Origin of the sequence: Collinsella sp. SGI.178, from assembly GCF_050313495.1 — a bacterium.
Taxonomy (GTDB): domain Bacteria; phylum Actinomycetota; class Coriobacteriia; order Coriobacteriales; family Coriobacteriaceae; genus Collinsella.
Genome location: NZ_JBNPLM010000007.1, coordinates 1 through 57,671 on the forward strand (window position 1 = coordinate 1; position 57,671 = coordinate 57,671).

Genomic DNA, 57,671 nt, shown 5'->3' on the forward strand with positions numbered 1-57,671 from the left:
TGCTCAATAATGGAATGCATTTTCCGCCAGCAGGCCCAACCGGAAAGCATGTCCCGTAATTTCACGTCATTCCGGGTCGCATTTTCCCAAGCGCCCCTAAAGCGGAAAGCGCATCCCGCTCAGGATTGAAATTCTGGGATGCGTTTTCCGCGGGTCCACATAAAAGAAAAGGACCTCTTTGCAGAGGTCCTAGTCAATTCAAGGTGGCGGGGAAGGGAATCGCGTCCGCGCGCTGCGCGGACGGACCGCTGCGGCGCTTGCGCGCCTTGCGAGCTACGCTGGCAAACGCTATCGCGTTTCCTCAGCTCCGCGCCCTCGCGGGGTTCGATTCCGTGCAGGGGCTACATAAAAGAAAAGGACCTCTTTGCAGAGGTCCTAGTCAATTCAAGGTGGCGGGGAAGGGAATCGAACCCCTGACACGAGGATTTTCAGTCCTCTGCTCTACCAACTGAGCTACCCAGCCATTTGAGGTGTGCCTTGTTTCAAGGCTTGATTAGTATAACCAAGGACGCGCTCCGGTCAACCGAGAATTTGAAAAAAGTTTTTGGACACCGCCTCGGTTCTGTAAAGCAGCACGTCAGAGACATCAACCGGCCGCAAAAAGTTTTTCGCCCAGGGCCTTCAAGCCTGCACTCGTTGCAAGACAGTGGGCGATACAAGGATTGAAGGGCGTTCCAGCACCGCCCAAGCACCGGGACAGGAGCACATGCGCCAGGGGCGGACATTTTCGTAGCGTGCAAGGATATTGCCGCTGCAATCAATAAAGGCAATGTCGATGGGATAAGCCATAAAACAGGTGTGAACCGAAGAGCAGCACGGAAACGCCATGACGAGCGGCAGTCCGTCAGCCGTAATCGGCACGCGGCCCAGCATGCCGCGCAAGCGTGCGTCAAACGATTCTGCCACCATAAACTCTGCCGGCGACCAACCGAGCCTATTGAGCGCACGCGCGTAGGCGATATAAGACAAGACGGCGCTCACATGACCACCCCCGGTCGCCACGGATCGACCGTAACCGCGCGCTCGTGCGACAGCTTCGCCGGCGTCCCCAGAGAAACGCCGGCAATGCTGAGCAATCTAGGCCACGGCTCATAGTACATGACGCAGGCATAGGTCCTAAACGTCCCGGACAGAGAGAGCAAGCCGCCGTCAGACGACGCCGAGCTCTGCTCGCTCGAGACCTCGACCTGCAGATTATAGCCCTGCATAGCCGCCTGAATCTCGGACTGGACACGCATCGAGGCATCGACAGAGCTCTCATCGCCCTCCCCTTCCGGCGCCACAGCGTGCGCCAGCACGATATCGGGCACCACGCGATCGAAGCGCGCAACGGCGCCAGCAAAGACCATGACGTTGTACACAATGAGCGCAAGCGCCAGCAAAACGGGAGCGACCACGGCCATCTCGACCGTCGCCTGGGCGCGCTCCTCGTACAAGACTGCACCAACGCCCATTACGATCCACCGCCCAAGGCGCCCGCCAGCGTAGCGACATCGACGGTAAGCGGGATGGAACCACCGCCGGGCAACGGAATCTCCGCAAGTGTGAACACCGTACCGCTAATGGTGCGTTCGACTTGATATTCCAACGCCTCGCAGAGCGCCTTGGGATCCGTCACGCCCAACGGAATACTTCGCAGTTTGTCTTGCGCTTGAGAGAGACCGGCAATGTCAGACCCCGGACTCTTAATGACGTTAGCGGAATCGGTCAGCACCGGCTTTCGCAGGCGCAAGTCGCACGGTTCCAAACCCAGCGCCGCCACGGACGCCGAAACGGTATCGCCGAGCCACGATGCAATGGAGCCCAACGCGCCGCTGCCCCCTCCTAGGTCTTTAATCATCTCGTCCATAAGTTCGTCGGCCGAACCTTGGATGTCTCCGTATCCCACAAGCAGGCGTCCCCAAACATCCATGACGCCATCGAGTACGCCGGCAACGCCGCCCGAGCGCTCTTCCAGTGTCGAGAAAAACCGCGAGAGCACGTTGTTTTGCGCCGTCGCGTTGTCGGGAGCCAAGACCGCGGCAGAGATTGCACCGCGACTGCCGAGCGTAACCGGCTTATTGAATGAAGAGTTGAGCTTACCGGGACTGGTCATATCGCCCGAGACCGCAAAGGAGACCACGCCGCTTCGGCCGGGCGGGGCGATACGCGGCCGCTCGCCCGAAAGCGCCTTGATGGCCTGGTCAAACGCATTGCCCGCACGGTCGGCCTCATCCTCGGTCTGACGCTCAAGTTCGAGTTCTTTGTTGCGGCAGTCGACGTAGTCTTCCAGGGCATCTTTGAACTTGTCAAAGTGGTATTCGAAGCCGTTTTCGATAGAAGTCGAAGGCGCTGCAACGGCACCGAGCGACGAAACGCCAAAATGGCATCTGTTGCATCTGTCCTGCCCGTCATAATCGGCAACCGAGGCTAACCCGCCTGGCGACCCCTTCTTATAGTTGGGGCAACTCGTTCCGTAATGCAGATACGTCTTGTCATCGATGGTACTAATTGGCCACGCCGCATCGGTATAGAGTTCCGTCGCTCGCACCTCTTCAGAGTTGCGCGGCAACAGCGGGATATGGGAAGTGACTTCATCTCCGTCCTCGGTTACATATGCACGATTGACCTCTGTACTCGCATAGGTGTAAAACGCCTTGCGCGCCGCCGACTCCGCCTTCGTCTCGACGCTTGAGCCCTGAGGTGCCTCGTTTGCAAGGCGCGAGCGGTAATAGGCCTTCGCGCGATCGAGCGCCACTTGCGGCTCCCATGTGACACTCGAGGCATAGTGCGGATTCTCAATATCCGAAAGCTTCGCCAAGCTCCTCGCGCGTTCCCACATGCACGAACAGCTTCCGACTGCGCCTCTGTCCGATCCGCCGCAGTCGGCAAGCCAGGCGCGTTCCTTGGCCTTTGACGTTTTCTCGGACGCTTTCTTCAGTTCCTTGGCAGCATAGTCAAGGTCTTTTGAGGTGCTCTCGATGGCATCGGTCGAGATTTCTGACCCCTCGAGCGCAACAAAGTCCGACTCCGATGTCCTGGGCACGGCGAGCGCTGTGCCGGTATAGATCACGTTATCGGTATCCTGCGCCGAAACAGCCTGCGTAGCTCGCGCGGCAACCAGATATGGCAGAGCCGTTTCGACTTTTTGCAAACCCTCCGACGCACTTTTGGCAAACTTATTGCGCGTTTTAATAATCTCAATCCCGGTATCGACCATATCGCTTGCGGCTATTTTCCCACCCGGCACCAGCATGGCAACCAAGCCGGTGCCGATTGTGGCAAACCCCGCCAGGCCCAAGCTCAAAATGCTCGCATCCACCACCGTGGCCGCTGTATGGTAGGACGATATCACGTTGGCACCCGCCAGAGCACCGCTATCGGCCGCCACCTGGGTATCCCCGGCACGCGACATACTCCATATCGCCGCCGTCGACGAAAACAGCAGCGTAAGCACCACAAGTATGACGACCGCCGAAGAAAGCGTAGTGTAGGCACCGTCCTCGATAAACAAGTCGATACCGGAGCGGCCCATGAAGCCGCCCCGCTTGCGGCGGGCATTCGACCGGCAACGGCACACGAGCCCTCGCATCATTCGCAGCAGGCGACGCCTAATCCCACGCGGCAATCCACGAATCATAGTCTCCCTCCAGCCATCCGGGACGCGATCGGTACGAAACGTCGACTTTCAACTCAACATTTCCTCCTCCCCCCACATTGCCCATGGCCTGCGCGAACGCGCCGATCACGGGCAGCGGCTTTACATCACCCGCGATAGATACAGACGAAACGCCCCCTGCGTCCGCCCGGCCAAGCTCGATATCCCACGACAGCGGTCCGCCGGCGTGAAAGATCGAGACATCGGGCACCGCGGCGAGACGGCGGCGGGCAAACTCCTTGAGGTCGTCGTCCTCCGCCGCCGTCGTGGTCATGAGCCGCGCCGTCTCGGCGGCGGCAGACTCCATGACCGCACGCGTATAGAGCAGGCACACCGGCTGCAGCGCAAGCAGGATGAGCGTCAAAAACGTCGGCAGCAAAAAGGCGGCCTCGACCGTGGACTGCGCCCAATCCTCGCGCGCGATATCAATAGAGTGCGATGTCTTTGGCGCCTGCGGCGGCGTCGATAACCGATGTCGAGGCGACGCCATGGGACGCCGCCCGTGCAGCCAACGCCGCCAAGCGTCCGTCGGTGCCGGCGCGCCAAAGCCCCGCAATCGCCAGCACGATGGAAAGCAGCGCCATGGTGACGATGGCGTACTCAACGGTCGATTGAGCAGACTCCTCGCGCAAAACATCAAGCATTTCACGATCCCTCCTTTGACCCCGATGCTTGCGGAACCAAGCGCACCGCGCGTAAGCGGCACGAGGCGTCGCCGGCATCCGCGGCAACCGTCACCATGTCGACCCAGCCGCGCCCATCGCGCACGATGGCGCCCCATACGTTGCCCTTGATGTCGAGGTAACCGCTTAGAGCGAGCTGGGCTGTGGGCACCTCGCGATAGACACGCAACAGGTCCGCGGCAGCCTCGGTCATCGGTCGCTCCTCGGCCCATGTCAGCCGGGCTGCGACTGCGTTGTCCGCAGATGGCCCCGCCGCAGCATCCGCCCGTTCGTCGAGCGCCCGCAGAAAAGTTTGTGCCGTGACGGCGGCATCCCTGTCGGCCGTGTCCCGCGCTTTGTCATAGGGAGGCGCCACCGCGCCCGAGCTCCCATCCGCGACGGCCCCAGAACGCTGCTGTCGCACGGCATTCAGCCCCCAGAGCGTCGCCGCTATCGCCACAATCAGGCAAGCGAGCACCAGCAGCACGCCAACAGAATGCCCGCCTTCTACAGGCTGTTGATGCCGTCTTTGATCGCGTTCCATAGCTTTTCGACGTTGCCCTTAAATGCAACGATGGCAATGATCGCGATTACCACGAGCACGCCGACCAAGATGGCGTACTCGGTGGTACCCTGCGCGCTTTCCTCCTGCACCAGCGCCTTGGCACGTTGACAGGATCGCATTGCACGGTAAAGCGTCCGACTCCAAACCCTACCCATAACGTCAGCCATTTTGTTCATGTATTCCTCCCTACATCATCCCGCCTGCTCCCAGCAGCGGGCCCAATATGGATAACAGCAGTGCCGGCAAGATGAGCGTGCCGGTGGGAACCAGCAGCTTGACGGGCGCTCGTTCAATCTCGCGCTCGACCGCGGCACGATGGGCGGCGCGAATCTCGCGACTTTGGGCAGCAAGGGTCTCGGCAAGCGGGGCACCCAGGGCGAGCGCTTGACCCACCGTAATGGCAAAGGTCTCGAGCGCCCGCACGTCCAGGTCCTGCGCGGCCGCCAACAACTCGTCCTCGCGCGCTCCCACGCCCACCTGCCACGCCATGCATGCCCGTTCAAGCCGAACAGTCAGCGCCGATCGACGATTGGCGCAAAAGATCTCGAGCGCCGCATCGAACGAAAGGCCGGCGGAAAGCCCCAGGCTCACCACATCAATCATCTCGGACACCTCACCGAGCGAAACCTGCGCTGAGTTGTCCACGCCAAATGCGCCCCTCACCCGCGCAATAGCGGCATCGATCACCGAATGGGCCGCAGCAACGACTAGCACCGCCTCGCCCCTGAAAATCTCCATGGTCTTGCGCACATCCGAGCGCTCCAGGCCCGTCGCGACAAATACGCCGAAGGCGCACAGGCAAGCCGCGGCGGCAACCAGGGCGCTCACAGCTCCACCCGCATAATGCGCCGGATAACCACCAGGGCGACGCCGTTAAGGGCAAGCCCCAGAACCACGGCGCCGGCGCCTACCGGCGTTGCGAGACCGTAGCGAAAATCTGCCGAAAGCAGGGCCAGCACCGCGCACATACCCGCCGGCATCGCCGCGACCATATGCGCCGACATGCGCGCCTGCGACGTTTTGACATCCAGGCGGCGCTTGAGCTCGATACGCTCCCCCACCATGCTCGACGCCTCGGACAGCAGATCGGCAAGCGGGGCACCGGTCCGCTGCGACACCTTGAGCGCCAACGTGACAAGCGAAAGCCCGGGGGCGTCGATGCGGACAAGCAGGTCGTCGAGCGCATCGGCAGCCGAAATGCCGCAGTCGATCGCCGCCGCTACCCGCAGAAACTCGGTATGCACCGGCTCTTGCGCGTGAGCGCCCACAAACCGCATGCCCTGGGCCAGCGAATGTCCCGAGGCAAGCGACATGGAAAGTGCCGTAAAGGCCTCGGGCATAGCTTCCTCCACATCGCGCTGCTCGCGTCGGTGGTCAAAGATGTCGCGTGCGGCGCCCGCGGCAAAGGGCGCAACCGCCCCCAAAACAAAGCCGATGGGCGATAGCGACACCACGGCAAGTGCAAGGCAGCAGACGCCACTCGATAGGAACAGGAACGCCAAGCGTGAAGCATCATCCTCAACGACAAGACCGATGCGGCGCACGGGAACCAACGATACCCAGGAGCGGGCGATCTTTTTTAGCAGATCGTTTTCCACCAGCTCACGCGGCAGCTTCTCTGCCGCCGTCTCGAGCGTCTGGCGCACCAGCTCCGCCGGCGGCACCCTCGGCACATGAGGCTCCACTCCGCATACCGTCGCGACCGAAAACCCGGCAAGGCCCCCTACGACGAGGGGCACAACGACCTCCATTCCTCCACCTCCTCCTGCGTAAGCGTTCCCGAGCGCAAGCCCTCTGCGATAAACGGCGGCTCGCGGTTGAGGGTCCAGATGCGCTCGGCGGCATCGAAGGTCACATAGCGCTCGAGTTCCACGCCACCCGACGCGCCGCGTCGCACCCCCGAATAGGAGGACACAAAACGCCGGCCGTCCGCATGGCGCTCGGACATCACGATGCCGTCAAGCGCCATAGCGATTTGTTCCTCGATAAGCTCGCTCGGCAGATCGATGCCATAGCGCGCAAGCAGCGTCAAACGCACCACGGTCTCTTGCTCGGTGCCCGCATGAAGCGTGGTGAGCGACCCATCGTGCCCGGTGTTCATGGCCTGCAGCATGTCGCAACATTCCGCACCGCGTACCTCACCCACCACAATACGGTCGGGACGCATACGCAGGGCGTTGGTCACCAGGTCGCGGATTGTCACCGCACCCTCACCCTCAATTGAAGCCTCGCGCGCCTCCAGGCGAACCACATGCGGGTGATGCGCGAACTTGAGCTCGGCGGAATCCTCGATCGTCACGATGCGCTCGCCGGTAGATATCTCGCACGATAGCGCGTTGAGCAGCGTAGTCTTGCCCGACCCCGTACCGCCCGCAACCGCCAAATCTTGGCGCAGCGACACCGCACACGAAAGCAGTTGCGCATACCAAAGCGGCAGCGACCCCAGGCCCACAAGCTCGTCCAACGAACAGATGCGATCCGAGAACTTGCGGATAGTGAGGATCGGCCCATCGATCGCCACGGGCGGAATCACCGCGTTGACGCGATAACCTGTTTTGAGACGGGCGTTGACGATGGGACTGCGCTCGTCGATACGCCTGCCCAGCGGCGAGATGATGCGGTCGATGAGCACGCGGATCTGCTCGTCATCCTCAAACGCATGCTCGATGGGGTATAAGACCCCGCCGCGCTCAAAGAAAGCCGAGCGGCAACCGTTGACCATAATCTCGGTGACGGTGTCGTCCTCGATGAGCGGCTGCAGCGGGCCCAAGCCCACCACGTCATCCAAGATCTCGTTGATGATGGTCTCACGCTCGGGCGTCGCCAGGTCGGTCGGTTCTTCCACGTTGAGTGCCGCCTCCACCGCAGGACGCAATTCCGAGCGGGCAAGAACCGGATCGACGTAGGCACTGATGCGTGCCACCTCGTCGTAGCCCACGCGGTCCATCACGGCCCGCTTGGTGCGGCGCTTGACCGCACGGCGCCGTCCCACATCGACAGGTGCCGTCGCCGCTGCCGCACCGGCTGCTTTAATTCTCGTTTGCAGGCTCATCGGCAATCACCCTCACGCGACCAGGGAAGGCGGATGCGCGGGCGTTCGGTGCGCGTTGCACGGTCGGCGACCATATCGCTCCAAGGGCCGACGGCGCACCCCAGTTCCACGAGCATCTCACGCGTGGCCTCGCGCACGCTGGTCGCAAAAGCGCTGGTCTGCCCCACTGCCTCGTCAGCGCGCCCAAACGCCATGAGCGCGGCGAGATCCTGCCCGCCATCGGCGATACGAATCTTGGAGCTCAACGCACAGGCAATCTCAAAGCGCATGGCGACATCCTCGTCCGCCCCACGCGCGCCAAATCGGTTGAATACGGCGCTCATGCGCGTGCGCGGCACGCCCACACGGCTCGCCAGCTCAATGACGCGCGCTGCAGACGTCGCGGAAGAAACTGCCGCATCACCCACGACAAGGCAACGGTCGCACGCCGCCACCGCAGCCGCCACGGCATCGCCCCAAAAGACCGAGGTATCGATAAGGACCACGTCGGACTCACGACGCAAGATGTCGAGCAGCAGCTCTACCGGACGCGCCATGAGCTCGGCGCGCTCGGGCGCTGCGACAGGCCCCCAAAGCGTAACACCTGGGGCAACGCGCATCGATGCAGCGACCACGTCTGGCTCCGCAAGTGCGCCCGCGACCGACGGCTCGATAAGTGTCGCCATGTCATGCGGGGCATCGGCGCCCAGCAAGTCGTAGAGATTTCCAAACATTAGGTCCAAATCGAGTACGGCAGCTCGCAGACCCAGCAACGAAGCGGCATGCGCCATCGTGGCGACAATCGTCGATTTGCCACAGCCGCCCGAACCCGAAATGGCGCAGATGACCGGAGCTCGATGCGACGTCGACGCAGTGTCTGCCAGCGGTGCAGGGGCTGACGACGTGGGCGGCAACGTCCCCGTCTCGCCAGCCGCACCCAAGTGCTGCGTCCACGCCGGCACGGCAGGCTGCTCAAACGGTAGGGGCGGAACTGGGGATTCCGCTGTCACGTCGACGTGCGGGCCATCACCCGCGACAAGGCCCTCGACCTCATCGAGTCCATCGGCCAGGCTCACGCCGTGCACATATCCCATATCTACGGCCAGGAGGTCTTCGCCATACGGCACCGACGCTCCGACGTCACCACATGCAAGGGGGCCCGGGGGGCGCCGAACATGCTCGGCTTCCGCTTTCCCATAGTCATCAACACGCGGGCCTCTTGTAGCGCGAGGCGCCCCGGGTTCCCTATCAACAAAAACATCGGGCTCAGGCGACACGCCCCAATCGGAATCAACCGCTCCCTCGCCCACATGTCCGCTGCCGCATATGCTGTGCGCAGCGATGACCTCGGTCGCCCCCGCGCGAAACAGCCCCTCGATATCCGACGGATCGAGCGCCTCTATCAACACGACGACGCGGCTCACGCGTCCTTCGGCAGTCAGGCGCGCGACGGTCTCTCGCACATCTTTAGTATCAAACAGGGATGCCGCGATAATGGCAGCGCCACGGCGCGAAGGAAACGCCCGAGCCATAGACACCAACCCGTCTAGGTCGCCCACGCGAAGCACCTGCGCGCCCGCATCGCGGCCCTCGACTTCCTGCTGCAGCAGTCCGTAATCGCCACACGCGCAGCACGCAAGCCAGATCGCCTTCATCACTCGTCGCCTCCGCTCTTTTTGCCGCGTGCCGTGGCGGGAATCGTCAAGCTGACCGTTCCCTTGCCCGAGGCTCCCAGCAATTCCTTGACGTCTTTGGGGTCGGCCGCCAGCGTCACCCACTCGACCTTGCCTTCGCGCGTGGCACCGGCCTCGTCGCTGGTATCGATCACATACGCGCCGCACAGCCGGTCGGTCACGCCGTCTTTTTGCACGTACACATCCACGTAGCTGCCCACGCCTGCGGCTCCGCCCACCGAATGCTCGGCATCGACTGCCACCGAAACGGCAACCTTGCCCTTGGGCACCTCGAGCGTATGGCTCTCGGCTTTGGTGTAGACATCGCAGACCACGGCATTTTTGGGAATACGCGAGGTCGTCACGTCGCCACGCACCTGGCGCAGTTCGGTCGCCGCATCGCGCGGCAGCAGGCTCGCGAGCCACTCTTGGGTTACGACATTGGTCTCGTCGAGGGTCTCACCCACATCGATATCACGTGCGGCAACGCAAACTTCGACGCGATCGCCGCCGTATTTGGCCAAGGTTTTGGCCTGGGCCTGCTCAGCCCGCGAACGAACCGATGACCCGTAAACCATGCAGAGTGCCGCGGCGAGCACGCCCGCTGCCAGACTGATGGCGATGCGCTTGCTCTTGTTCACGGCAGCTCCTCTCAAGACAGCACTGGGCGGATGGGATGCCCGTACCACTATTGTCCGAGCGGCCAAGCAACAAAACAGCGCGATCACCATCTTGGTTTTAAGTGTCAAACCAATTACCAGCCAAGAGCTGACCAACCCGTCAAGCCCGCGGCAAGGTTTTGGTCAGCGCGTCGGCAAAACGCTCATTTAAGGGCGCATCGCCAGTAAAAAAGCCGCCTCCCGCACAGTTGGAAGACGGCTGTCATAGATAAATTCAATTACAGATGGACATCGGGATCGAGCATTTGGGCACTCACACGCATGGATGACGCCAAGTTTTGGAACGTTTCCAGGCGCAGGCCATCGATCTGCCCGGCATTGGCGGCCTCGCGAACGGCGCAGCCCGGTTCGTGGGTATGCGTGCAGTCGCCAAACCGACACGCACGCGACGCCTCGACGATCTCGGGGAAGGCACGCGCTAGGCCCCGCTCGTGACCAACGAGTGGCAAACTGCGCAGGCCCGGAGCGTCGGCAATGACGCCGGCGTCGCCCGGCAGCGCCACCATCACGCGCGCGACCGTGGTATGGCGGCCTTGGTCGTCGCGCTCGCGCACACCACCGGTAGCCAGCGCATCGTGGCCCAGCAGCGCATTGAGCAGCGTCGACTTTCCGGCCCCCGACTCACCCAGGATCATGGCGCACGTTCCCGCCGGAACACAGGCGCGCACCTCATCCAAACCACGGCCTTCGGCAGAGGACGTCACGATCACGCGCACGTCCGGGCCCACCAGACGGCGCACGCGATCCAGATCGCGCTCGAGTTCCGCGGCCTCGCAGCGGTCGGCCTTGGTAAGCACCACCACCGGCTCGGCATCGCAGTCGAGCGCCAAAACCAGCGAGCGCGCCACGCGGTCGAGCAGCACTTCGCCGGCGCCAAGTGCCTGCACGATCAGCACGCTATCCACGTTGGAACAAAGCACCTGACGCTCGCCGCGGGCGCGGCCACGCCAACGCTCAAAACTCGTGCGTCGCGGCAGGACGCATTCGATTACGCCCATGTCGTGCCCGGGTGCACGACGCACCGCCACACGGTCGCCCACAGCCGGCAGCAGTACCTCGTCCTCGCCGCGCGACTTGGCAAACCCCACGGCATGCTCGGCACGAAAGGTATCGTCGGCCGTCACCACCAGCGGAAACCCGCGATCTAAGCGCACCACGGCGCCCAGTTGCATCTGCTCGGGCTCCTCGGCTTGGGCGCAAAAATCGTCAAATGCTGCCTGCTGAGCCGCGGCGACCGGCAGATCGCCAAACGCCGGAACATCCTGCAGCGCATCGAGTCCCGGCACGCTCGCCAGCAGCTCCTCGACAGACGCGGGGGCTTCGGTCGCAAGCTTCCGACGACGATCACGCTTGGCTCGCGCCCCCGTCGTCTTTTTCTTCGCCTTAGCCCTAGCTTTACCCACAAGCGCCTCCCAGCACCACAAATCACAACTGAGCAGGTATTTTAAATCAAAAAGAGCTGGCCGGGCAAAGCCCGACCAGCTCACATACTTTCCCTCAGCCCTTTATCATCCGCGCGGGAGAAAAGCCAGCAAGGATACCGCAGGGCCCGCCCCGGAAGCCCTTTCTCCCGAACGATCCCGCAGCGCGAAGCGCGAGGACCATCGAAGAAGAAACCCCGCAGGCGGTCGGGCCGGTGGGAAGGATGGCCTTTCGACCTACTCCTTCTCCACCGCGCGCATGATCGCCTTGTAGATCTCCATCAGCGGAATGATCAGGAAGGCAAGGCCCAGCGCGGCGATAACGCCCTTGAGCTCAAGCGTCACGGGGCCAAAGAACATCTCGGCAAGCGTCGGCTGCACGGTTACGATCACCGTCAGCACCAGCGCCAGCGCGGCAGAGGCCCACAGCCACTTGTTCTGCTTCTTCATCTTAAACAGCGACGTGCGGCGGCTGCGCATGTTAAAGCAGTGGAAGATCTCGACCATGTTGAGCGTGATGAAGGCCATCATCACGCCTTCCTCGTCGGCGACGCCGGCGATCATATCGGAGATGTGGATGTAGCCCATGTCAAAGTACACGCCCACAAAGAAGCTCGCCAGCACCAGCGCGGCAATGATCAAGCCCTGGACCACGCAGTCCAGACCCATATTGCCGGCAAAGACACCGTCCTTGGCGTTGCGCGGCTTGCGCTTCATGATGTCGCCCTCGGCATCCTCCATGCCCAGCGCGAGCGCGGGGAAGCAGTCGGTGACCAGGTTCACCCACAGCAGCTGCACCGGCTGGAAGATGGTAAAGCCGATGAGCGTGGCGATAAACACCGAGAACACCTCGGCAAGGTTGGCCGAAAGCAGGAACTGGATGACCTTGCGGATGTTGTCGTAGATGCGGCGACCCTCTTCGCAGGCACCGATGATGGTGGCGAAGTTGTCGTCGGCAAGCACCATGTCGGCAACGTTCTTGGTAACGTCGGTACCGGTGATGCCCATGCCGACGCCGATGTCGGCGCGCTTGATGGACGGGGCGTCGTTGACGCCGTCGCCCGTCATGGCCACGATCTGGTCGCGCGACTTCCAAGCCTCGACGATACGGGTCTTGTGCTCGGGCTGGACGCGGGCGTACACGCCGTAGTCCTCGATGTGCGCGTCGAGTTCCTCGTCGCTCATGCGATCGAGGTCGGCACCGGTGATGGCATGGCTGCGATCGGTGACGATACCCAGCTGCTTGGCAATGGCCACGGCGGTGTCGATGTGGTCGCCCGTGATCATGACGGTGCGGATACCGGCATCGTGGGCCTCGCGGATGGCGTCGGCGACCTCGGGGCGGACCGGGTCAATCATGCCGGACAGGCCGCAGAAAACCAGGTCGTGCTCGAGCGCGGCGGGGCTGCAGTCGCTCGGGACCTCGGTGTAGGTGCGGCTTGCCAGCGCCAGCACGCGCAGGGCCTCGTCGGCCATGGCCTTGTTGGCGGCCACGAGCTCGGCACGACGCTCCTCGGTCAGGGGGACGACCTTATCGCCCTCGTAGATGTGGGTGCACAGGCCGATCACCACGTCGGGCGCGCCCTTGGTGTATTGCTCGTACTCGCCGTCCAGGGTCTCAACGACCACGGACATCATCTTGCGGCCCGAGTCAAACGGGGCCTCGCCCACGCGCGGGTGCTCGGCAGTCAGACCAGTGAGGCCCGCCTTTCCGGCATCGTTGACGAGCGCGCACTCGGTCGGCTCGCCCACGGCCTCACCCAGTTCCTCGTCCCACTGGGCATCGGAGCACAGCGCCATGCCTGCCAGGAACTTCTCCTTAGGCGCAGCGAGCTCGTGCTTGACGACGGTCATCTTGTTTTGGGTAAGGGTACCGGTCTTGTCGGAGCAGATGGTCTGCGTGCAGCCGAGAGTCTCGACGGCAGAGAGCTTGCGGATAATTGCCTGGCGCTTGGCCATCTTGGTCACGCCAAGCGACAGCACGATGGTCACGACGGCGACCAGGCCCTCGGGGATGGCAGCGACGGCGAGCGAGACGGCGACCATAAAGGTGTCGAGCAGGGCAGTCGGGTCGGTAAGGACGTTGCCCACGCCGTGGCGGACGATGTCGACGCCAAAGATCACGACGCAGATGACGATCACCATAATGGTGAGGATACGGCTGAGCTCGGCGAGCTTCACCTGCAGCGGTGTGAGCTCTTCCTTGGCCTCGGCCAGGGCACCGGCGATCTTGCCCATCTCGGTATCCATGCCGGTGCCGACCACGACGGCGCGGCCACGGCCGTACACAACGGTGGAGCCCATGTAGCACATGTTCTTGCGGTCGCCGAGCGGCACGTCATCGGTGCCCGCGGCAAGCTCGATCACGTTGGCGTGCTTCTCGACCGGCACGGACTCGCCGGTGAGCGCGGCCTCTTCGATCTTCATCGTGGCGCTCTCGAGCACGCGGCAGTCGGCCGGGACGGAGTCGCCCGCCTCGAGCATGATCACGTCGCCGGGTACGAGCTCGGCGCTCGGCAGGTGCACGAGTTTGCCGTCGCGTAGAACCTTGGACTGCGCCGCGCTCATCTCCTGAAGGGCCTCGAGGGCCTCCTCGCTCTTGGCTTCCTGGACCACGCCCAGCACCGAGTTGACGATAACGACGAACATGATGATGGCGACATCGGCAAAGTCCGCCTCGCCCTTAACCATGCCCGTGAGCGCGCTGATAACGGCGGCAACGATCAACATGATGACCATGGGGTCGGCCATCTGCTCAAAGAAACGCTTCCACAGCGGCGTCTTCTCGGCTTCCTCAAGCTTGTTAGGGCCTGTCTTGGCGAGGCGCGACGACGCCTCGTCGTTGCTCAGGCCGAGGTTCTCATCGACACCTTGGTCGCTGAGCACCTCCGCCGCGGCGGACAGGTATTCCTTTTGCATATAGAGTCCCCTCCTGGGATTCGGGCCACTCAGCAGATTGATGCCCGATCATAATTCCCAGGAGAAGGGCAAGGGCTCATCAAGGCTGCCGTGCTGAGCGGCAGTTGATAGTGGAGCTATGGTACCCCAAAGCGACGCGTCTAGCCAAAACAATCCATTTGGAAATATGGTCCGTATGCAACGATGCGGACCGTGTGATGCTCAATACTGATAAAACGTTTTTTCTTAGGCGCGTCGCCAAACTAAAATATCGCCCAGATAGCAGCGGTTAGAGCGGTTGGTAAAGTTTTTTCATATACCGTTTTTCCCGTAAAAAAAGAACTTCTAATTCGGCATATGGTCGATTTTTTGGGGTATTCGGTCGGTATTTCGTTATAATCAACTCAGTTTTATTTCTTATGGTTTATCTATCAGCGCAAGACGATGTCAGATGGAGGTCTGAATGTACAAGCGCACTAAGATTGTATGCACCATGGGTCCCGCCTGCGATAGCGACGAGACCATCCGCGAGATGATCAAGGCGGGCATGAACGTCGCCCGTTTTAACTTCTCGCACGGCTCCTACGACGAGCACCACGGTCGCATCGAGCGCGTCCGTCGTATTTCCAAGGAGCTCGGTATGCCCGTCGGCATCCTGCTCGACACCAAGGGCCCCGAGGTCCGCACCGGTCTTCTGGTCGACGGCAAGAAGGTTGCCGTCAAGACCGGCGACAAGATCGTCGTCACCGCTCAGCCCACGTCCGAGGATTTCCACGGCACCGCTGAGCACATCTCCCTCGACTACCTGGCTCTGCCCTCCGAGGTCGAGAAGGGCTCCCTCATCCTGATCGATGACGGCCTGGTTGCTCTCGAGGTCGAGTCCGTCGACGGCCAGGACATGACCTGCGTCGTCAAGAACGACGGCCTGATCGGCGAGCGCAAGGGCGTCAACATGCCCAACGTCAACATCTCGCTGCCCGCCATCACCGAGCGCGATCGTCAGGACATCCTCTTTGGCCTGACCGAGAACATCGACTACATCGCCGCTTCCTTCATCCGTGACGGCGAGTCTGTCCGCGGCATCCGTGAGCTTTGCCGCGAGAACGGCGGCGAGCACGTGACGATCTTCCCGAAGATCGAGTGCGCCCTGGGCGTCGAGAACTTCGATGAGATCCTCGAGGCTTCCGACGGCATCATGGTCGCCCGTGGCGACCTGGGCATCGAGATCAAGCCCGAGCTCGTTCCTCACATCCAGAAGGAGATCATCGCCAAGTGCAACGCGGCCTACAAGCCCGTTATCACCGCTACGCAGATGCTCGACTCCATGCAGCAGAACCCGCGCCCGACGCGCGCCGAGGTTGCCGACGTTGCTAACGCCATTTACGACGGTACCGACGCCGTCATGCTGTCCGGCGAGTCCGCTGCCGGTAAGTACCCGGTCGAGGCCGTCAAGATGCAGGCCAGCATCGCTCTCGAGACCGAGAAGTACCTCCCGGCTCACGCTCCGCTCGAGGTTCCGACCGATGCTCACGGCACCCGCGTCGTCAACAACGTTGTGGGTATGTCCGCTGTGAACATGGCCACCACCGTTGGCGCCAAGTGCATCACCGTGCCGACGACCACCGGCCGTACCGCTCGCCTGATCTCGCACTTCCGTCCCAACATGCCGATCTGCGCGTTCTCCCGCCACGAGTGGGCCGTCCAGCAGATGATTATGTACTGGGGCGTTATCCCGCACAAGGCCGAGATTACCCAGGGCACCGTCAACGGCACGATCGTCAAGGCGATCGAGACCGCTAAGGAGCTCGGCTACGTCGAGACCGGCGATTTGACCGTCGCTACCGCCGGCGATCCCCGTATGAGCGTCCAGCTTGAGGACAAGGTCTCCTCGACCAACGTCGCCTACGTCGCTCAGGTGCGCTAAATCGCACTTGCAAGCACATTTGCATTAAAAGGGCCCGGAAGGCTTCGCCTTCCGGGCCCTTTTTAAGACCTACTTCATATGCCGCTTCATCGATTTGTGTTCGGTCGCGAACCTTTCCGATGCCGAGCGCACCACCAAAGACGCCCTGCGACGGAAACTGTTGGTCAATTGGGATAAACTGCTCACCGTTACGTCAGCCGGCTAGCAGCCAGCGACCAGAGGGACTGCGGGGACGTCAGAAGCGGCAACGCGGGCGGCAAAACCCGCCTCGGTTAGCTCGACGACCTCGGTAAACGTTGCGTCAAAGAACTCTTCGGTCAGCAGACGGTACGGCGGATGATCCGGATCGCCGGGGTTTTCGCGCACAATCTCGTGCATAACGCCAATGGTCTTGAGCACATACTCTTGTGGAATCAAATACTGACCAAACTGGGCCGCCGCGGTATAGAGGCGATCGGTCGCACGCGGGATAGAAACGATGCCGAGCGTCTTGCCAAACCAGTCAAAGTCTCCCTGCTTCTTAATGCGGAACTCCTCGCACGGCTTGCCGCCGCGCGCCTCGAGATATTGGTTCACGCGCGTGTTCCACACGGTATCGGCCACCAGATGCGACCAAACGCCCAGCGTCAAATCGAGCAGCGACTGCGCCACGTCATCGGGCGCAAGCGAAAACTCGGCGGCGCCGGGGCCGTCAACCGGCTCGGCGTCTTTGTAGCGCTGCGGATAGTGCACCCGATTGAGCCTTTCACGCTCTTCGACAATCGAGGTCGCTGCAGCCGGCGCACCCGCCGGCGCACCTTTAAGCAACGGCGCCACATAGGTGTCCCAAAACTCATGCTCGCGTGGCTTAGGAATGGGCTCGGGCTTGGCAAAGTGCGTGATGCGATACGGGATGGGGTCGGCAATACCGGGAACCATGTACCCCACAAAAATGTCCGGAACCACGCTGCCAAACAAAAAGGCATTGCGGTCGCGCACGTTATCGGTAAGCGCGCCGGCACGCGCCAGAAGTCGTTCCGTCTGAGCGATATGAATATTCCAACTTGGCATAGCTACCCCCGTAAAAATCCGGATAACTATACCATTCGCAGCAAGTCACGTGCGCGGCCGCAACCCCACTATGCGGCAACTATTCTGCTGCACCGTTTTCGGTTCCATATGACGGCACGGGAGCCTCGACCACGTGGTGATATCGATCGATATAAATCGCACGGGCCCCAAGACGTCGTACTAAATCCTGATGATGCGTGCTCATCAAGACCGTCTTACCGGCAGCAACATAAGCCAGTAGAAAGTTGACCACGATGTCGCAAGAGTCCTCGTCAAGTCCGTTGGTAGGCTCGTCGAGCACCAGAATATCGGGGTTCATCGACACGACGGCAGCCAGCGCCACACGCTTCTTTTGCCCACCCGAAAGCTGATAGGGCGAAGCATCGACCAGATCGGCAACCTGAAACAGCTCCATGGCATCGCGGACGCGGCGCCCGAGCTCGTCCGCCGAAAGCCCCATTTGAGCCGGGCCAAACGCGACCTCCTCGCCGACCGTGGCGCAAAAAAGCTGTGCATCGGCGTTTTGGAACACGAAGCCCACGCGCTGATGGAACCGCTGGGCCGTCGCGGAATCCTTGAGATATGCCGCATCGACCACATGTCCATCAAACAGGTACATACCCGCATCCGCAAGCTCAAGGCCGTTGATGAGCCGCATGATCGTCGTCTTGCCGCAGCCGTTGGGTCCAAGCAGCGCAACCAGTTCACCGCGATTAACCTGCAGCGACACGCCATCGACCACCGTATGGCCCGCATAGGAAAACACCACGTCGCGAAACTCGATGAGCGGCGTGGCCTTGGCGCCGGCAGCACCGCTCGCACCCATCGCACCATTTGTATCGTTTGCCAAAACGTCGCCCTTCCCTGTTCACATCGACGGCTTGACCGCCCGCGCTACAGCACCGCGCACAACACGGCGAGCAGCACCACAACGGCCGCATAGACCGCGTCGCGCCAGCCAAAGCCGTTCCGTGTAGGCGCCGGATATGCGCCGGCAAAACCGCGGCAAAGCATAGCCTCGTCCATCGCGCGGCTGCATTCCATCGCCTTGATAAAGGTCATGCCCATGATACCCGCGATCGAATCGGTGCGCGAAAATCCTGCAGGCGCGCGGCCCACACTGCGAAGCATGACCGATTCGCACAGGTCGTGCGCCGTGCGACCCAGCACCTCGATGTGTTTGAGCGCCATATCAAACGTAAAGATAACCTCGTCGGGCAGGTGCAGCATCTTAAGCGCCGCCGACATGCGACTCCAGGTAAGCGTCCACGAAACGCCCAGCACCAATGACACATTAACAAAGGTCTTGAGCGCAATCTTGAGCATGGCGCCCGTGGCAGAAGCACCCAGCAGCAGGGCAGGCAGCGCCAAAACCACGGCAAACCCCGCGGCAGCCAACGCCGGCACAAAGGTCGCGCGCAGCCCGCGTACGGGGCGCACCGCAACGAGCACCAACGCGATCGCTGTCATCAGCATCAAGTACAGCGGGCTCTGCGTCAGGCATACGCACAGGACGCAGACGAACATCCCCACCAAACGCACTGGCGCCGAAACGGAAGAAAGGGCGCGGTCGATAATCGACCCGCTCTTATGCACGCCGCCACCTAGGCGAACCCGCTCAAGCAGGCTCGCCAGGTGCAGGACATTCTTTTGCATCACACGATGCCGAGCCCCCACGGGCTCGTATCGCTGCTCGACCGCAAGCCAGCTAGGCAGCTCGACCGTCGCCATGGGCTCCGCTTTCCTTGACCGTTAGCGAGACCAGACGGAATGCGATGATGAGCACCGCCACGCCAATCACGCCCGAGAGGATATACATGGCAGCCTGGCCGGCAAAGCCAAGGCCCTGCTCCTCGGAATAGGCCTGCAGATAATCGCCCGTGGGCAGGGCATCGGCAAAGGTCGGGGTATCGAGACCGACCGAAGTCTGCAGACTGTCGTCACCAGCCTCCTGAACGGCGGTCGCGGCGCCCTCAGCGTCCCACTCGCCCCAGGCGTCACCCGTGGCAAGCAAGCCGAGCGGCGTGGCCACGACAAGCACGGCGACCAGGATGAGCGTGGGGACCAGCGAGGTCTTCTTGGCAGCAGCGCCCTCGGCAGCAAGCTGGCCATCAGCGGCCTCGGGCCCGACGATAACGCTCGGCGCCGTCTTCTTAATGAAACCGTAGATGGCGGCCGTCGCCACGCCCTCGACCACGCCGGCTACCAACATGTGCGGAATCATCATGGCCGGAATGGCAATAGAGAGCGGGAAGGGGCAGTACAGCGGAGCGCCCGAAGCGTTGGTAAAGAACATCGGCTGAATACCAAACTCGATCGCCGTGCACAGGGCCGCCAGGCACAGGCCGACCCAACCGCTTACGACGGCCGAAACCGAGGTGCCCCAGCTCTTGTCGTGCAAACGGCTGTTGAGCGCACGGAACACGATAGCGGCGGCAAACGGCAGCACGAAGGCCATGTTAAAGCAGTTGGCGCCAAAGGACAGGATGCCGCCGTCGCCAAACAGCAGCGCCTGCAGCGCCAGCGCGACCGAAACCGCGATGGCCGCGGCCTCCGGGCCCAGCAGCAGCGCGATGAGCGCACCGCCGACGGCGTGACCCGTGGTACCGCCGGGCAGCGGCACATTGAACATCATGAGCAAGAAGGAGAACGCGGCGCAGATACCCAGAAACGCCATGTGCTCGCGATCGAGCGTGGCGCGCACCTTTTTGATGCAGTGAACCCACACGGGCACCATCGCCACTGCCATGACGACATCGGTCTGCGGGGACAGATAATTATCTGGAATGTGCATGTACGCCTCCCGGTTATCGGCGCACAGAATTACAACGCCGCTTAAAACACCTTGCCAGTGTTACGTATTGTCAGATTCGTAACACGCCACGGGCTATCATAGCAAAACGGCGCACTGCCGACAAAGCAGCACGCCGTTATGCAATGCGCGTGTCATATATGCAGGCTCAGCAGTGCCTTATACCGAGGATAGCAGTCACGTAAGGCTCGGCAGCAGCCACCGCTGACCCATACCCCAGTGCAGGACCTAGCCGCGGACCTCGCCGTTTACGCCCTTGCACACCTTGGTGACGATCTTCTGGTGCGCTTTTTCGACCTCTTCGCTGGTAAGCGTGTGGTCGTCGGAGCGATACGTAAGCGCAAAGGCCATGGACTTCTTGCCCACGCCCACGCGGACCGGATCGCGGTAGACGTCGAACAGACGCACACCCTCGAGCAGCTTGCCGCCGGCGCTGGTAATGCGGCGCTCAAGGTCCTCGCAAGTCACGGAGTTGTCGACCACGATAGCAAGATCGTGCTCAACAGCCGGGTACTGCGAGAACTCGCGGTAGTTCTCCTGGTTGCGGGCGCCCTTAATCAGCTTGTCCAGGTCGAGCTCAAAGGCAACGACGACCTCGTCGATGCCCATGGCTTCGCGCGCCTCGGGGTGGATCTCGCCGACCCAGCCCAGCACGGTGCCGCCAGACAGAACCTCGGCGGCACGGCCCGGCTGCAAGAAGGCATAGCCCTCGCCCTCGACGGGACGGAAGCGAACCTTCTCGATGCGCAGCTGGGCGAGCAGCTCCTCGACAATGCCCTTGCCAAAGAAGAAACGCAGCTTGCGGTACTTCATGTCCCAAGACTGCTCGCTCCACTGGCCCGAGAGCACGCCCGCCACGGACTTGGTCTCCTTGGGCAGGCTGGCGTTCTCGCGGCCGTGGAACAGGCTGCCGACCTCGTACAGGTGCACGTTGGGCGTGCCATGGGCCTCGTTATACGCCACAGACTGCAGCAGGCCCGGCAGCAGCGAGCGGCGCATCTCGGTCTGCTCGGCCACTAGCGGGTTCATAAGTACCACGGGGCAGCCGCGGCCCTCGGTGGACATGCCGATCTTCTCCAGGTCGCCCGGCGCGGCAAAGCCAAAGGTCGTGGTCTCGTTGAGGCCGCAGGCGCGCAGGATCTCGCCGACCTTGCGGGTAAGCTTCTGCTCGCGGGTCAGGCCACCGATGTGGTTCTTGGCAGCCGGGATGGTCGCCGTCACGCGGCCCATGCCCCACAGGCGCAGGACCTCCTCGATCAGGTCGATTTCGCGCGGCAGGTCGGGGCGGAAGCTCGGCGGGGTAACCATAAAGTCCTCGCCGTCGCGCTCGACGGTGCAGCCCAGGCGGGTGAGCGAGCGCTCGATAAAATCGGGCTCGATATCGGCGCCGCAGATGGCGTGCACGCGGGCCAGGCGCAGCTTAATGCTGTCGATGGTCTTGGGCGCGGGGAACACATCTACGTAGCCGGGAGCGACCTCGCCGCCGGCGATCTCCTCGATGAGCGCGCAGGTAACATTGGCCACATCCACGCAGCCGGTCTCATCGACCTGGCGCTCAAAGCGGATGGAGGCGTCGGAGATCAGCGACAGGTCGCGGCTGGTGTGCGAGGTGCGACCGGCGTCGAAGCAGGCGCTCTCGAGCATCACGTCGACGGTGTCGTCCTCGATCTCGGAATCCATGCCGCCCATAACGCCGGCCAGCGCCACGGGACGCTCGCCGTCGGTAATGAGGCCCATGCCGGCGTCGAGCGTGCGCTCCTCGCCGTCGAGGGTCGTAAATTTCTCGTCCTGCTGGGCGGCGCGAACCACCACGCGGCGATGACCATCGCGCTCGGCAAAGGTGTCCAGGTCAAAAGCGTGCAGCGGCTGACCGGTGAGCATCATCACATAGTTGGTGATGTCGACGATGTTGTTGTGCGGGCGCACGCCCAGGGCGTTAAGGCGCTTGACCATCCAGTCGGGCGACGGGCCGACCTTCACGTTGCGCACGATGCGGGCGACATAGCGGTCGCACAGGCCCTCGTCGGCGATCTCGACCGAAAGCTCGTCGTCGGTCGCGCGGCCGGTCTCCGCCTTGATGGCGGGCAGCTCAACGTGGAAATCGCGATCGAAAATGGCACCGGTCTCACGGGCCATGCCGATCATAGACAGGCAGTCGGGGCGGTTGGGCGTGATCTCGCAGTCGAGCACGGTATCACTCGAGCCCACGTACTCGGCAAACGGCATGCCGCAGGGCGTATCCTCGGGCAGGATCATGATGCCGGAGTGGTCGCCGCCCAGGCCGAGCTCGCGCGCGGAGCAGTTCATGCCCATGGACACGACGCCTCGAAGCTTGCTCTTCTTGATCTTGACGTCACCGGGAAGCACGGCGCCGATCATTGCCGTGACGATGTGGTCGCCGGCCTCAAAGTTCTGCGCGCCGCAGACGATCTGCAGCGGGGCGGGATTGCCGTCGGCGTCGAGGTTCTTGTCACCCACGTCGACCGAGCACACATACATATGGTCGCTATCGGGGTGCGGGGTCTTGGTGAGCACCTTGGCAGTCACCACGTGGTCGAAGGACTCGCCCACGGTGTCGATCGCCTCGACCTCGGTGCCGGTACGGATATATTCGTCCGAAAGGGTCTTGGGGTCCTCCGGAATATCGATCATGGTCTTGAGCCAGTCGTAAGAAACACGCATCTAACTGGTCTCCTTTCATCTGTAACGTCTGCAATAAACAGACGGAAAACTCCAGCTACGGAGACGGGTTTCCGAGGTGCCGCAGATTGCCCCGAAAGAGGAGCGCCGCGTACTTGGGTACGCAAGCGACGGTTTGAGGGGCAAGGTGCGGTGGCTCGGGAAGCCGCCGGGACAGGTCAACTTAAAACTGATTCAGGAAACGCATATCGCCCGTCATGAGCGTTCTGAGGTCGGGCAGGTCGTAACGCAGGGCAGCGACGCGCTCGGCGCCAATGCCAAAGGCGAAGCCGGTGTACTTCTCGGGGTCGATGCCGCAGTTGATCAGGACGTTGGGGTCGACCATGCCGCAGCCCAAGATCTCGATCCAGCCGCTGTGCTTGCAGAAGTTGCAGCCCTTGCCGCCGCAGACGTGGCAGCTCACGTCCACCTCGCAGGAAGGCTCGGTGAAGGGGAAGAAATGCGGGCGGTAACGCGTCTTGCGGTCCTCGCCAAACATGCACTTAACAAAGTAGTCGAGCGTGCCCTTAAGATCGCCAAAGGTGATGCCCTCGTCGACGACCAGGCCCTCGATCTGGTTGAACTGCGGCAGGTGACAGGCGTCGGCCGTGTCGGGACGGTAGACGGTGCCCGGGCAGATCATGTAGATGGGCGGCTTCTGCGACTCCATGGTGTGAATCTGCACGCCCGAGGTCTGGGTGCGCAGCAGCACGTCGGACTCGCCGTGGGCATGCGCCTCGGGGTGCGCGACGCTGCCGGGGTTGTTGTCGACCACATAGAAGGTGTCGCGGGCCGAGCGGCTCGGGTGATCCATGGGGGCGTTGAGCGCGGTGAAGTTGTAGTAGGAGGTGTCGACCATGGGACCAGACTCGACGGTGTAGCCGATACCGCTAAAGATATCCTCGGCCTCCTCGATGATCTGCTTGATCAGGTGCTGGTGGCCGATTTGCGGACGAATGCCCGGCAGCGTGATGTCGACGGCCTCGTGCTCCAGTGCGTGCTTGAGGGCGGCGGCCTTCATCTCGGTGGTGCGCTCGTCGAGCATGCCCTCGATCAGCTGGCGCATCTCGTTGGCGCGCTTGCCCATCACGGGGCGATCCTCGGGGGCGAGCTTGCCCATCATGCGCATCAGGCCGGTAATACGACCCTTGCGGCCGAGCAGCTCAACGCGCGCAGCCTCGAGCTTGGCGGCGTCGTCGGCGCCAGCGACGAGCTCCTTGGCCTCTTCCTCGAGTTTGACCAGATCATCAATCAGACTCATGTCTTCCCTTTCGTCTCTCGCGTTCCCCGCTCGCCAGGACGACTGCCGCCGTCTGGCGTTGCAAAAACGCGGCCCGGTTCGGTAACAAAAAAACCGTCCTCGGGCATGTGCATTGCCCAAGGACGGTTGAATTCCGCGGTACCACCTTGTTTGACCCGGCGGATGTCTGGCCCGCCGTGCCCACTCTATGCCCCTTATCGCGAGGCTCACGGCTTCCCTACTGGGGCTTCGCCGCCGCTGGCCGCGCGCCCGTTGAGGTTGCTGCTCGGGAGTGAACGCTTGGCCCTTGCCACCGCAGGAAGGCTTGCAGCCCATGACCTTCCCTCTCTTGCCGGCGACGCGGCGGGCAAAACCCTCTCCGTCAACGCATTGGGCTATAGGATAACACATTCTGCGAGCATATCGCCGCGTTCCGTTTTGTTCGCACTGGGTACAAGGCAGATAGCTGTGCAAACTGGCCGCACGCCCACCCGTGGCGTCCGGTCTGCGGGATCAAGGATATGGGTATGGGAAAGAAACTCGATAAGAAGGCCAAGGCCGCCGTGGCCAAGGCCTCTAAGAACGCCAAGGCGGGCAAGGGCATCAAGAAGCTCCGCAAGCTCGAAGGCAAACTATGGACCCGCGAGTACCTGCTCAAGATTGCCGAGTTCGATGGCGCGACGATTGCCCCCGCCAACGGCGCTGCGGCCCGCGCCGATGCTATGGGCGCCCTTGCCGGCGAACATCACAAGCTCCTGACCAGCAAAAAGTTCGTCGAGCTTGTAGGCTCGCTGGCACACGAGACCGTCGCCGGCGGCAAGATCGACGACCCGCAGCTGCTCGACGAGATCCGTGTGCTCGGCCGCGACCAGCGCGAGGCAAGCGCCATTCCCACCGAAGAAGCCGAAGCCTGGACCAGGCTCACCTGCGAGGCCGACGCCGTGTGGCACAAGGCCAAGACGGCCAACGACTGGGCGAGCTTTGAGCCCTACGTGGATAGAATCGTCGCCCAGCTCAAGCATCAGGCCGAGCTCATGGACCCCAAGCGCGACCCATACGATGTTTGGCTCGACCAGTACGAACGCGGCCTTTCCGCCAAGAGCTTCGATGCGTTTTGTGACGAGGTCAAGGCCACCGTCGTGCCGCTCGTTCACGCCATCGGCGAGCGCGGACAGCAGCCTACTGCCGACTTTTTGCATGCCCGCGTGCCCGAGGCCGCCCAGCGCGCCATGAGCTTCGACCTGATGAAGCTCGTCGGCCTTAACCTGGACGACACCACGCTCGCCTTTACCGAGCACCCGTTTAGCGAGGGCTTCTCGGTGGGCGACGCGCGCATCGCCACGCACATCTACGAGAACGACTGCATCTCCAACGTCTATAGCATCATCCACGAGGCGGGGCACGCCATGTACGAGCTGGGCGTCAATCCCGCTTACGCGCGTACGTGTCTGGAGGGCGGCACCTCCATGGGCATTCACGAGAGCCAGAGCCGCTTTTTCGAGAACACCGTAGGCCGTAGTCGCGCTTTTATGGGCCCGCTGCTCGAAGTGCTGCGCCGTCACGCGCCCGAGGTCTACGGCAACGTGGACGAGGACACGCTCTACCACGCCGTGAACATCGCTCGGCCGTCGCTGATCCGTACCGAGGCCGACGAGCTCACCTACCCGCTGCATATTATGGTGCGCTACGAGATTGAGCGCATGCTGTTTGCCGGCGAGGCCACGGCCAAGGACATCCCCGCGCTTTGGAAGCGCTTTATGGACGAGTACCTGGGCATTCCTGTTCCCGACGACACGCGCGGCTGCCTGCAGGATACGCACTGGAGCGGCGGCTCGTTTGGCTACTTCCCCACGTATGCGCTGGGCAGCGCCTACGATGCCATGTTTGTGCCGGCCATGTGCCGCGACGGTGTCGACCTTAACGGCGCCTGTGCGAGCGGCGACCTGACACCCGTCCGCGCTTGGCTGGGCGAGCACATTTGGCAGTGGGGCCGCGCCAAGGACGCGCCGGAGCTCATCAAGGGCGCGTGCGGTATGGCATTCGATGCCCGCTACTACTGCAGCTACCTGCAGGACAAGTTCACCACGCTGTACCAGCTGTAAGGATTGACCAGCACGCCATCGCCAACGCCAACCATGTTGACGTCGATGTCTTGGCAACGTCAGCGAAAACGGCCCCAAGCGAGCAAGGTGACGTGAAATGAAAGGGCGCTGACCTTCTGGTCGCGCCCTTGAAATTGAACGCCAGATTGCCGCTTGGGGCCGTTTGTAGCGTCGAGCGGTTACGCGGTTTGGTAAAACCGCGTAACTACAGAGCCTCCAGCGCGGCGGCGATGCGCTTCATGGCGGCGTCGGCGGCGTCTTGGTCGGGGGCCTCGGCCAAAACGCGAATCACCGACTCGGTTCCGCTCTTGCGCACCAGCACGCGGCCCTCGCCCGCCAGCGCCGCCTCGGCCTCGGCAATGGCGGCCTGCACGCCCATGCTACCCAGCGCAGCATCCTTGTCCGCCACGCGTACGGCAACCTGCGCCTGCGGCAGCAGCTTGCACGGCACCGCGAGCTGCGAAAGCGTCTCGCGTTCGGCACGAATCACTTCCATCACACGCAGCGAGGTCATTATGCCGTCGCCCGTACGCTCGATATCGCCAAAGATCGTATGGCCCGTCTGCTCGCCACCCAGGCTGTAGCCGCCCTCGCGCATCTTGGCATACACGTGGCGGTCGCCCACGCCGCTGGTCACGGCACTCAGGCCGGCAAGCTCCAGCGACTTAATCAGGCCAAAGTTGCTGGCGATCGTCGGCACCACGGTACCGCCCGAGAGGCGCCCGTGCTTGTTAAGATACACGCCGCACACGTACAGAATCTGGTCGCCGTCGACCACGCGGCCGCGCTCGTCCACGGCCAGGCAGCGGTCGGCATCGCCGTCGTAGGCAAAGCCCACGTCCAAGCCTTGCTCCACCACATGGCGCTGCAGGCGCTCCATATGCGTAGAGCCGCAGTCGACGTTAATGTTAAAGCCGTCGGGTGCGGCGTTAATCACGCGCACATCGGCGCCGAGCGCATCGAACACCGGCTTGGCGACAGAGGACGCCGAGCCGTTGGCGCAGTCAATGCCAATCTTGACGCCCTGCAGCGAAAAGTTCGCGCTTGCAATGAGCGAGGCAATGTAGCGGTTGCGGCCCTGCATGTAGTCGACCGTGGCGCCAATGTGGTTGCCCGTGGCCAGCGGCACCTCGCTCTTGCCATCGATGTAGTCCTCGATGAGCTCCAGCACGTCCTCGTCCATCTTAAAGCCGTCGCTGTTGACCAGCTTAATGCCGTTATCGCAAAACGGGTTGTGGCTCGCACTGATCATGATGCCGCAATCGAAGCAGCCCTCCACGGTCTGGTGCGCCACGCCCGGCGTAGGAATCACGTGCAGCATATAGGCGTCTGCGCCGCTCGCAACCAGACCGCTCACCAGCGCCGCCTCGAACATATAGCTCGAGCGACGCGTGTCCTTACCCACGATCACGCGCGCCTTGGCCCCGCGCCTGGCGCCGTAATACCAGCCCACAAAGCGGCCGATCTTGTACGCGTGTTCCACGGTCAGCCCAACGTTGGCCTCGCCGCGAAATCCGTCGGTGCCAAAGTACTTCATAAGAGGTCCTCTCTATAGACAAAGGCGCGCCGCCAAAGCAACGCGCCGCCAGCCCATTATCCTTTAATAGCAACCGCGGGGGCTACACCGTTAAAAACATCATTACGATAATCATGGCAAAGCCGATAAGGTCGGTCGGCAAAAATACCGTGCCCAGCATAACGGCGCTGGTAATGGTTGCCGAGACCGGCTCCACGGTCCCGATGAGGCTCGCGCGCACCGAGCCGATGTCCTTGACGCCCTGCATATAGAGCATGTACGCCAAAAACGAGCCCACGACCACAAACACCGCGAGCGCCTCGACGCCGGCGGCATCGAGCGCCGGCATATGGGCCCACGGCTGCACGAAAACGCACGAGACCACGCCTGCCGTGAGCATGGCAGAGCCTGTAACGATGGGGCTGCCGTATTCGGACAGAATCTTGGCGGGAATCACCGCCATACAGGCGGCGCTGACCGCACACATAAGGCCCGCAACCAGGCCAAGCGGCGATATGCTCAGACTGGTAGGGTCGCCGCCGGTAGCGATTAAAAAGGTGCCGCCCAGGGCCAGACCAATGCCGATCGCCTCGCGAGCGCGCGGCATGCGGCGATCGACCACGCAGGTGTAGCCCATGATGATGACCAGCTGCAGGCACTGAAGGACCGTCGCGGTTCCGGCGTTGGTCAGGCGCACGGCCGAAAGATAGCAAAACTGGTTGAACAGCAGGCCAAAAGCGGTAAAGAGCAGCAGCTGCTTGCGATCAGCGGGCGTCGTCCAAAGCTTGACCAGGCGTGCGCGGTCGCGCGTGACAACCACAGCCATAAAGAGCAGGCCGGCGAGAATCTGCCGTATGCTCATAAGCCACAGCGTATCGACATGGTAGGTATCGAACAAAAAACTCGCGCTGGTGCCCGAGAAGCCCCAAAACGAGCCGCCCACGAGCGTAGCCAACATGCCCACGATCATCTTGCGCGTCTGGGCGTCGTTGAGACGGTCACGCCAGGCGCGACGGGTGCTGCGGCTGAGCTCATCGGTGCCCTCGGGCACATCAATGTTCGATATATCGGTCATCGGCACCGAAGTCCCTGCGCCTTCGACCTGCTCGACGCGCTCTTTGCTCATCCCGCTCCCCCGAAACAGACTGGAAACAATTCGGCTTACCTTACCACGGCGAAGGCACCAGCTGGGGGCTTGTCCGCTTATCGGTAGGACAATTCCGCAGACGTCTCTTCCATGGTTCGGCATCGCAACGGCTTTGCATTATGCGATAGCCAAATCGCGGCAGCGAGCTCTTTTAAAATGGGCGCGACAAAGCCCTTTGATTCCACAACGTTAGCGATTTTAAAAAATATTCTTGCCACCGAGTTCAAGCTCCGTTATATTATCCCTTGCGCACTTGCGCACCCTTGATCGGGCGTTTAGCTCAGGGGGAGAGCGCTTCCCTGACACGGAAGAGGTCAGAAGTTCAAATCTTCTAACGCCCACCAAATGTTCGCAGCCCAGAGGCTATGCCTCTGGGCTGTTTTGTTTTATCTGCTAAGCCAAAAGGGCGCCGTGGCACCCAAAACCGCTTCGGCAGCTCCAATAACCATCCCAATCGAGGCTGATACCGCCTCTACATAACCGGTAATCATCCCGGCAGACCCCAAGTTGCTTCGGTATCGCCGGCAATTACCCCTGCCACACCCAAAATCGCCCAGACAACCCCGGCGACCGCCCCAATCAGCCCCAAAATCACCCAAACAGCCTTGTCGACTGCCCCGATCTGGCCTTCGCAAGCCTCGCGGCCACATCCGGACAGCCTTCCCATAACCAGGTCTAATACTTTTCCCGAGAAGTGAACGACCTTATTTGGACCCCTGAAGCATCCACACTTTTTACAGCCAAAACCGCAGGATTCCAATGATAAAACCGCAGGAAATAAGCCACCAAAAGTGTCGATGTTTCGGGGGTCCGTTTTGACTCGTTCACTTCTCGGGAAAAGTATTAGACCTGACAATGAGGCCCTTGGTCCCATGCCCAGCAACCGCCCCTACCAATGTTGACGCGCCTCGATTACGGCCTGCCAAAGCTTAAACCGCTTCGCTTCGACGCGCTTGAGGGCAAAGTATCGCTGCTCCTCGCTCATGGGCTTGTTAAAAATGGGTCGCTTGTTCCGGTGCAGCTTCCGTCGGATGCGTTCGCACAGCCGGATGAGCTTGTCGTAGTCATTTGCCTGCTCAGTCGTCACGGTGAAGTGTGCCACGCCGCTCAACAGCTCCAACTCGTTGCGGCGCTCGGCATCCTTGTAAATCTTCTCGCGTCCGTCATGAATGGCATCGCTGTCGTAATCGACCATCGCGGTCAGCACCTCTGGCAGCAGCCCGGCCTTTACTTTATCCATGCCCACCTCGACTTTAGCCGTAAGCGTTATGTCGGGTGTGCGCTCCAACACGCGAAGCTTGTGATCACGTCCGTCATTGTATCCATCGCGAATGAAGACCTTCTTGTTAAGTTCGGCCTTGCCCAATGCATACCCGCCGTAGCGCGCAGGCAGCGACATAAACATGCAGAGCCCCGACTCCCTCGGAGAGCGCGACCCCTCGATCACATATGCAAGCAGCGCCTTTGCCTTCGCGATGCCCCTCACCTTGGGTGACTTCTCGATATACGCCGCGATGAGCTCCTTAGTCGTGAGCCTGCTATCGCGCATGCCCGCATCCCTGCCTGTTACCCCACCGGGAGCAAGGTTATCCAGCCGGTAATCCGATGTCATCGCATAGCCGGCATAGACGGCCGCTGCCACATCGCCATCGTGCACAGCCTGCAAAAACGCCAGCTCGGGAGAGCACACATACGCATCAAGGTCGCCCATCCAGTGGCCCAGCGAGATAAACGAACCCGCCGGGAGCTCGTTGGTGCACAGATGCGTCTTAACATGCTTGCTCTGCCGACGGCCGGCGCGCGACGGCACCAGCAAATCCAGCGTTTCGATCCCCAGGTCATAGCGATCGATAACCTCCTGCGCTTCTTGATCCAAGAGCGCACAGGCACCTGCAATCGACACGACCTCTGGCTCCGAATCCCCAAAGCGAGGGTTCGGCATGTGCGCCAACAGCGCCAATGCGGCGTTATGCGAAACGATAAAGTACCTCATGGCGCGAAGATAGCACGCACGCCGGCGGCGGCTGGCGGTTCTGTTAAGTTTCCGACAAACGACCGGCGGTTTTTTCGCCGAGGTGCGCCAAAGTGTTCATTCGCCGATGCCCAAACCGCAATCCGTCAAGTTTTTGGCAAGGTTGCCGCCCAACTGGCCAAAAGCCGACCATCTACTTGCCAGTTTATCCAAGGCGTAACCAACCAGTCCGCACCGCGGCTTCTCGGCAAAACGCCACAACGTCCACACCCTGCGGTATCCTTGAGCCACTTACACCTGCAGCACCAAGGAGCCACCATGCGCACCGAGCTCGATGTTCCCTTTTCGCGCAAAGAAGAAGCCAAGGCGCTGGGCGCCAAATGGGACCGGACCAAGAAGATCTGGTATGTACCCAGCGGCGTCAATCCCGAGCCCTTTGCCGAGTGGCTGCCCGGTGTTGACCGATCCGACCCCTCTGCGCCGTATATATATCTAGTACTGGGCAAGCGCGAGTGCTGGAAATGCCACAAAGAGACCTCGGTCGCGGCCTTCGGCATTCCCTATCGAGCCGATGACAGCGAGGGCATCGCCATCGCGCACGCACCCAACAAGGCCGGGCACATTGCCATCGACACGACCAATGCCAACGCGCTCGCCATTGTTCCCGCTCTTGGCTGCGTCCCGGGCGAGATCCGCGACTATCTTTCTAAGCGCTGTGGCTACAAGCCCGTAGGCGCGCGAGCCTCCAAAGCCCCGTCACTCGGCAACACGTGCACCAGTTGCGGCGCACTGCAAGGCAGCCGCTATCTGTTCGAAGGGCCCTCGTCCCCGTTTGCCCTCACTGCCATCAACAAGCTGCCGGCACTGGAGTTTGTGCGCGTCGAAGTTGCCGGCGTCTTTGGCGTTCCGGCCACGCATACCAATTTTGACCAGGCACTCTTTACCTGGGCACGCGACCATCACGCCAAGTTCCACAAGAAGCTCGGTGAGGGGGTTTATTTGTAGAGACGACATCGAGGTATCAAGGAGCAGGGGCTGATTGTTAAATGATCTCGAAACGCTACAGCCCCAGAATATGCTCCAGGTAGCCCTTGTTGAACCAGAACGATTGCTTCGTCATCCAGCGCCCGTCGGGCAGTTCGTAAGCATTCCTTGCGATGTCACCGACCTCTGTTCCATCGGCAAACTTGTAAGCCGCTTTTGACGTATGTGGACGAACGTGAACAATTGGGTTGTCCGCCATACCGGGCAGATTGTTAGTCACTTTGAGCTTTCCGCTCGCATCCCGATATGGATTGAGCTCAATGCCCTCACGTATCACCTTTCGCGTCTCATCCCAACAAGCTTTCGCAGGGCCTTCGATTTCGTTTTCTCCCATAGCCCAGAACAAACAACGGTCGAGACGCAGCACGCCATCGTGGTCCTCGCGAAACACAACGAAGAAGAAACGATTGGTCTCAAGGCACACATGAAAAGGCGACGTTTCCCAGTCTTCCTCGATCAAACGCTTGAACTCAAACGGCGGGAACGACATAGCCTGCTCGATGTGCCCCCTGTTGTTAACTCGAACAGTTCGAACGGAAATGCCTGCCTTGACGAATTCCTCGACAGCATTGTTTTTGATTCCGAGCATACGATAGACGAGCGTTGTCCACTGCGCCTTATTGCCCGTGTACTCCAACCCGTATTGCTCCGCAATCTGGCGATCAGTTTCGCCATAGTGTTGCTCGATAAGTCCAGTTACGTAACTTTCGAAATCGATAGACTTGCCATCGTCCTGAACAATGCTCTCCCCGACTCGCGGAGCACCGAGGACATAAGTGTGGAGCACATAGTCCATATACGAGCGCTTGAGGGAAAAGGCGCGGCGCTTTGCGCGATGGTGCTCAATCTCACCCGTATCGGTATTGAAGTATTCATAATACTGGTCCGCCCACATCGTGGCCTCAGTTGCGCCCTTCGTGCAAGCACCCAGATAAGTTGTCATGCCTTCTGAAAGCTCGTCCGCACGGCCATCCTGAATATAAGAAATGATCTTCTCGTAGTCGGCGCGAATGATTTTCATATCCTCTTCGGGCAGTCGAACCATGACCGCACGCTCAATGCGCTGGTCGTATTTGTCGATAGAGCGATCGCGGCCGTAGTAAATCAGCAGGATATTGCTGAGCTTGGTCTTGAGATGCGAGCTGTCGTAGTCGAGCGAAACGGGACGGTCGTAGGGAATCATCGTCAAGACAAGACGTTCACCGGCAGATTTACGACCGTCTTTAAGTACGTCAAAACACGTTGCCTTGAGCTCGACACCAGCCTCGGGAAAGTCCGGCCGGTCGTCGCTGTTGGCCTTGTAGCCAAAGTAACGCTCCTCGATCAGGGTTCCCATACCGCCCTTGTACTTCTTGGACCCAAAGTCCTTGGGCGCGCTCTCCCCCTCCGGAGCAATGCCAAGCTCAAGAATATCGCGAAACGTCATCCCGTCGAGATTGGCAGCATAGCGCTCGATGCTTGAGGGGTCAGAAAAATCAGTATCGTCAAGCATGCGCTTGAAATCGAGGTGCTTCTTGGACATGGCAAATCCTCTCGAAATAAGACACGATCTAATATGTATGCTACTGTAAATTCGGGTTATACCGTGAAGATCCCCTGGGGATCGTCCATTTGCAACCCGATTTCTGTACCCTTGATCTTTGCATTTGCAGCGATTTGGGGGAGTGAGTATGTCAGAGGTCAAAATCGCCGAGCTTTTTGCTGGCGTCGGCGGATTTCGTCTGGGCCTCGAAGGCTATGCCGACCCTCGTTATCCCAATTTCTATATGAAACCAGCCGGCCCCTTCCGCACCATTTGGGCAAATCAGTGGGAACCGCCCGGAACCAAGGCGCGTCAGTTTGCGGCACGTTGTTACATGGACCGCTTTGGCGAAGATTCCGTTGTCAACGAAGATATCAATAAGGTCTTGGAGCAGGCTGAAGCCGGCGAAATTAAAATCCCCGATGTGCAAATGGTCGTCGGTGGCTTTCCCTGCCAAGACTACTCTGTCGCGCGTCCTCTCAATCAGGCGCACGGCATCGAGGGCAAGAAGGGTGTCCTCTGGTGGGACATCTATCACTTCCTCGAGATGAAGGAACCCAAGTTCGGCCTCTTCGAAAACGTCGACCGCCTGCTCAAATCGCCCGCGTCTCAACGCGGTCGCGACTTCGCCATTATCCTAAGCTGTCTTGCCGACCTCGACTACACGGTCGAATGGCGCGTGGTCAACTCTGCCGAATACGGTTTCCCCCAGCGTCGCAAGCGTGTTTATATCTTCTGCGAAAAGGACGCTGGCAGGGTTGATCTCGTTGATCGCATGCACAACGGCGTCATGGCTAAAGCCTTCCCCGCCATCTATCCCGACGAGATGTCCGAGCTCGACGTTTTACCCGACCCCTACGAGAACTCAACTCGTTTTGGCGTCGGCCAAAAGACCTCTCAATTCAAGAATGCCGGCGTCATGCAGGGCTGTCATGTTCTGACCTGCGACTTTGCCGAAGACTATCACGGTGAGCGCCACGTGCTTGGCGACGTGCTTGTCGACGAGGCTGATGTCCCGGAGCGGTTCTACATCTCCGACGAAAAGCTTCCCGACTGGCGCTACCTTAAGGGCAGCAAGCGCGAAGAGCGCACTAACAAAAAGACAGGCTTTACGTACACGTATTCCGAGGGAGCCATGAGCTTCCCGGATGCCACCGACAAGCCGAGCCGCACCATCCTCACAGGAGAAGGCGGCACGGGAGCGAGCCGCTTCAAGCACGCCATCGAATGTCCCGATGGCCGTTTCCGCCGTCTTGTTCCCGACGAGCTCGATCAGCTTCAGGGATTCCCGAAAGGCTGGACCGATACGGGCATGACTGACGGCCATCGAGCCTTCTGCATGGGCAACGCACTCGTCACCGGCGTGCCCCACCGTATTGGTGAAGCTATGGTCGAAGTGTACGGCCTCTAAGGCAAGCAATCCGGAGCCGGCAGTTCACGCTGTCGGCTCCGTTTTTCCATCCCACTCCCCTGTATACTGATGTAGCACGTGTTTCATCCGGGCTTGTTGGGCCGGGTCGTTCATGGGAGGGTTTTGTGGCTGCTTCGAATCCGCCTAAGGGAAGCGTTTCTTCTTCGTCCATCAAGCCGGTGACGCGCAAGGCCGTGCGCTGCCAGCGCGAGGTCGCTTGGCTTGTCACGCAGGCGGCGGGCAGGCTCGTGGCGACCACGGAGGACGTCAATGCGCCTACGCCGAGCTTTGTGTTAGCGGCGGCGCTGGATTTTGTGCGCCAATTGGAGCTTGCCGCACAGGATGCCAGCGGCCACCTCGACTACCAGAATGTTATGGCGCCCGACCTGCAAACGTTCTGCCACATGGCCAAGTTGCCCGCCGCGCCCAATGCACTTTCGGACGCGGGCTACATGTTTACGCTTTCGGGCGCGGACCTTATCCGCGACATCTATGCATACTGCAGCGAGCTCGCCGAGCGCCACGTCTTTGGCACGGCAGAAATCAAACCGGGAAATGTCATCAAGCTGGTTCTTAGGCTGTTCCTGATGGATGGGTTCGGGACTATGCCAGCGTAAGCCGGATTTTTAACTTCGCCGTCGACTGGGCAACAACCGCCTTACCTTAGCGGGCGCCAATCGAGAGTCGATTATTGGGTCACCTCGTCCGCTGGCGCATTTATTCCGCACGCTCCGACAGTCGATACTTGCGGTTGCGACTCGTCGCCGGCGCTGTAGGCTCAAGCTCGCCTTGAGCAATGAGTGTGTTGACGCGCGACCTAACCTGGGAAATTGTGAGCCCTGTGTGCTCCGCCAACTCGCGCGTACCCAGCTCACCGCAACGCTTAAGTGCCGCCACAATTAAGTCACCGCCGTGGTCGACCGGCTCGACCTTTGAGCGATAGAGAACCACTTTGAACCGATCGAATCCCGGGCAGAACAGGGGCTCGGCCAAACCATGAGCACACATGGCGTCGATCATCATCGGAATGCCCGAGCCATTGCCCTCAGCCGGCGAACCTGCGCCATCCGGCAGCGGAACAATCGACATGAGTTTCATGAGCGTCGCGTTGCGGCACCGGGAGCTGCCGTCAAACAAGTTCTCGCGAGTCTTTCCTCCGTATAGGCCGCCGGGGTTCGTCACTTCGATACGGTCATCAAAGACGTCAACAGCGACCGACTGCCCACAGAACCGATCTCCGTATTCTCGGTGGATTACGGCGTTGGCGATTGCCTCGCGCAGGACCTCCTCGGGAATCTCCAGCGAGTCGACACGCGAGACGCCTTGGATCGTCGAGGTTCGCCGCAAATTCTTGGCGACTGCCGCGACGGCATCCGAGATCATTTCGCCCAACGTTCCCTCGCAGATCGTACGGTCCATGAACCTCAACGACCCCGCCGCGCCCTTCTGCGTTCCGGCATAGACCGCCACATCGATAAAGAGCTTAGGATAGAACTGCTGAGGATAGGCACCCGCAGCCAGGAGCCCGGCCTTAGTAACTTTGCCCTGGGAGTCGAGGAAATTCAGGCGCTCCAGCTTCGTTTTCTTGTCCGGCGCGCCGCGCATTGCCCGAGGTGTCAGCGAGAAAGCACGCTCTATCGTGCGATCGACCAGTGCCTCGTCAAGATCGCCTGCAACCGCGCCGGGCACTGCATCGCGATCGCTAGGACTCGTCCGCTCGTATGACGACAGTGCCAAAACCTCGGTCGATGAAAGTGGCACGTCTTTGTCATCAATGCGCTTGTAGCTGCCGCCCTGGGCGCCGCGTTCTATTACATAGCAGGGCTTGCTCGACGGGTCGAGCTCCTCAATCGTGATAACGAGAACCACGGTGCCCCGAAGCTCCACGCGCTCAATAGTGTATTTGGGCGGATTGGCCAGTTTTCCGCGACCGCCGGCATCACCCATGCCTGCGACAAATTGGTTGAGCACCTTCTCGGTCTCAAAGTCCTCAACCGGGACAAAGCCCGCGCGCTCGCTCACGCCGAGCACGATAATTCCGCCGGCGGTATTCGCGAATGCGCTAACCGTTTCCCATACGTCGCGAGAAAGCGTCGTGGCGCTCTCTTTGACCTCGACGCTAAGATCGTCCGAGCCCATGCGCCTTAAAGACTCGAGCAGACCGATCAGTTCGTTCTCGTTCATCTGCACGTCCTTTCGCTCGGTCCGGCGGAGAATGCCGCGAATAGATTTCCTTCGTCTCTCAGTTATCTCTCGTAATTATCTCTTGTCTCTCTGTTATCTCTCGTATTAGAGATGAGTGAAAGATGAGAGATAAGATATCTACCATCTGTTTCATTTAAACATGTTTTTGCTGGTAGAACAATCAGTATTGAGACAATACCGTGATTTCTTGTCTCTTTGCTGCTCAGTTATCTCTCATATTCATCTCTCGTCTTTCTGTTATCTCTCGTATTAGTGACGAATGAGAGATGAGAGATGAGAGATGCGCGGGCGGCGGATGAGCGTGGATTTTGGACGGTCGGGAAATGAGGGTGGATATTTGGACGGTTTTTGGACGTTTTGAGGCTGATTCCGTCCGAAAATCCACTCTCATTCGATAGGCGTCCAAGTTTCCACGCTCGCGCGGCGGGCACGCGGGGCCTTTGTCCAATCCGCCGACATCGTCTCCAGTTCGCCGCAGAGCCGCAGCCCCATATGGGTATACTCACGAGGATTCGACTCGATTCGCCCCCGCTGGGGCGTCAAAGGAGACTGCATATGCCCACCACCTCAACCGACCCGCGCGCCGCTGCCGCCGCGCTGCTGGTGCCCGGCACCACCTGTCACGGCTTTGCCGTCGAGCGCTGCGAGACCGTGCCCGAGCTCGACTCGGACGCCTACGTGCTGCGCCACACCGCCTCGGGCGCCCGCCTGCTGTACCTGGCGTGCGACGACGAAAACAAGGCTTTTGCCATTGGCTTTAAGACGCCGCCGGCCGATTCCACCGGCGTGTTCCATATCCTCGAGCACTCGGTGCTGTGCGGATCGGCCAAGTTTCCCGTCAAGGAGCCGTTTGTCGACCTGATCAAGAGCTCCATGCAGACGTTCCTCAACGCCATGACCTACCCCGACAAGACCATCTACCCCGTTGCCACCACCAACGAGCAGGATCTGTACAACCTGATGGACGTGTACCTGGACGCGGTGTTCAACCCGGCCATCTATACCAAGCCCACCATTTTTGAGCAGGAGGGCTGGCACTACGAGCTGGACCTGCCGAAGGGCGCCGAGGGCGAGGGCAACGGCAGCTCCGCGAGCCTGCGCGAGGGAACCCTACACTATAACGGCGTGGTTTTCAATGAGATGAAGGGCGCGTTGTCCGACCCCATGAGCGTGCTGGACGACGCCGTCAACGCCGCGCTTTATCCCGACACCGCCTATGCGCACGAGAGCGGCGGCGACCCGCGCGCGATCCCTGCGCTCACCTACGAGCAGTTCCTGGACACGCACGCGCGCCACTACAATCCTTCCAACTCCTACATCACGCTCTACGGCGACCTGGACGTGGACCGCGCGCTGGCGTTTTTGGACGAGCGCTATCTGTCGCAGCCGAGTGCCGCGAGCCGCCGCATGGACGCTGCCGTTGCAGCCGGCGAGGACCCGTCCACGCTGGCGCCCAATCCGCTGGTCGTGCAGGCGCCCGTGACCTGCGAGTACAAGCGCGTCGAGATGGCCACCACACCCGAGAACGCCCTGGTGGGCCTGGGTCTTGTGCTGGGCAGCGCGCTCGACCGCAAGCGCACGATCGCGGCGGACATCCTGTTCGAGGCACTGCTGGGTTCCAACGAGGCGCCGGTTAAGAAGGCCATTCTTGCCGCCGGCCTGGGCGGCAACGTGGTGAGCTACACCGCGGCCGAGAGCCTGCAGCCCTACGAGCTCATCATGCTGCAAAACGCGCAGCCCGGCGTGGCGCGTGAGCTGCGCCGCGTGTTCCAGGACGCCTGCCGCGACCTGTGCGAGCACGGCGTTCCGCGCGAGCGCCTGGAGGCCATCATCAGCAGCAACGAATACGACCTGCGCCAGCGCGACTACGGTATCGCCGACGGCGTGGCCATTGCGTGCGACGCGCTGAGCACCTGGCTCTACGATGACGACGCCGCGACGCTGGCGCTCAAGTACGGCCCGGTGTACGAGGAGCTGCGCGGCGAGCTGGACGGCAGCTACTTTGAGGACCTGCTGCGCGAGCTGGTGCTGGAGAATGACCACATGGCGCTGGTCGAGCTGGTGCCGGTGGATGCCGCCGAGGGTGCGGAGAGTGCCGAGGCTGCCGAGCTGGCAGCCAAGCGCGATACCATGACCGATGCCGAGCTGGCCGATGTGGTCGAGCGCACGGCTGCGCTGCGCGCCGCGCAGGAGGCGGATGACGCGCCCGAGGCCAAGGCCACGCTGCCACGCCTGCGCGTGTCCGACATTGGCGAGGCGCGCCCCGAGCCGCCGCTGGTCGTGGACACGACCGCGCCCATCCCCTGCCTGCGCCACGGCATCCCCACCAACCGCTTGGCCTACGCCATGCAGTATTTCGACCTGAGCTGCGTCGCGTTTGAGGACCTGCCCTATGTGACCCTGCTCTGCCGCCTGCTCAAGCAGTTGCCCACGAGCGAGCACTCGGCCGAGGAGCTCGACAACCTTATCGCCGGCAAGCTGGGCTTTTTGAGCTTTACGACCGAGGTCATGACCCAGCCCGACGTGGACGGCGTGCGCCCCTACCTGCTGGTGAGCGCCGGCGCCCTGTCCGAAAAGATCGATGCGCTGGCGAGCCTGCCGCGCGAGGTGTGGTCGAGCACGCTGTTGCTTGATGCCGACGCCGACCGCGTGCGCGACGTGCTCACGCAGATTCGCATTGGGCTTGAGCAGGGCTTCATTAACAACGGTCACTCGGCGGCGCTCGGTCGCGCGATGAGCTACAGTTCGCCTTCGGCCGTGGTGCGCGAGCAGCTTTCGGGCGTGGACTTCTACCTGTTCCTGCGCGATCTGCTCGACCACTTTGATGAGCGCCTGGACGACCTGCGCGCCAAGCTTGCCGAGCTGGCAGGCCGCATCTTTGTGTCCGATGGCTGTCTGGCGAGCTTTACCGGCAGCGATGAGGACTTTGACGCGTACTGGGCCGCCGCGGGCGACCTGGGGTTGGGCGCGGGCGACGGTGCTGTTGCCGGCCGCGACACGCTCGTGGTGCCGACGCCGTGCGACCGCCACGAGGCTTTTGTCATCCCCAGCGACATCTGCTTTGCGGCAAGCGCGTGCGACCCGCGTCGCTTGGGGCTCGACGTGACGGGCGCCTGGGCGGTTGCCGCCAACGCGCTCTCCTACGACTACCTGTGGAACGAGATCCGCGTGAAAGGCGGGGCGTACGGCTGCGGATTCCGCGCGGCAGGTGAGCGTCAGGCGGCGTTCTACACCTACCGCGACCCGGCAATCGACCCCTCGATTGAGCGCGTGGCGCGCGCAGGCGAATGGCTCGGCGGTTTTGAGCCCGACGAGACAGCCTTTGAGGGCTTTATCGTGAGCTGCGTGAGCGGCATGGATGCGCCGGTGAAGCCGTACGCGCTCACCAAACGCCGCAACACGACCTACCTAGCCGGACTCAATCCGCATGCACGCGAGGAGCGCCGCGCCCAGATGCTCGCCGCCACGCCCGGTGAGCTGCGCTCGCTCGGCGCCGACGTGACGCGCATTGCAGCCGTCTCGCCCACCTGCGTCTTTGGCGGCCGAGACGTCATCGCCAAGAGCAACGCCGGCTTCAACGTCATCGACCTGCTGGGCTAACGCACAGCAAAGGTAGATTTTTGGGACATGCCTGAAAATCTACCTTTTCTTTTGCCGCTGCCTGGGCGGGGCAGCTCAGCCCGTCACACCAGTTTGTCTAAATCTGTAACATCTAGGCGGCAATATTGGCTCCAGATGTTACAAATCGAGACGTTTTCGGATGACGCCGGCCCTTTGTCTAAATCTGTAACATCTAGGCCCGATTTTGCCGAGTTACTGTTACAGATCGAGACACACCGCCGCGAACACCCACTCTTCGTCAAAACCCACGAAGGTGTCCATGAACTGCTCCCCTTGCGATGGTTTGCGTGGTGGTTTCGACATTTGACCAGATAAAACCTACCAAAATAAACCTGTCCCTTTTTGGTAGGTTTGAGAGAGGGGCCGGGATGGATAAGGCCGAGTTGCGGCGGGCGGTAATTGCCCGGCGCGATGCTCTAGATTTGGATATGCGGGCGGCAAAGTCTGCTGCTGTATGCGCGCGGCTCGTTGAGTTGCTGGGCGGCTCGAGTCCCGTGGCCCCGCGCACCGTTGCCGTCTATGCCGCCATGGGCTCCGAGGCAGATCCTGCCGCGTTTGCCGCAGCGGCCGCAAAACACGGCTGGCGCGTGGCCTATCCGTGCATGTTCTCGGCAGCTGACACCGTGGCTTGTGGCCAGCGCATGTACATGCGGGCAGTTGCTGCCGGCGATGCGTCCGAGGCCCCGTTTATCGCCCACCCTACGCGGGCCTTCGCAGCCACGGACGTCGACAGCAGCCGTTTTCCTATCGTGCCTGCCGAGGCGCTCGATATGATCGTCGTGCCGCTCGTAGCCTTCGACCACACCGGCGCGCGCCTGGGCTACGGCGGCGGCTGCTACGACCGCTACCTGCCCACGATCTCGCCCGCATGCCAAATCATCGGCATCGCCTTTGACGAGCAGCGTGTCGACCACGTTCCCACCGACACCCACGACCTGCCGCTACCCCACATCATCAGCGCCTAACCGCCGTTGTATCGCACCCGCAAGATGGGCATCCGAAAATCCACGCTCGTCACGCCGCAGCCACAGCCGAAGCCACAACCGCAACCGCGGCCGTAGCCTAGTGCTCCTCGCCGGCGCGGGCCAGGTCGTAGGGCGTGGTCTGGTAGACGTAGTAGTTGAGCCAGTTGGTGTAGAGCAGCTGGGCCTGGCTGCGCCAGACGTTGCGCGGCTCGGCGGTGGGGTCGTCACCTGGGAAGTAATGCGCCGGCACCTGGGGGTTGAGCCCGCGCTTCACGTCGCGCTCGTACTCCAGGCGTAGCGTGTCGGTATCGTACTCGGGATGGCCAAAGACAAAGAAGCGGCGGCTGTCGGTCGACTTGACGATGTACAGGCCCACCTCGTCTGATACGGCCACGACCTCAAGCTGCGGCTCGGCCTCCACGTCCTCGCGGCGCACATCGGTATTGCGTGAATGCACGGCATAGAAGCGGTCGTCAAAGCCGCGGACCAGCGGGCTTTGCGGCTTCACCAGATAATGCTCAAACACGCCGCTCGCCTTGGCCGGCAGGTCGCACTTCTGGATACCGTAATGATGGTAGAGCCCTGCCTGTGCACCCCAGCAAATATGCAGCGTAGAGTGCACGTGCGTGGTGGACCAATCCATGATCTGGCAGAGCTCGGGCCAGTAGTCGACCTCCTCGAACGGCATCTGCTCCACCGGCGCACCCGTGATGATCAGGCCGTCGTAGTGGATATCGCGGATGTCGTCGAACGTACGGTAGAACGTCTCCAGGTGGCCGGCACTCACGTGCGTGGCCTCGTGCGTCTTGGTGCGTAGCAGGTCCACCTCTACCTGCAGCGGCGTGTTGGAGAGCTTGCGCATGATCTGCGTCTCGGTGGCGATCTTGGTTGGCATGAGGTTGAGGATGAGCACGCGCAGCGGACGGATGTCCTGGTGCAGCGCGCGGTACTCGGTCATGACAAAGATGTTCTCGCTCTCGAGCTGCGCGGCGGCAGGGAGGGCGTCGGGGATGCGAATGGGCATGGATGCTCCTTACGAGTCAGTTGCAGCTATGGTACAACGAGCGGCCCCATCCGCGCGAGTGCATCGCCCCGAGACACCGTCAGCGGCCCAAATCACTCCAAAAGTAGAGATTAAGGCATGTCCCAAAAATCTACGGCGCTTTAGCCTAGCAAAGTGGCAGCAGGACGCTACAATGGTTCGATGCGAAATACTCGGCCGAAAGGATATGAATATGTACCAGACGCGTAAGATCGGTGTGGTCGGCCAGGGCCACGTAGGAGCACATGTCGCCAACAGCCTGCTCATGCAGGGCATTGCCGATGAGCTGTACCTCTGCGATATCAACGAGGCAAAGGTGACGTCCGAGGTCCAAGACCTGCGCGACTCCCTTTCGTTTGTCCCGTACAACACCAAGATCGTCAACTGCTACGACCACTACGAGGAGCTGGCCTGCTGCGACGTCATCGTCAACGCCGCCGGCAAGGTCGCACTGGCCGCCGGCAACCGCGACGGCGAGCTGTTCTTTACCACCGACGCCGCCCGCACCTTTGCCAAGCGCATCGTCGATGCCGGCTTCGACGGCATCTTCGTGAGCATCTCCAACCCCTGCGACGTCGTGTGCACCGAGCTGTGGCACCTGACCGGCTACGATCCCAAGAAGATCATCGGCTCGGGCTGTGGCCTGGACTCTGCCCGCCTGCGTACCGAGATCTCCAAGAAGGTCGGGGTGAGCCCCAAGTCCATCGACGCCTACATGATCGGTGAGCATGGCTTTAGCCAGCTGGCCGCCTTTAAGGCCGCAACCATCGCCGGCAAGAGCCTCAACGAGCTTCAGGCCGAGAACCCCGACAAGTACGCCTTCGACCACATGGAGGTCGAGGAGCTCGCACGCAAGGGCGGTTATGTGACTTACGCCGGCAAGCAGTGCACCGAGTACGCCGTTGCCAACTCCGCCGCGCGCGTCTGCGCCGCCGTACTGCACAACGAGCACGCCGTGCTTTCGGCCTCTACGCTTATGACCGGCCAATATGGCGAGGAGGGCATCTTTACCTCCCTGCCGTGCGTGATCGGCGCCGAGGGCGTCGAGGAGGTCTACACGCTCGACCTTTCCGAGCACGAGCTCGAGGGCTTCCACAAGAGCTGTCAGCACATCCGCGACAACATCGCCCAGCTCGACTGGTGGGACGCCGAGGCCTACGACGCCAAGTAGTCCGCCGGTTGATGCGACAACTCACTCATACGGACACAATGTAAAGCGGGCCGCGCCGGAAACCCACCGGCGCGGCCCGCTTTTTGACTCACGCGACACGCTTGCAGATTTAGGTCTAATACTTTTCCCGAAAAGTGAACGAGCAAAAACGAGCCCTCGAAGCATCGGCACTTTGTGGAGACCATTTCCTGCAGTTTCATTAAGATTTTCCTGCTGTTTTGGCGTCAAAAAATGTCGATGCTTCGGGGGTCCAAAATAGGTCGTTCACTTCTCGGGAAAAGTATTTGACTTCGTTTTTCGACAAACAGAAAGGGGCACCGTAACGCAAACGGGGCCCGCGCTTGGCGAAGGCCCCGTCATGAAAAATCGCGTTCCCCGTTACCTAGTACCGCTCGACGCCCATGTAGCGGCGAACCTCGGGACTGTGGTCAAATACCTTGCCGCGGGCGGCGCGCAGCTCACAGCTCATCGCATAGAAGAAGATCGGCTCCAGGTACGAACGCACGCTGGCGGGCACCTCGCCCACGCCGTACTCAAGCGCATCGAGCACCATGACTGTATCGGTGTGCGTGTTGAGAAATGCCAGTGCGCGCTCCTCCATGGGGCGACACTCGCCAGCGCCAAGCTGCACAAAGTAGAACACGCCGGGCTCGGTAGCCTCGAAGGGACCGTGGAAATACTCGCCGGAATGGATGTAGCAGCAGTGCTGCCACTGCATCTCCATGAGCGAGCAGATGGCCATGGCGTAGGTCTGGCTAAAGTTGGGGCCGGAGCCCAGGATATAGAAGAACTTGTGCTGCTGGCAGAGCTCGGCAAAGCGATCGCCCAGCTCGGCGTTGACCTTCTCGCGGGCAGCGGGCAGCAGTGTGTCCATCTGCTTAAGGCCGGCGTACATGTCGGCGAGCGCCTCGTAGCCCTCCTGCTGGTCGAGCAGCTCGGCGGCGATCAGAGCGCCGATGCCCTGCGGAACTTCGGCCTGCGACTCGCCCTTGCCCCACGGGTAAACCCAGGTGGTCCACTTGCCGTTATCGATCTTGGAGCCCGCGTAGTCAGTCATAGTCACGACCTCGGCACCGGCGGCCAGCGCCATCTCGCAGCCGTCGACGACCTCTTGCGTGTTACCGCTGTGGCTACAGGCGATGACGAGTGACTTCGGCCCTAGGCTCTTGGGGGCCATAAGGCAAAACTCGCGCGCCGTGTAGACTGTCGAAGTAAACGTGGTTGCCTCGCGCTTGAGCAGCTCATTGGCCGGCATAAGGTCAATCATCGAACCGCCGCAGGCGATCCAAAAGACATTCTCGATCTTACCCTTGCGCTCGATAATTTCCTGAACCAGATCGTGTGCGTTCACGGTGACATTCCTCCCTGTGTGGCGGCTTTGAGCGGCGACAGCTCGTACCTGCGGTCGTTCTATGTTGTCCTATTTATAGCACGCAAGCTGTCGCAGGTGAATTCATTTCACCAAACTTGTTCTGTATTGTTCTATCTATGGACGTTAGATGTCGAACACGTAGCGCGACCCCACGATCTTTTGGCGCCCGAGCAGCAAGGGCCGCTCGTCCGCATCGGTAAAGTACGCCTCCATATAAAAGAGCGGCTCGCCGACCGGCACCTCCAACAGCGGGGCCGTCTGAGCATCGGCGAGCGCGATCTCCACGGTACAGGGATCGGACTTGAGCGGTGCGCGGCCCGAATGCACGGCAACGAGCGCAAAAATCGAATTGTCGGCGAGGTCCTCGTCGGCAAGCTGCTGCAGATAGGGATGGTCGGCCAGCACAAAGGCGTTGTTCTCGAGCATGACGGGCACGCCATCGGCCGTGCGCACGCGCTCGACCACGATGAGCTCGCAGCCGGGTTCCACGCCAAAAAACGCCGCGTCCTCGCGCGTCGCCGCAACCACCGTGCGCGACACCAGGCGCGCTCCGGCCGCCATGTCGTTGGCAGCGCAGGCCTCGGTAAAACTCTGGACGTCGCCTTTCTGGACAATCTTGCGCTTGAGCTTGGGCGCACACACAAACGTGCCCCTCCCCTGCTGACGGTTGAGATATCCCGCGCGCGACAACTCCTCAATGGCGCGACGCACGGTAATGCGCCCCACGCCGTAGGACTTCGCGAGCTCCATCTCGGAAGGAATGCGCGAGCCGGCAGCGTACACGTCGCGCGCGATCTCGCCCTTTAGGTCGTCCATAACCTGCTGGTACAGCGGCACGGCGGACACGTCAGTACGGTCGGTCTTGCTATCGGCTACCATCGTTACGCTCCATCCCGTGCATGCTCGGATTCAAACTCTTCAATCGCCGCCATAAACTGCTCGCCAAAGGCGTCGGCTTTTTTCTCACCAATGCCGTTGACCCGGATAAGCTCGTCGCGCGTCTGAGGACGCAGGCGGCACAGACCGCGCAGGGCCTTATCGGAGAAGACCATGTACGGCGCCATCTCCAGCTCGGTCGAAATCTCCTTGCGGAGTGCCCGCAAGCGCTCGAACAGCTCGGCATCGTCGCCCACGCGCGGGCGCTGATCCAGCTCGGCCTCCTCGCGCAGCAGATCCACCGCACGGCGGGCGCGGGCCGAGGCCTTGCGCTTGGATGCACGACGCTTAACGGTAAAGGCAAACGCCTCGTCCTCGACCTCGCCGGCACGCGGGCCCAGCCCAACGACCGGGTACTGTCCCTGTGAGGTTGCCAAATAACCGCGGCCACACAGCTGGCCGATGATGTCCTTGATGCGCCCGACCGATTCGCTCGACAGCTCACCGTAGCCGCGATCCTCGTCCAGATGCATCTGGCGAATGCGCTCGGTGTTGCCGCCGTGGAGCACGTCGGCGATCAGCGACTTGCCAAAACGCATGGGACGCGTAGCCACATAGCGCACGGCGGCGCGGGCCATATCGGTGACGTCCTCGACCTCGAACTGCGTGAGGCAGTTGCTGCAGTTGCCGCAGCCCTCGGCGTCGTCCGTGGCGGCACCGCTAGCACCGGCTGCGGCGGTATGCTCGGCTGCAGCCTCGTCGCCAAAGTAGCGCAGCATGTATTCGCGCAGGCAGCCGGTGGTATTGCAGTAGCCCTCCATCTGGCTGAGCAGGCGGTATCGATTCTGGAGCGCCCACGCGCGTTGCTCGTCATCGAGCGCCTCGTCGGCAGCATCGCCGCGGTCGATCAAAAAGCGACGCATGCGAAAATCGTTGCCGTTCCACAGCAAATGGCAGCTGGCTGGGTCTCCATCGCGGCCGGCGCGGCCCGCCTCCTGGTAGTACGCCTCGATGCTCTCGGGCACGTTGTTGTGAATCACGTAGCGCACGTTGGGCTTGTCGATACCCATGCCAAAGGCGTTGGTGGCAACCATTACCTGGATATCGTCGTCGATAAAGGCGCGCTGGCTTTGCCGGCGGGCGTCGTTGCCCATGCCGGCATGGTAGCGGCCAACGCGAATGCCGCGGGAGCCCAGCGCCTCGGCAAGCTCGCTTGCCAGCGCATCGACGGTCTTGCGAGTCGAGCAATACACGATGCCGCTTTCGCTCGAATGTGCGATCACATAGTCGCGCACCCACGCGGCCTTGGCCTTGTCGCCCATCTCCTCGCAGCCAAAGTAGAGGTTCTTGCGATCGAAGCCCGTCACCACCGTCGCGGGGTTTTGCAGGCCGAGCATCTGCTGAATGTCCGCACGCACGCGCTCGGTCGCCGTAGCGGTAAAGGCCGCCACGATGGGGCGCTGCGGCAGGGAATCGATGAACTCGCGAATCTGCAGGTAGGCGGGACGGAAATCCTGGCCCCACTGGCTTACGCAGTGGGCCTCGTCAATGGCCACGAGCGGCACGCCAATGCCGGCGGCGGCCGCGGCCTCCCGCGCAAAAGCTAAAAAGCGCGGCTCGAGCAGACGCTCGGGCGCCACGTACATAAGCTGGTAGCGGCCCTCGCGCGCCCGCTTGAGCACGGTGTTTTGCTGGGCCGGAGTAAGACTGGAGTTGAGATAGCTGGGTCGCGCACCCGCCGCGAGCAATGCACGGGTCTGATCCTCCATAAGCGACAGCAGCGGACTCACCACAAAGGTGATACCGGGCAGCATGAGCGCGGGCACCTGGTAGCAAATGGACTTGCCGGCCCCCGTGGGCATAACGCCCAGCGCATCGCGGCCGGCAAGGATCGCATCGACCATGCGGTCCTGCCCCGGGCGAAACGAGGTGTAGCCAAAATAGGCGCCGAGCGTATCGAGCGCCATCTGCTGCATACTATCGGTCATGGTTTCCTAACGTCCAAGTCATCTGCCGCCGATTATACGCCGCCACGCGGACCGGTGCCGCACGGCTGCCGGCCACGGGCAATGTAATCCGATGGGAACGAGCGTGGATAATCTCCCACTTTGAACCCGTCACCAAGCAAAAAACGAGAGATTATCCACGCTCATTCTGCGGGTAGTCATTGGGGACATTCTTGACAAGCGCGGAAACGTCGCTGGTTGAGCATAAGTCAGCGAAAACGCCCCTAAGCGAGCAAGGTGACGTGAAAGAGGAGGGAAGCGTACTTCGGTACGCGACCGACGATTGAACGTCGGATTGCCGCTTAGGGGCGTTTGCAGCGTCGACCGGTCCGCCGTTCGTTAGAACGGCAGAACCAATAGGTTCGTTAGAACGGCGGAACTGAGGGCAGCGTCGAGCCGTTACGCGGTTTGGTAAAACCGCGTAACTTATATGACCATGACGTAGCGGCTGCCCACGTAATACTGCTTGCCGAGCAAAACCGGCTCGCCATTGGGACCGGTAAAGCCGGCACGCAGGTTGAGCAGCGGATCGTGCGGAGCGATGCCCAGCTCGGCCGCCTGCTCGGCATTGGCGCGAACGGCCTCGACCGTGCGGTAGCCAACCGAGGCAATCGGCGTTCCACCAACACGCTCGACCTCGGCAAAAATCGACTTGTCCTCAAGATCGGCCGTCAACAGCTCACGGTAGGCGTCAAAGGGCACAAAGATGTTCTCCTCAAAGATGGGCTCGCCGTCGGCCGTACGCACGCGCTTGATATGCAGCAGCAGCGCATCCTTCTGCAGGCCAAAGAACTCCATCTCGTTTTGGCGCGCCGGAACGATCTGGCGATCGATTACATGCGCGCCGGCCTTCATGCCATTGTCGGCACACAGCGCGGTAAACGTCTGCAGCATCGAGGCATGAAACTGGCGGTTGATGTGCGGCGTGGAGACAAACGTGCCACGGCCTTGCTGTTTAACCAGATAGCCATCGGAACACAGCTCCTCTACGGCGCGGCGCACCGTAATACGGCTCACCTCGTACTGCTCGGCAAGCTCAAGCTCGGACGGGATACGCTCCTTGGGTGCATAAACACCCTTCTCGATCGAATCCTTGATTTCGTCGTAAATCTGCTGGTACAGCGGCGCATTTTTGGGTGCAGGCATATCTAATCACTCTTATCGAAATATCGGAATAACAAATACGTATATAACGTCTAGTTTTATGTTACCTCATAACGATAAAACGATACACCCTCCCTACCAAAAAGGGACAGGATTGAGCAGAGCCGGCAAAATGCCAAATACCTTACTTGCCGTCGTCCTGCTGCAAGCTGTCCTATTCGCTGAGGCGCACCTGCCTGCTGGCCATGCGTGCGGGCTTGTCGGGATCGGGAACGGCCGTGGGCATGGGTTCGTCGACATGACCACCCCACCAACCGCCCACAAAGTTGAGCGTGTGGAACACGTTGATCACGGCGCCGGGATCAACCTCGCATACCAGCCTGATAATGTCCTGGCTCTCGTAGGTCGAGACAACGGTGTGCAGCAGGTACATCTTCTCGCGGCTGTATCCGCCGACGACCTCGGCGCAGCTAATGCCGTGCTGAAAATGGTTTACGTAGGCAGTCATAACCTCGTCTGCCTTACGCGTCGTGATCTGCAGCGTCACACGATCGTAGCGATGATAGAAACTGTCGATGGTCTTGGTCGAAATAAACTGAAACACAATGGAATACGCCGCCTTGTCCCAGCCAAACATAAAACCAAAGATTGCCAGGATAAAGCAGTTAAAGCCAAAGATGACGCCCCAGATGGTCTTGCCCGTGTGGTTGGAAACCCACAGCGCGATAAAGTCGGTGCCGCCGGTGGATGCGCCGGACTTAAGCGCGATGGCAGCACCCAGGCCCGAGACCACGCCGCCAAAAATGATGAGCATGATCTTGTCGCCCAAAAATGGAGCGAAGTGAAAAACGTTGAGGAACAGCGACGAGAGCACGACCTGCATCATCGAGAAGATGACGAAGCGCTTGCTAATGCCGTTCCAGCATAGGAGCGCCACGGGGATGTTGAGTGCGAGCATACCGAGCGAGATGTCGATGTGAACGCCGCCTAGCGAGGTAACGCGATCGAGCAGGACCGCGACGCCGGTAAAACCACTCGGAAGCAGGTCAGCGGGCCGAATGAACGCCTGGATCAGGAATGTCTGGAGAACGGCAGAGACCGTGACTGCCACGGCAGTAATGGCACGGCGGACGATGGTGAGGCGGCCGAGTACGATCACGCGGTCCGTGAGCTGATCGATGGCATCCGCCACGCAGGCTCCTTTCGAAGGCAGATATAGTTGTGGGGCATGCCCGCGATTGTAGCATGGAGCGTGCGGGGGCGCCTCAATTCACCCTCTCTCGACAACCATCAGAAGGACCGTGAGGCCGCTCAAAAGAAAAACGCCGTGAAGAGAGCGATCCCTTCACGGCGAATTCGGCATTTGCCCAGATAAAACCTGCCAAAATAAACCTGTCCCTAAATGGCAGGTAGGATGTCGGCCAGATTGTCAATGACAACGTCGGCGGCAGACTGGTCCAGGTTGACGCCCTCGTGCGGACGCAGCGCCAGGACGCGGGCGCCAGAGCGCTTGCCAGCCTCGATGCCCAGAGGCGAATCCTCGATAACCAGGCACTCGGCAGGCTCCACCCCCAGCGCCTCCATGGCACGCTGGTAGATCTCGGGGTCGGGCTTAAACGCACTGCACTCGTGACCGCTGATGGTGTAGTCCAGCACGTCGGCGATGCCGGCAATCTCCACCAGCTCGTCGATCAGCTCGCGATAGGACGAGCTCGCGATGGCACACTTCACGCCGCGCTCATGCAGCTCACGCATCACCGGCTCTGTCTGCTCGTTGAGAAGCTCGGCATACGGAACGGGGTGGTGCGGGCTGTAGACCTGCTTGTACTCCACGCGCAGGCGCTCACGCAGCTCAACATCGTCGGGCACCAGCGCCTTCCAAATGGCCGGCTCGTTAGACCCCGAAAGGTCGGGGATCTCGTCAAAGTGGAACCCCTTCTCTTCCATAAACGCCACGCGGCGACGGTTGTAGAACCACTCGGTATCGACCAGCACGCCGTCCATGTCAAACAGCACTGCCTTGATCATACGCTCCTCCTTCCACCTGCCAAAAAGGGACAGGTTTATTTTGGTAGGTTTTATCTGGGGTTTGCGGCGCGACAAACACGCCCCAAAGCAAAAAAGGGGACGGGGCGAAAACCCCATCCCCTCTCAATCAACCCGTAAGGTCTACTTACTTGTGATTAGTAGGAAAGCTTCCACATGTAGCGACGCATGGTCAGCGGGTGCTGACGGGCCTCGGCGATCTGGTTGCCGTACTCGCGCATAACGGCGAGGTGCAGCAGCGGGTTGAAGTAGGTGACGACGCTCGCGGGCACGGCGTCAGCCAGGCCGTAGTCCTTGGAGTCGATCAGAGCGACCTTGGCGCCCATGCGCTCAAGGAAGGTGAGGGCGCGGGCGTCCATCGGACGGGTAGCGCCATCGGACATGAAGAAGACGTAGGGCTTACCCTCGGTGGAAACCTCGAACGGGCCGTGGAAGTACTCGCCGGTGTTGTAGGCGGCGGCGTCGATCCACTGCATCTCGGTGAACAGGAAGGCGGCGTGAGAATAAGCCATCTTCTCGGAGGCACCGGAAGCCATGAAGTAGATCATCTTGTCGTCCTTGAAGTCCTCGGCGAACTTCTTGGCGAGCTTCTTGCAGGACTGAGCGGCGTTCTCGCAGAGGTCGAAGACGTTGGTGAGGCCGGTGATCATGTCCTCGTAGTGGTCATAGCCCTCGGTCTGCTGAAGGATCTCGAGAGCAAGAGCGATGGCATAGCCGGGCTTCTCGCACTTGGCAGCGTAGTTGGCGTGGAAGCCGTGGATGATGACGTGGTCGGCGTCGACGGTCAGAGCGGAGCCGGCCTTGTTGGTGAGGGAGACGACCGGGCAGTTGTGCTTCTTGGCGGTCTTGTTGGCCTCGACGGTCTCGGGCGTGGAGCCACCGAGGGAGCAGGTGATCACGAAGGTGTGCTCGTTGACCCAGGAGGGCGTGTCGTAGTTGAACTCGTTTGCGGTGAAGATCTGAACGTTCAGCTTGTCCGTGTTGTTGGCCAGGAAGTACTTGGCGGGGTAAAGGTCGGACATGGAAGCGCCGCAGCCAACGAAGGCGACGCTGTGGATCTCGTGGTTGGACAGGACGTCAGCGACGATCTGCTTAGGGAGGTTAAGGTCGATCTCGTACATCTGACACATTCCTTTCGATTTTTGCGGCGCCACTTTGCCGGACGTGCGCAGGGTTACCGTGATTTGGACCGAGTCGCCGGTCCATTGAAGATGTGACATAGGGACTGTCCCTTTGACACATTTAGGGATGGAAGCCTGCCTGGGGTATGGGATGCCAGGCAGGCTCCCCGGGGAAAGCGGTTAGACGCTTGGGCGCGACTAGGCCAGGATGCCGGCCGCGGAGAGGGCGATGCCGCCCACGATGGCGATTACAAGAAGCCAACCGGTGTTGACGTTCTTCTTGATGAGCCAGTACATAAGGCCGGTGAGGCCAAGGGAAATCATCTGGGGCATCATGCCGTCCAGGATGTCCTGGATCACGACGGTGCCGTCAGCGAACTGCAGCGGGGTGGTAGCGCCGATCAGCGTAGCGATCATGCCGCCCACGGACATAAGACCCACGATGCCGCAGACATACATGAGCTTCTCCATGAGGTCGCCGCCCTGAAGCTTGCTCAGGTACTCGTGGCCGCCCTGATAGCCCATCTTGGCTGCGAACCACGTGATCAGCACGGAAGGCACGATGGAGATGAGCATGGCCAGGATCGGGCCCATGATGGAGCCCTGCTGAGCCAGCTGAACGCCCAGACCAAAGGCGATAACGCGGATGGTGCCCTGGAAGAAGGAGTCACCAATACCGGAAAGCGGGCCCATGAGGGAGGTCTTGACCGCGTTGATCGAATCGGGATCGAAGTTCTCGGGATCCTTGGCGTACTCCTCCTCCATGGAGGCGGCGAGGCCCAGGACGAAAGCGCTCGTCTGCGGAGTGCAGTTGTAGAACGCCATGTGACGGCGGTAAGCCTCTTTCTTGGCAGCGAGCTGCTTGGGGTCGGACTCATCCGGATAGAGGCGATCGAGCGTGGGAACCATGCCATAGAGGAAGCCCATGTTCATCTGACGCTCGTAGTTCCAAGAGGCCTGGATGGCCCAGGAGCGCCAGAAGAACTGGCTGACCTTCTTGTTCAGGGACACGTCCTTGGTTGCGGTTGCCATAGTGTGTTCCTCCTTAGTCTTCGTCGTCTTCGAGCGGATCGTAGTCGGAATCGACACCGGCGGCTGCATGGGAACCGTTGAACTTGAAGCCCATGAAGACGACAGCCAGGCACACACCGATCAGAGCGACCGCGATGACGGACAGGTTGAGGTAAGCGGCGAGCAGGAAGCCGATGAACAGGAACGGAGTCATACCCTTCTTGATCATCATGGTGAGCAGCAGGGCCAAGCCGTAGGCGGTCATGATCTTGGTCGAAACGTTAAGACCAGTGGACAGCCACTCGGGGACCATGTTGACGATGGCCTGAACCAGGTCGGTGCCAACAAAGACGGCGAGGAAGATCGGCAGGAAGTACATGACGGCGTACAGACCAGTGCCGACGCAGATGTGCATACGGTAGGCGGTCTTGAACTTTCCGTTATCGATCGCGCTATCTGCCACATGGGTGAGGGCGGCGATGATGGAACGGAACACGATGCCGAGGAGCTGACCCAGGACGGCGACCGGGATGGCGATCGTCATGGCAGTCTCGGCGGAAGCATCGGTCAGGCACGCAAAGGCAGCGGCCACGATGCCGCCCAGGACCATATCGGGCGGAACGGCAGCACCGACCTGCACCAGGCCCATGGACACGAGCTCGACGGCGGCACCGACGGCAAGGCCGGTGGGCACATCGCCCAGCAGCAGACCGACGAGCGTAGCGCCAACGAGGGGCTGCTCGAAGTTAAGACGACCGAGCAGGCGGGAGTCCCACATGCAGAACACGCCGACGAGGCCGACGAGCACCGCACTGATGAACGTATTCATACCCTTCTCCTTTCAGTCAGGCAAAAGCCTGGTTGACTACAGCTTGGCGTCGATGTCGACGCTCTGATACGTGGGGGTCTGCTGGACATAGAGCTTGATGCCCATGTCGAGCAGCTGGTTGATGTCGGCCTTCTGCGTGGCGTCAAAGAAGACGGAGCTGTCCTTGCCGCCGATCTGATCGGCACCGTCGTGGTTGGCGGTGGCGCCCAGGTTGATGGCGTCGAGCTTGTAGCCCTGGCAGAACTGCAGCATCTCGGCAGTGTTGCCAAAGACGAACATGACGCGCTCGCCAAGGGTGTTGAGCTTGTCCATCTTGGCGAGGGCGCGCTCGACGGTGAAGACGTTCAGGCGCACGCCCTGGGGCTTGGCCAGCTTAAGAGCGCCCTTCTTGATGTCATCGTTGGCGGCAGCGTTGTCGACGACGATGATGCGCTCGGCCTGAACCTTGGTGGTCCAGGTAAAGACGACCTGACCGTGCAGCAGACGGTAGTCAAGACGTGCGAGGACGATCTTGGCGGGACCGGAGCTGTGACGGGACGCCTTGGCCTTCTCGGCGGGAGCCGCGACGGCCTCGACCGGTGCGTTGGGGTTGGTCAGACCAGTGCGGGCCTCGTTGATGAGGGCCGCGAGCTCGGTGCCCTTGACGGGGGCGGGGCTCATAGCGAGCGTGAGCGCCAGCGGGATGTTGAAACCGCTGACAACCGTGAACTTCGTGCCGTTCTTGGAAAGCTCGACCATGCTGTTGTTGACCGAGCTGCCGAGCATATCGGTCAGCACATAGACGGTGTCGTCCGCGTTGAACGTGGCGATCATGGCGTCCACCTTATTGGTGATGGGCTCCTTGTCGTCACGAGCAAGCGACACGACGTGGACGTTCGACACGTCGCCGAGAACCATCTCGAGCGTGTCTTTGGCGCCTGCGGCCAGGCCGCCATGAGATGCGAGAATGATCTGATTCATCTTACCTCCTCCTTCTCGTTATGGTCATTATAACGTCTTATACGCTACTTACATTGATAATTAGTATAAAGACCGTTCGCGGTTAAAAATCGACCGTTTACGGGTTTAACGCACCCGAAACATTGGGGCTGGGTAGGCGGGCACTGACTGGATAACCCCAGGTCGGATGCCGCACGCAATTCCCTATCGCACGAAGTACCAGGGACTTTCCTGTACGGTGGGCTCCAGCGCGATGCCGGTGCGTTCCTTAAACAGATCCATGTCCTGCGATTTCTCCGTCCACCACGCGTTGGGCTTAAAGGTCATGCTCTCAATGACATGACCGACAAACACACTGTTGCGCAGCTTGGAGAAGTCGGTGTTCATAATCAGGATGGACGCGAGCACCAGCACGATGCCCAGGACTTTGATCGCGCCGGCGGGCTCGGCGTAGACACCAATGCCCAGCAGTACGGTGACAACTGTCTCGAATGACATTACGACGGGAACTTTCGACGTCTCGAGCCCCATGGACAGACCCTGCATATATAAGATGTAAGCCACGGCTGTGGGGATGAGTCCAAAGCCAAGGAACAGCAGCAGCAGCTGTGGCGACATTGCCGCGGCGACATCCGGCCACGGAGCCGCGATAGCTGCCATAACCGCACCGCCAAAAACAAAGCCCCAAAACGTGACAGCCAGCGGGTGGACCGTCTTGGTTGCTATTCGGCTAAACACCGCGAGCGACGCACCACAAAGGCCTGCAATCACACCCGACGTGACGCCCCAAACCGAAAAATGAAAACCGGAAAGGTCGCCATTGGTCACTGCAAGCACGCAGCCAACGATGTTAAAGACAATGGCAACGAGCTTGTTAGGGGTCACGTCCTCGCGATAAAGCACGCGGCCGAGCATGACGCCAAACACCGGCGAGGTGTAGAGCAGCACCGAGGCCGTGGACATGCCCACCTCGCCCATGCACTCGTAATAGCAGGTGTTGGCGGCGGCCAAACCGACGATACCGACAAGCGCGCAGGGAACAAGCTCTTTAGGGCTTGCCTTGAACAGAGCCAGCGGACCCTGAGCCACGGTAGACCCCTCACCCGGGCGGCAGCCCATAAACATCAGGACCGGCGCCAAGATAAGCGCTCCGACCAACAAGCGAAAGGCAGCCATGCTCTGGGACGAAACGCCCATGGCCGAGATGCCGTTTACAAAGATTCCGATGCTGCCCCACATAAGCGCGGCGATCAGCACCAGCACATAGCCCAGATTGCTTTTCTTCAACGCAGCCTCCTCGGTATTGTTTCCAATATGTTTCATACTACGTTATAGTCGTTATATACATTTTTCAAGCCACAAATCGCCGAACGGAAAAATCTGCTCCCCCACATACTCATTGGGGACGTACTTAAATGACTAGTCATTCAGGAACGTCCCCAATGACTAGTCGTTTAAGTACGTCCCCAATGACTACCCAACGACTAGGGCTGTCCCCAACTGCCGGCAGAAAGGGAACGTCCTCAACTGCCACATCTGAACCAAGGCGACGCCGATGCTTTGGCAACGTCAGCGAAAACCCGCCAGAGCGAGCAAGGTGCCTTGAAGCGAAGCGGCATTGACCTTCTGGTCATGCCGCCGAAGTTGAAAGGCAGATTGCCGCTCTGGCGGGTTTGCATCGTCGAGCCGTTACGCGGTTTGGCAAAACCGCGTAACTCCTAGTAGTCGAGCTTCCACATGTAGCGGCGCGTCATATAGTCCTTGTGGGTGACGGCAGAGAGTGCACGCATGTAGACGTTGTTGAGGATCGGCGCGAAGATCAGGTGGTTGAAGTACTCGCTCACGCTGTCCTTGATGTCGTTGAGGCCGAGCTCCTTGGCGTCGAGCTGATAGACGCGCTCGCCACCGTACTGGTTGACGAAGCGGATGCCGCGCTCGTCGTTGCAGCGGCTGCGGCCGACGCTGATGAGCTGGAACAGCGAGGTACGCTTGTCCAGGATCTCGAAGGGGCCATGGAAGAAATCGCAGGTGTTGATGGTGCAGGAGTCGATCTGCAGCATCTCCTGCACGTTGCAGATGCTAAAGACGTAGGCGGCACCAAAGAGCGGACCCTGAGCCATCACGTTGATGCAGGGCTTGTCGGCGTTCTGCTCGGCCCACTTGGCAGCAAGCGGACGGGTGTACTCGACGGCCTTGCGATAGATGGGGTCGACCAAGTCGAAGGCGGCCATGGCGGTCTCGTACTCGGCATAGCCCTCGGTCTGCTGCGTGAGCTCCATGGCGATCATGGTCACGACGGCGGAGTTGGTGCGGCCCATGCAGGACTCGTCGACGGCCAAGCTGTCGTACTGGATCTTGTAGTCGCAGACCTCGGTGA

General features: G+C 61.0%; 47 protein-coding genes and 2 tRNA genes (1 of these 49 running past the window's edge). 10 read left to right on the forward strand and 39 right to left on the reverse strand.

Annotated features, from left to right (window positions below):
- Positions 1-390: 390 nt before the first annotated feature.
- The 13 genes from ACQRAQ_RS03400 to cpaB all read right to left on the reverse strand — a co-directional run bounded on the left by ACQRAQ_RS03400 (position 391) and on the right by cpaB (position 10,209).
- A tRNA-Phe gene (locus ACQRAQ_RS03400) sits at positions 391-463 on the reverse strand.
- Positions 464-621: 158 nt separating this feature from the next.
- Positions 622-981, reverse strand: coding sequence for a DUF192 domain-containing protein (locus ACQRAQ_RS03405; RefSeq protein ID WP_427793904.1), 360 nt, complete (start codon positions 979-981; stop codon positions 622-624).
- On the reverse strand, positions 978-1,454 hold the full coding sequence (locus tag ACQRAQ_RS03410) for a hypothetical protein (RefSeq protein WP_427793906.1): 477 nt from the start codon (positions 1,452-1,454) through the stop codon (positions 978-980). The genes ACQRAQ_RS03405 and ACQRAQ_RS03410 overlap by 4 nt, the downstream gene beginning before the upstream one ends.
- Complete coding sequence (locus ACQRAQ_RS03415) at positions 1,454-3,619, reverse strand: hypothetical protein (RefSeq protein WP_427793907.1); 2,166 nt, start codon at positions 3,617-3,619, stop codon at positions 1,454-1,456. Before ACQRAQ_RS03415 ends, ACQRAQ_RS03410 begins: the two co-directional genes overlap by 1 nt.
- Positions 3,591-4,127, reverse strand: coding sequence for a TadE/TadG family type IV pilus assembly protein (locus ACQRAQ_RS03420; RefSeq protein ID WP_427793909.1), 537 nt, complete (start codon positions 4,125-4,127; stop codon positions 3,591-3,593). Before ACQRAQ_RS03420 ends, ACQRAQ_RS03415 begins: the two co-directional genes overlap by 29 nt.
- Entirely contained in the window at positions 4,063-4,281 is a 219-nt protein-coding gene (locus ACQRAQ_RS03425; RefSeq protein WP_154517649.1) for a hypothetical protein, read from the reverse strand. The genes ACQRAQ_RS03420 and ACQRAQ_RS03425 overlap by 65 nt, the downstream gene beginning before the upstream one ends.
- A gap of 1 nt (position 4,282) precedes the next feature.
- Positions 4,283-4,513, reverse strand: coding sequence for a hypothetical protein (locus ACQRAQ_RS03430; RefSeq protein WP_154517646.1), 231 nt, complete (start codon positions 4,511-4,513; stop codon positions 4,283-4,285).
- A gap of 293 nt (positions 4,514-4,806) precedes the next feature.
- A complete protein-coding gene (locus ACQRAQ_RS03435; RefSeq protein ID WP_427793970.1) occupies positions 4,807-4,953 on the reverse strand; it encodes a hypothetical protein in 147 nt (48 codons plus the stop codon).
- Positions 4,954-5,050: 97 nt separating this feature from the next.
- Positions 5,051-5,692 (reverse strand): type II secretion system F family protein, encoded by a 642-nt coding sequence (locus tag ACQRAQ_RS03440; protein WP_427793911.1) that lies wholly within the window; start codon positions 5,690-5,692, stop codon positions 5,051-5,053.
- Entirely contained in the window at positions 5,689-6,615 is a 927-nt protein-coding gene (locus tag ACQRAQ_RS03445) for a type II secretion system F family protein (RefSeq protein ID WP_427793913.1), read from the reverse strand. The genes ACQRAQ_RS03440 and ACQRAQ_RS03445 overlap by 4 nt, the downstream gene beginning before the upstream one ends.
- A complete protein-coding gene (locus tag ACQRAQ_RS03450; RefSeq protein WP_427793915.1) occupies positions 6,588-7,916 on the reverse strand; it encodes a CpaF family protein in 1,329 nt (442 codons plus the stop codon). The genes ACQRAQ_RS03445 and ACQRAQ_RS03450 overlap by 28 nt, the downstream gene beginning before the upstream one ends.
- Positions 7,913-9,550, reverse strand: coding sequence for an AAA family ATPase (locus tag ACQRAQ_RS03455; protein ID WP_427793917.1), 1,638 nt, complete (start codon positions 9,548-9,550; stop codon positions 7,913-7,915). Before ACQRAQ_RS03455 ends, ACQRAQ_RS03450 begins: the two co-directional genes overlap by 4 nt.
- The gene (cpaB, locus tag ACQRAQ_RS03460; RefSeq protein WP_370450646.1) at positions 9,550-10,209 is read right to left on the reverse strand and encodes a Flp pilus assembly protein CpaB; all 660 of its coding nucleotides are present in this window, start codon (positions 10,207-10,209) and stop codon (positions 9,550-9,552) included. Before cpaB ends, ACQRAQ_RS03455 begins: the two co-directional genes overlap by 1 nt.
- On the opposite strand from cpaB, the gene ACQRAQ_RS03465 reads away from it, so the two are divergent.
- Positions 10,196-10,399 carry a hypothetical protein gene (locus ACQRAQ_RS03465; RefSeq protein ID WP_195838599.1) on the forward strand — a complete coding sequence of 68 codons (204 nt, stop codon included), beginning with the start codon at positions 10,196-10,198 and terminating at the stop codon, positions 10,397-10,399. The two genes, cpaB and ACQRAQ_RS03465, sit on opposite strands and share 14 nt — an antisense overlap.
- A gap of 67 nt (positions 10,400-10,466) precedes the next feature.
- On the opposite strand, the gene rsgA is transcribed toward ACQRAQ_RS03465, so the two are convergent.
- Together rsgA and ACQRAQ_RS03475 are read right to left on the reverse strand one after the other, a co-directional pair.
- Positions 10,467-11,420, reverse strand: coding sequence for a ribosome small subunit-dependent GTPase A (gene rsgA / locus ACQRAQ_RS03470; RefSeq protein ID WP_427793969.1), 954 nt, complete (start codon positions 11,418-11,420; stop codon positions 10,467-10,469).
- Between the two features lie 486 nt (positions 11,421-11,906).
- Positions 11,907-14,588 carry a cation-translocating P-type ATPase gene (locus tag ACQRAQ_RS03475; protein WP_427728430.1) on the reverse strand — a complete coding sequence of 894 codons (2,682 nt, stop codon included), beginning with the start codon at positions 14,586-14,588 and terminating at the stop codon, positions 11,907-11,909.
- A gap of 442 nt (positions 14,589-15,030) precedes the next feature.
- Between ACQRAQ_RS03475 and pyk the strand changes: the two genes are divergently transcribed.
- The gene (gene pyk / locus ACQRAQ_RS03480) at positions 15,031-16,491 is read left to right on the forward strand and encodes a pyruvate kinase (protein ID WP_427793920.1); all 1,461 of its coding nucleotides are present in this window, start codon (positions 15,031-15,033) and stop codon (positions 16,489-16,491) included.
- A 201-nt stretch (positions 16,492-16,692) separates the two neighbouring features.
- Here pyk and ACQRAQ_RS03485 read toward each other — a convergent pair whose 3' ends face one another.
- The 6 genes from ACQRAQ_RS03485 to pheS form a co-directional block, all read right to left on the reverse strand.
- Positions 16,693-17,541, reverse strand: coding sequence for a hypothetical protein (locus ACQRAQ_RS03485; RefSeq protein ID WP_427793921.1), 849 nt, complete (start codon positions 17,539-17,541; stop codon positions 16,693-16,695).
- 79 nt (positions 17,542-17,620) lie between these two features.
- On the reverse strand, positions 17,621-18,391 hold the full coding sequence (locus ACQRAQ_RS03490) for an energy-coupling factor ABC transporter ATP-binding protein (protein WP_427793923.1): 771 nt from the start codon (positions 18,389-18,391) through the stop codon (positions 17,621-17,623).
- A 44-nt stretch (positions 18,392-18,435) separates the two neighbouring features.
- Entirely contained in the window at positions 18,436-19,272 is an 837-nt protein-coding gene (locus tag ACQRAQ_RS03495) for an energy-coupling factor transporter transmembrane component T (RefSeq protein WP_427793925.1), read from the reverse strand.
- Positions 19,250-20,335, reverse strand: coding sequence for a cobalt transporter CbiM (gene cbiM / locus ACQRAQ_RS03500; RefSeq protein ID WP_427793926.1), 1,086 nt, complete (start codon positions 20,333-20,335; stop codon positions 19,250-19,252). Before cbiM ends, ACQRAQ_RS03495 begins: the two co-directional genes overlap by 23 nt.
- Before the next feature lie 246 nt (positions 20,336-20,581).
- Positions 20,582-23,035, reverse strand: a complete 2,454-nt coding sequence (gene pheT / locus ACQRAQ_RS03505; RefSeq protein WP_427793928.1) for a phenylalanine--tRNA ligase subunit beta — start codon at positions 23,033-23,035, stop codon at positions 20,582-20,584.
- 181 nt (positions 23,036-23,216) lie between these two features.
- Entirely contained in the window at positions 23,217-24,293 is a 1,077-nt protein-coding gene (gene pheS / locus ACQRAQ_RS03510; RefSeq protein WP_154517607.1) for a phenylalanine--tRNA ligase subunit alpha, read from the reverse strand.
- 506 nt (positions 24,294-24,799) lie between these two features.
- On the opposite strand from pheS, the gene ACQRAQ_RS03515 reads away from it, so the two are divergent.
- Positions 24,800-26,374 carry a carboxypeptidase M32 gene (locus tag ACQRAQ_RS03515; protein WP_427793929.1) on the forward strand — a complete coding sequence of 525 codons (1,575 nt, stop codon included), beginning with the start codon at positions 24,800-24,802 and terminating at the stop codon, positions 26,372-26,374.
- A 205-nt stretch (positions 26,375-26,579) separates the two neighbouring features.
- Here ACQRAQ_RS03515 and glmM read toward each other — a convergent pair whose 3' ends face one another.
- On the reverse strand, positions 26,580-27,911 hold the full coding sequence (glmM, locus tag ACQRAQ_RS03520; RefSeq protein WP_427793931.1) for a phosphoglucosamine mutase: 1,332 nt from the start codon (positions 27,909-27,911) through the stop codon (positions 26,580-26,582).
- An 82-nt stretch (positions 27,912-27,993) separates the two neighbouring features.
- A complete protein-coding gene (locus tag ACQRAQ_RS03525) occupies positions 27,994-29,016 on the reverse strand; it encodes a DMT family transporter (protein WP_427793933.1) in 1,023 nt (340 codons plus the stop codon).
- A 290-nt stretch (positions 29,017-29,306) separates the two neighbouring features.
- Here ACQRAQ_RS03525 and ACQRAQ_RS03530 point away from each other — a divergent pair.
- Positions 29,307-29,381, forward strand: a tRNA-Val gene (locus tag ACQRAQ_RS03530).
- A gap of 545 nt (positions 29,382-29,926) precedes the next feature.
- Here the strand turns inward: ACQRAQ_RS03530 and ACQRAQ_RS03535 are convergent.
- Positions 29,927-30,940: a hypothetical protein gene (locus ACQRAQ_RS03535; RefSeq protein ID WP_154517598.1), complete on the reverse strand. Its 1,014-nt coding sequence runs from the start codon at positions 30,938-30,940 to the stop codon at positions 29,927-29,929.
- Positions 30,941-31,327: 387 nt separating this feature from the next.
- On the opposite strand from ACQRAQ_RS03535, the gene ACQRAQ_RS03540 reads away from it, so the two are divergent.
- On the forward strand, positions 31,328-32,014 hold the full coding sequence (locus ACQRAQ_RS03540; protein ID WP_427793935.1) for a DUF5710 domain-containing protein: 687 nt from the start codon (positions 31,328-31,330) through the stop codon (positions 32,012-32,014).
- 55 nt (positions 32,015-32,069) lie between these two features.
- Here the strand turns inward: ACQRAQ_RS03540 and ACQRAQ_RS03545 are convergent, their stop codons facing one another.
- Complete coding sequence (locus ACQRAQ_RS03545) at positions 32,070-33,575, reverse strand: Sau3AI family type II restriction endonuclease (protein WP_427793936.1); 1,506 nt, start codon at positions 33,573-33,575, stop codon at positions 32,070-32,072.
- 148 nt (positions 33,576-33,723) lie between these two features.
- On the opposite strand from ACQRAQ_RS03545, the gene dcm reads away from it, so the two are divergent.
- On the forward strand, positions 33,724-34,986 hold the full coding sequence (gene dcm, locus ACQRAQ_RS03550) for a DNA (cytosine-5-)-methyltransferase (protein WP_427793938.1): 1,263 nt from the start codon (positions 33,724-33,726) through the stop codon (positions 34,984-34,986).
- Between the two features lie 125 nt (positions 34,987-35,111).
- Positions 35,112-35,603: a hypothetical protein gene (locus tag ACQRAQ_RS03555; RefSeq protein WP_427728452.1), complete on the forward strand. Its 492-nt coding sequence runs from the start codon at positions 35,112-35,114 to the stop codon at positions 35,601-35,603.
- A 100-nt stretch (positions 35,604-35,703) separates the two neighbouring features.
- Here ACQRAQ_RS03555 and ACQRAQ_RS03560 read toward each other — a convergent pair whose 3' ends face one another.
- Positions 35,704-37,170, reverse strand: coding sequence for an ATP-binding protein (locus ACQRAQ_RS03560; RefSeq protein ID WP_152067326.1), 1,467 nt, complete (start codon positions 37,168-37,170; stop codon positions 35,704-35,706).
- Between the two features lie 576 nt (positions 37,171-37,746).
- Between ACQRAQ_RS03560 and ACQRAQ_RS03565 the strand changes: the two genes are divergently transcribed.
- Positions 37,747-40,791: an insulinase family protein gene (locus ACQRAQ_RS03565; protein ID WP_427793940.1), complete on the forward strand. Its 3,045-nt coding sequence runs from the start codon at positions 37,747-37,749 to the stop codon at positions 40,789-40,791.
- A gap of 389 nt (positions 40,792-41,180) precedes the next feature.
- Positions 41,181-41,777: a 5-formyltetrahydrofolate cyclo-ligase gene (locus ACQRAQ_RS03570; protein ID WP_427793942.1), complete on the forward strand. Its 597-nt coding sequence runs from the start codon at positions 41,181-41,183 to the stop codon at positions 41,775-41,777.
- A gap of 97 nt (positions 41,778-41,874) precedes the next feature.
- Here ACQRAQ_RS03570 and metA read toward each other — a convergent pair whose 3' ends face one another.
- Positions 41,875-42,801 carry a homoserine O-acetyltransferase MetA gene (gene metA, locus ACQRAQ_RS03575; protein WP_427719472.1) on the reverse strand — a complete coding sequence of 309 codons (927 nt, stop codon included), beginning with the start codon at positions 42,799-42,801 and terminating at the stop codon, positions 41,875-41,877.
- A gap of 211 nt (positions 42,802-43,012) precedes the next feature.
- Between metA and ACQRAQ_RS03580 the strand changes: the two genes are divergently transcribed.
- A complete protein-coding gene (locus ACQRAQ_RS03580; RefSeq protein ID WP_152067319.1) occupies positions 43,013-43,990 on the forward strand; it encodes an L-lactate dehydrogenase in 978 nt (325 codons plus the stop codon).
- Between the two features lie 382 nt (positions 43,991-44,372).
- Here the strand turns inward: ACQRAQ_RS03580 and ACQRAQ_RS03585 are convergent, their stop codons facing one another.
- From ACQRAQ_RS03585 to ACQRAQ_RS03640, 12 genes are all read right to left on the reverse strand, one after another.
- The gene (locus ACQRAQ_RS03585) at positions 44,373-45,341 is read right to left on the reverse strand and encodes an SIS domain-containing protein (protein ID WP_427793944.1); all 969 of its coding nucleotides are present in this window, start codon (positions 45,339-45,341) and stop codon (positions 44,373-44,375) included.
- 144 nt (positions 45,342-45,485) lie between these two features.
- On the reverse strand, positions 45,486-46,241 hold the full coding sequence (locus ACQRAQ_RS03590; protein WP_427793946.1) for a GntR family transcriptional regulator: 756 nt from the start codon (positions 46,239-46,241) through the stop codon (positions 45,486-45,488).
- A gap of 2 nt (positions 46,242-46,243) precedes the next feature.
- Positions 46,244-48,226 carry a RecQ family ATP-dependent DNA helicase gene (locus ACQRAQ_RS03595; RefSeq protein WP_427793948.1) on the reverse strand — a complete coding sequence of 661 codons (1,983 nt, stop codon included), beginning with the start codon at positions 48,224-48,226 and terminating at the stop codon, positions 46,244-46,246.
- Positions 48,227-48,670: 444 nt separating this feature from the next.
- Positions 48,671-49,390, reverse strand: coding sequence for a GntR family transcriptional regulator (locus ACQRAQ_RS03600; RefSeq protein ID WP_427719478.1), 720 nt, complete (start codon positions 49,388-49,390; stop codon positions 48,671-48,673).
- 172 nt (positions 49,391-49,562) lie between these two features.
- Complete coding sequence (locus ACQRAQ_RS03605) at positions 49,563-50,540, reverse strand: YitT family protein (protein WP_427793950.1); 978 nt, start codon at positions 50,538-50,540, stop codon at positions 49,563-49,565.
- 206 nt (positions 50,541-50,746) lie between these two features.
- Positions 50,747-51,376, reverse strand: a complete 630-nt coding sequence (locus tag ACQRAQ_RS03610) for an HAD family hydrolase (RefSeq protein WP_427793952.1) — start codon at positions 51,374-51,376, stop codon at positions 50,747-50,749.
- 155 nt (positions 51,377-51,531) lie between these two features.
- Positions 51,532-52,515 (reverse strand): SIS domain-containing protein, encoded by a 984-nt coding sequence (locus tag ACQRAQ_RS03615; protein ID WP_229770738.1) that lies wholly within the window; start codon positions 52,513-52,515, stop codon positions 51,532-51,534.
- A gap of 198 nt (positions 52,516-52,713) precedes the next feature.
- A complete protein-coding gene (locus ACQRAQ_RS03620; RefSeq protein ID WP_154518549.1) occupies positions 52,714-53,547 on the reverse strand; it encodes a PTS system mannose/fructose/sorbose family transporter subunit IID in 834 nt (277 codons plus the stop codon).
- 13 nt (positions 53,548-53,560) lie between these two features.
- Positions 53,561-54,355, reverse strand: a complete 795-nt coding sequence (locus ACQRAQ_RS03625) for a PTS mannose/fructose/sorbose/N-acetylgalactosamine transporter subunit IIC (protein ID WP_154518546.1) — start codon at positions 54,353-54,355, stop codon at positions 53,561-53,563.
- Between the two features lie 36 nt (positions 54,356-54,391).
- Positions 54,392-55,315 carry a PTS mannose/fructose/sorbose transporter subunit IIAB gene (locus tag ACQRAQ_RS03630; RefSeq protein ID WP_427793955.1) on the reverse strand — a complete coding sequence of 308 codons (924 nt, stop codon included), beginning with the start codon at positions 55,313-55,315 and terminating at the stop codon, positions 54,392-54,394.
- Between the two features lie 183 nt (positions 55,316-55,498).
- Positions 55,499-56,581 (reverse strand): DMT family transporter, encoded by a 1,083-nt coding sequence (locus ACQRAQ_RS03635; protein ID WP_195838625.1) that lies wholly within the window; start codon positions 56,579-56,581, stop codon positions 55,499-55,501.
- A gap of 431 nt (positions 56,582-57,012) precedes the next feature.
- A protein-coding gene (locus ACQRAQ_RS03640; protein ID WP_117648180.1) for an SIS domain-containing protein crosses the window boundary here: on the reverse strand, positions 57,013-57,671 show its 3' portion. The gene runs 334 nt beyond the window's last position; 659 of the gene's 993 nt are visible here — the last part of the coding sequence; the start codon falls outside the window, past its right edge; it ends in the stop codon at positions 57,013-57,015.

Coding starts and splice junctions, on each gene's coding strand:
- ACQRAQ_RS03615 (WP_229770738.1), bottom strand. CDS start 52,515: ATGTACGAGATCGACCTTAACCTCCCTAAGCAGATCGTCGCTGACGTC.
- pheT (WP_427793928.1), bottom strand. CDS start 23,035: ATGCGTGTTTCTTACGACTGGCTCAAGACCATGATCGATATTCCGGAG.
- ACQRAQ_RS03620 (WP_154518549.1), bottom strand. CDS start 53,547: ATGGCAACCGCAACCAAGGACGTGTCCCTGAACAAGAAGGTCAGCCAG.
- ACQRAQ_RS03565 (WP_427793940.1), top strand. CDS start 37,747: ATGCCCACCACCTCAACCGACCCGCGCGCCGCTGCCGCCGCGCTGCTG.
- ACQRAQ_RS03495 (WP_427793925.1), bottom strand. CDS start 19,272: ATGGCGACGGTCGAGCTGCCTAGCTGGCTTGCGGTCGAGCAGCGATAC.
- ACQRAQ_RS03425 (WP_154517649.1), bottom strand. CDS start 4,281: ATGCTTGATGTTTTGCGCGAGGAGTCTGCTCAATCGACCGTTGAGTAC.
- ACQRAQ_RS03540 (WP_427793935.1), top strand. CDS start 31,328: ATGCGCACCGAGCTCGATGTTCCCTTTTCGCGCAAAGAAGAAGCCAAG.
- ACQRAQ_RS03475 (WP_427728430.1), bottom strand. CDS start 14,588: ATGCAAAAGGAATACCTGTCCGCCGCGGCGGAGGTGCTCAGCGACCAA.
- ACQRAQ_RS03420 (WP_427793909.1), bottom strand. CDS start 4,127: ATGGCGTCGCCTCGACATCGGTTATCGACGCCGCCGCAGGCGCCAAAG.
- ACQRAQ_RS03415 (WP_427793907.1), bottom strand. CDS start 3,619: ATGATTCGTGGATTGCCGCGTGGGATTAGGCGTCGCCTGCTGCGAATG.
- ACQRAQ_RS03410 (WP_427793906.1), bottom strand. CDS start 1,454: ATGGGCGTTGGTGCAGTCTTGTACGAGGAGCGCGCCCAGGCGACGGTC.
- ACQRAQ_RS03625 (WP_154518546.1), bottom strand. CDS start 54,355: ATGAATACGTTCATCAGTGCGGTGCTCGTCGGCCTCGTCGGCGTGTTC.
- ACQRAQ_RS03515 (WP_427793929.1), top strand. CDS start 24,800: ATGGGAAAGAAACTCGATAAGAAGGCCAAGGCCGCCGTGGCCAAGGCC.
- ACQRAQ_RS03545 (WP_427793936.1), bottom strand. CDS start 33,575: ATGTCCAAGAAGCACCTCGATTTCAAGCGCATGCTTGACGATACTGAT.
- metA (WP_427719472.1), bottom strand. CDS start 42,801: ATGCCCATTCGCATCCCCGACGCCCTCCCTGCCGCCGCGCAGCTCGAG.
- ACQRAQ_RS03455 (WP_427793917.1), bottom strand. CDS start 9,550: ATGAAGGCGATCTGGCTTGCGTGCTGCGCGTGTGGCGATTACGGACTG.
- ACQRAQ_RS03630 (WP_427793955.1), bottom strand. CDS start 55,315: ATGAATCAGATCATTCTCGCATCTCATGGCGGCCTGGCCGCAGGCGCC.
- ACQRAQ_RS03450 (WP_427793915.1), bottom strand. CDS start 7,916: ATGAGCCTGCAAACGAGAATTAAAGCAGCCGGTGCGGCAGCGGCGACG.
- pheS (WP_154517607.1), bottom strand. CDS start 24,293: ATGAGTCTGATTGATGATCTGGTCAAACTCGAGGAAGAGGCCAAGGAG.
- ACQRAQ_RS03445 (WP_427793913.1), bottom strand. CDS start 6,615: ATGGAGGTCGTTGTGCCCCTCGTCGTAGGGGGCCTTGCCGGGTTTTCG.
- rsgA (WP_427793969.1), bottom strand. CDS start 11,420: ATGCAACTGGGCGCCGTGGTGCGCTTAGATCGCGGGTTTCCGCTGGTG.
- dcm (WP_427793938.1), top strand. CDS start 33,724: ATGTCAGAGGTCAAAATCGCCGAGCTTTTTGCTGGCGTCGGCGGATTT.
- ACQRAQ_RS03560 (WP_152067326.1), bottom strand. CDS start 37,170: ATGAACGAGAACGAACTGATCGGTCTGCTCGAGTCTTTAAGGCGCATG.
- ACQRAQ_RS03580 (WP_152067319.1), top strand. CDS start 43,013: ATGTACCAGACGCGTAAGATCGGTGTGGTCGGCCAGGGCCACGTAGGA.
- ACQRAQ_RS03600 (WP_427719478.1), bottom strand. CDS start 49,390: ATGCCTGCACCCAAAAATGCGCCGCTGTACCAGCAGATTTACGACGAA.
- ACQRAQ_RS03430 (WP_154517646.1), bottom strand. CDS start 4,513: ATGACCGAGGCTGCCGCGGACCTGTTGCGTGTCTATCGCGAGGTGCCC.
- ACQRAQ_RS03570 (WP_427793942.1), top strand. CDS start 41,181: ATGGATAAGGCCGAGTTGCGGCGGGCGGTAATTGCCCGGCGCGATGCT.
- ACQRAQ_RS03485 (WP_427793921.1), bottom strand. CDS start 17,541: ATGCCAAGTTGGAATATTCATATCGCTCAGACGGAACGACTTCTGGCG.
- ACQRAQ_RS03595 (WP_427793948.1), bottom strand. CDS start 48,226: ATGACCGATAGTATGCAGCAGATGGCGCTCGATACGCTCGGCGCCTAT.
- ACQRAQ_RS03610 (WP_427793952.1), bottom strand. CDS start 51,376: ATGATCAAGGCAGTGCTGTTTGACATGGACGGCGTGCTGGTCGATACC.
- glmM (WP_427793931.1), bottom strand. CDS start 27,911: ATGAAGTACTTTGGCACCGACGGATTTCGCGGCGAGGCCAACGTTGGG.
- ACQRAQ_RS03590 (WP_427793946.1), bottom strand. CDS start 46,241: ATGGTAGCCGATAGCAAGACCGACCGTACTGACGTGTCCGCCGTGCCG.
- pyk (WP_427793920.1), top strand. CDS start 15,031: ATGTACAAGCGCACTAAGATTGTATGCACCATGGGTCCCGCCTGCGAT.
- ACQRAQ_RS03525 (WP_427793933.1), bottom strand. CDS start 29,016: ATGAGCAAAGAGCGCGTCGAGCAGGTCGAAGGCGCAGGGACTTCGGTG.
- cbiM (WP_427793926.1), bottom strand. CDS start 20,335: ATGCACATTCCAGATAATTATCTGTCCCCGCAGACCGATGTCGTCATG.